We start from the raw sequence: 57,671 nt of genomic DNA on the forward strand, positions 1-57,671 counted from the left end.
ATTTTTTAGTGCGACAGCCCCTTATTTTTATGAAAAAACGGGGAAAACAGTACCTTTCCAATGAGATGTGAAGGTTATATCTATTTCTTTATAAATTTTGGTAAGTTTAATACAAAAGTTCATATTTCCTAGAATTTTAAATAAAAAGTATTATTTTTGAAATTAAAATGTTACCATATTATATCAATATTACAGTATGCTTATAATATATATTATAAGAAAGGAACTTAAATAAATTGAAAAATAAATTTATATTGATATTAATAGCTGTAATCGTAGCTATTATTCTAATACCTATACCAATAAAGAAATTATTTAAAATCAAATATATTTATGGAAATATTAATTCCAGTATTAGCAATAATAAGAATTATCTTAGTGATTATAGCACTGAGGAAAACACAGTAATATATTATATACCTCATCCTGATGATGAAACATTAAGTATGGGAATACCCATATTAAATGATATTAAAAATAAAAAAAATGTTCAGGTAGTGTTATTTACAGAAGGTGAAGATTCAGGTGCTATTAGTAATATAAATACTAAAATAGATAGATATCATATAATATTTAGAAAATACCATGTTATAGATAGAAGAGACATGGCAAATGCCAGAGTAGTAGAATTTATGAGGGCTTCTTTAATTTTAGGCATAAAACCTAAGAATATTCATTTTGAAAATTTTAGGTCTGGTAAACTAACTGAGTTAGAATGTAAGCAGACAATGCTAAAATATAAAAAAATGTTTCCTAATTCAGCATGTAGAACTACATCTACATTTGATGTAAATCCAGATCACAGGCATTTAGGTCAAGCCCTTTTTAAATTACATAAGGAAGGAATAATAAAAGATGCAGCATTCTTTTTAAGTCCCGAGGAATGGGATAAGACTATATATGGTAAAATTAATAATATAGTAACACCTATAGATATGAAAAAGATTGAGGAACCTATAAAAGGTAGTAATCCAAATCTTACTTTAGCATTTGTAGATGCACTTAATTCTTATAATTTATGGAATCCAACGGATGCTGATTATGCTGTTGGATATAATTCAGTAAAGGATTATTTTGATAATGTTACTAAATGTAAGATTAGTATGCTTATACCTGTAAAAGATATCAAAGTTATTGATGAAGGACCTATTGCAGTTCCACCATATAGAACTTATTTACAAAATACGATGAACACTATAGTAAAACGTGTTTTACTTACGATTCAAGATATAAGTAATTTATGGTTGAAGATTGGTAATATTGGATTATAAAAATTTTATTAATTTGTAAATAGAGTGATGTTATTAGAAACATTCATTTGTTTATTGTAGAGTTATTACAGTAAATAAGTGAATGTTTTTTAATTTTAATATTAAAAATAAATATTTAATATATAACATAAATTTCAATATTATGCAGATTATAAATACATAAATATATAAATTTTATCTTGTAATTATTTTGCCACTGATTTGTCATATTAGTGTAATAACATATATTAGAGTATATATAAATTTTGTAGTGAAAGGAGAGATTTAATTTGTCTTTTAGTTCTGTTCAATTTTTAATGTTTTTCCCAATTGTAGTTATTTTATATTTTCTTATACCATATAAATTGAGATGGATTTGGCTTCTTATAGCAAGTTATTATTTTTACGTAAGTTATAATCCTAAATATGTAGTTTTAATAGTTACAACTACAATAATTACATATATTATTGGTCTATTAATGGAAAAAGCAAATTTAATGAAAGACAAAAAACGTTCAATTAAAGTAAAAAAATTTTTTGTGTTCTTAAGTGTATCAAGCAATATAGGTATTTTAGCATTATTTAAGTATTATAATTTCTTTAGTACAAGTTTAATACACTTTTTTTCCAAGTTTAATATTTCTGTACATATGCCAACATTTGATTTCCTACTTCCAGTTGGAATTTCGTTTTATACATTTCAAGCTTTAAGTTATACTATTGATGTTTACAGACAAGATGTTAAAGTGGAAAAAAATTTAGGCAAATATGCTTTATTTGTATCATTTTTCCCACAATTATTATCAGGGCCTATTCAAAAATCAAAGACTTTTATACATCAAATTGATGAGAGACATTATTTTGATTATAACAGAGCAAAAAATGGTATCATATTGATGATATGGGGATATTTTCAAAAAACCATGGTTGCAGATAGAATAGGACAATTAGTTAATACTGTATATAGTAGACCTGGAGATTATAGAGGATTTGAAATAGTGATAGCCACAGTATTTTTTGGATTTCAACTTTATTGTGATTTTTCAGCCTATTCGAATATAGCTATAGGTGCAGCACAAGTTATGGGATTTAACTTATCCAAAAATTTTGAAAGACCATATTTTGCAAAATCAATACGGGAATTTTGGAGACGATGGCATATATCACTTACTAGTTGGTTTATGGATTATTTATATTTCCCATTAGGAGGCAGTAGATGCAGTAAGTTAAGAAAGCATTTTAATGTTATGGTTGTGTTTGTAGTAAGTGGCTTATGGCATGGCGCCGGTTTTACTTTTTTAATGTGGGGTTTATTACATGGTATATATTATATAATTGAAGATTTGCTAAAGCCTATAAAAAATAAATTTATAAAAAGATTTAACATTAAAACAAATATTTTTATTTATAAATTAATGGAAGTATTAATTACTTTTGCATTGGTTGATTTTGCATGGTTATTTTTTAGAGCAAATTCTTTCAAAAGTTCTTTGGTATTAATTAAAAATATGGTATATTTTAATCCTGAAATATTTATTAATGGTTCTTTATATAAACTTGGGTTGGATCATTTAAACTTTTTAGTAGCAATTTTGAGTTTGGTTATAGTTTTAATTGTTGATTTATTTCAGAGAAGAGAGAGTATTTCGGATAAATTATTAACTAGAAATATAGTATTTAGATGGTCTTTATATTTGGCATCTGTATTGTTTATATTAATATTTGGTGCATATGGATCTGATTATAATGTTCAACAATTTATATATTCTCAGTTTTAGGAGGAATATGTGTGATTAAAAAGGCAGTTATAAAGGGTGTTGTTTTTATAACTTTTTTATTGATAATTATTAATATTATTACACCAGCGTTTATATTAAAAACAAGCCATCGCGGTAAATTAATTGAAGGATTGTACAATCATACTGGAAATTCATATGATGTAGTTTTAATGGGTGGAAGCCATATGAATGGTGCCATAGATCCGAATGTATTATGGCATAATTATGGTATAACAAGTTTTAACTATGCAACAGGAGGTCAATCTATAGACGTTACTTATTATATGTTAAAAGAAATTTTAAAGAAACATAAAGTTTCTATAGCAGTAGTTGATGCATATTATTTAGCGAGAACTGCTGAATATGGTGATAAAGGATATATAAGTAATGCTGTTGATAATATGAAATTTTCTATAAATAAATTAGAAATAATACAAAATTGCATTCCTTTTGAAGATAGATTAAGTTATTTGTTACCTATGTTGAAATATCATAATAGATGGAAAGAGCTTACAAAAAAAGATTTCAATTATAGCAGTGCTGAAAATTATTATGCAAAAGGATTTGAGGCTGGTACTAATAGATATGGTAAGAATAATTCTACTGAAAATGTGAAACTACAAAGAATTTATAGTACTGTAGCTCTTCCACCTAAATCTTTAAGCTATCTAAATAAAATTATAAAATTATGTAAGGATAATAATTTGAAATTAATTTTGTTAAATACTCCATTTGACTATAATTCTGAGGGCAATTCAAATGATTGGTCTAAACAACAGCCTCAATTATTTAAAAAAGTATCTGAAATTGCCAATCAGAATAATATTCCATTTATTAATTATAATGATATGTTGGATGAAATAAATTTTGATTTTAAGAATGAAATGAATAATTCAGGACATGTAAATATATGGGGCGCTAGTAAAGTTACAATGGATTTTGGAGACTACTTGAAAAAAAATTATAATTTAGAAGATCATCGTAAGGATGTTATGTATAAACAGTGGGATATAGATTATAAATATTCTCAGGTAAAAAAGTATGTAAATAATAAAAGTTAATTGTTAAATTCATAACCAATAATTGTTAAATAAGTATATTTTAAAAATATACTATACTATTATAAAAACGATTAATAAAATAATTCAAATTATAATTATTAGGACTGATATGAAATATACCTATGAATATTATCGCATATTACTAAAAAATAAGTACATATAGAGGTGAATTTTACAGATTTAGTTATAAAAATTTTTATATATTATTAATTTTGAGCGTATTTGAATTATAAGAGAATCTTTATCTTATACATATAAACACATTGTAAATATATTTTATATGCTTATATTTGAAATATGAAGAATATATTTTTGATTTAGTTAACTGAGCACAGTTAAAATAATAACAATTAAATATAATAAAATAATAAAAAAATCACAGTTAATGTTAACTGTGATTTTTTAGCTATAGCTCAGCTATAATATTTCCTGTTTCAGTCAGATCATATCCTCCAATTCCTAGAAGTTCAGATTTAAATTCCTCAGAGCGTAATATATCTATTATTGATTTAAAAAGAGGTTTATTTAAATCATCTTTTTTTAATACCAATTCATATCTTTCTTTCTGAAGGGGTATAAAATCTATATTTTTTACTTGTAGACTGGTTTTTTCATTTCCTATAGCTACGTCTGCACCACCTCTGGCGACATTACTTGCTGCTGCAAGATGCGAGAAACATTCTCTATTATATCCACTTATATTAGTGCCTTCAATGTTAAGTAATCGCAAGTGTTCATCTAAAAGAATTCTGACTCCACAACCTTTTTCTCTATTTATTATGCTTATATCCGGTCTTTTTAAATCTTCCCATGTCTTAATATTCTTAGGATTTCCTTTTTGAACATAAAAACCTTCCATTCTACAGGCTAAATGAATTATTACAGTAGGAATACCTGGAACTAATCTTCTTACAAAAGGTATATTATATTGATTTGTATCACCATCCCATAAATGAGAGGTAGCTACTTGAACTTTACCAAGGTATAATGCAAGCAAACCATTATAACTTCCTACATAGGATCTGAAAGTTCTAATACCGGGTGAATGAAATTCTATATAACGTGATAATATATCAAGAAGTACATCTTGTCCGCAGATTACTAATTCACTGCTGTTACTGTTATTCTGTGGATCAAAAATATTTAAAGATGCTAGTCTATCATTTTTCACAGGATTAAAATTATCGGTGCTATTATTTTTTGTTTTATTTTTATATATTTCAACATCTTTTAAATCTACTCTAATTTTTTTCCCAACTTTGTAGCCATTTAATTCGCCTCTTTTAATTAGTTCATAGACTGTGTTTTTTGCTATTTTTAACATTTCAGCGACTTCTTGTGGAGTTAAAACTGTATTTTCTAACATATAATATCTCCTCTCATAAGTATATAATAAAATTAATTATTTAATAATATCATATACCATTATGATATTATTAATGATTTTAATACATATTTATTAAAAATACAAATTTATTTATAATTTGAATTATTCAATAAATATTTCAATAAATATTTTATTGAAATAAGTATATTTTAAAATTTATTTATAAAATAATAAAACGTAATAAAACATGAGCAAATCCATTTTTTTATTTATGTGTAAATATATATAAAATAATATAAATAAATAAATAGTAGCTATACAGTATAAATAAATAGATTAATATTTATGTAGGACATTCTACTGATAAGGTTATCATAAAAGCAATTCTTGATAAATCGTTAATTTTAGTATTGTCTTTTTGCATAATATGTGATATATTTTGTTATAAATTATTAAACACATAATTTTTAGCAAATTATTAAACACTAAAATTTATAGTAAAGGGAGAATGAAAAATGAGACAGGTAGCTATTTATGGAAAAGGTGGAATTGGAAAATCTACAACAACACAAAATCTTACTTCAGGATTGGCTGAGATGGGTAAACACATAATGGTAGTAGGTTGTGACCCAAAGGCAGATTCAACTAGATTACTTTTAGGTGGACTAGCACAGAAAACAGTTTTGGATACATTAAGAGAAGAAGGAGACGACGTTGATCTAGATTCAATATTAAAAGCAGGATATGGCAACATAAAATGTGTTGAATCAGGTGGACCAGAACCTGGAGTCGGATGTGCAGGAAGAGGTATAATTACTTCAATTAATATGTTGGAACAATTAGGAGCTTATACTGATGACTTGGATTATGTTTTCTATGATGTATTAGGTGATGTTGTTTGTGGTGGTTTTGCTATGCCAATACGTGAAGGTAAAGCTCAGGAGATATATATAGTAGCCAGTGGAGAAATGATGGCAATGTACGCAGCAAATAATATATCAAAAGGTATATACAAATTTGCTAGCTCAGGTGGAGTTAGATTAGGTGGCATTATATGTAACAGCAGAAAAGTAGACAATGAATATCAATTACTTGATTCATTTGCTAAAAAATTAGGCAGTCAGTTAATATACTTTGTACCAAGAAGTCCAGAGGTTACAAAGGCAGAAATAAATAAACAGACTGTTATACAATATGATCCAAAAGCTAAACAGGCAGATGAATATAGAGAATTGGCTAAGGCTATAGATGGAAATGATATGTTTGTAGTACCAAAACCTATGGCTCAAGAGGATTTAGAATCCATATTAATGGAACATGGTCTTATGGATGCTTAATTATATTAGTAAAAGTATTTATGCAAGGAGTATGGAATTGAATCTCTTACCATAAATACATGGGTAGGAGATTCACAAATAATGTTAGAATAGGCTAATTCTAACCTGATATATTTTAACACAGAAAAGGGGAATGTGCAATATGTTGATGATAAAAGCTATTATAAGACCAGATAAAACAGCTACTGTTCTTTCTGAATTATGTGATGCAGGGTTTCCAGCAGTTACTAAACTTGATGTAGTAGGTAGAGGTAAACAGAGGGGTGTAAAAGTAGGAGATATATTCTATGATGAAATTCCAAAACAGATGCTTTTAGTAGTAATAAGAGATGAGGATAAAGATGATATAGTAAAAATAATCACCAAAAATGCAAAAACTGGAACTAAGGGAGCATTTGGAGATGGAAAAATATTCATAACTCCTGTAGAAGAATCATATACGATAAGTTCAGGAACAAATAAATTATAGGAGGGTCTAATATGAAAGAAATTATGGCTATTATTAGAATGGACATGATAGGTAAGACTAAAGAAGCTCTTGCTGAAATTGGATTTCCTTCTATAACATGTAAAAGAGTTCTTGGACGTGGCAAGAAAAAGATTGCTTTTTCTTTAATTAAAGATTATATGACAGGGGAAGACATATCAGCTATACAAGATAAAAAAATTGCAGAACAGATATCTGAAGTACACAGACTTATTTCTAAAAGATTAGTTATTATATTATCAAAAGATGAAGATGTAAAAAAGATTGTGGATACTATAATAGAAACAAATAGAACGGGAAATCCTGGAGACGGAAAAATTTTTGTAACACCAGTTACTGATTCAATAAGGATAAGAACAGAAGAAATTGGAGATGCGGCTATTTAATTTTTATGAAAGGATGATTTTATGAAAAAGGAATGGAGTCAGATTATAGATGAAGTTTTGGAGCCATATCCGTCTAAAACTTATAAGAAAAGAAAAAAGCATATGGTTTTAAAGACAAAAGAAGATCCAAATCCTGTTATTGCAGCCAATATAAGAACTATACCAGGTGTAATTACTGCTAGAGGTTGTTGTTATGCTGGATGTAAAGGTGTTGTTATGGGTCCTATAAAAGATATGGTTCATATAACTCATGGACCAGTAGGATGTTCATTTTACACCTGGGGTGGTAGAAGATTTAAATCAAAAGCCAGTGAAGGCGGACAAAATTTTAATGAATATGTTTTTGGTACTGATATGCAGGAACAAAATATAGTTTTTGGTGGTGTAGATAAATTACAAAAATCTATAGATGAAGCAGTTGAAATTTTTCATCCAAAAGCTGTAGGTATATATGCAACTTGCCCTGTTGGACTTATAGGTGATGATATACAAGCAGTTGCATCTGCATCACAGAAAAAATATGGTATACCAGTACTTGCTTTTAGTTGTGAAGGTTATAAAGGTGTAACCCAATCAGCAGGTCACCATATAGCAAATAATACTGTTATGAGCGACATAATCGGAACTGGAACACACAAGCATAAACAACACTCAGTAAATGTATTAGGAGAATATAACATTGGTGGAGATTCATGGGAAATTGACAGAGTACTTAAAAAGATAGGTTATAATGTTGTAGCAACTCTTACTGGTGATGCAAGTTATGAAGATATACAAAATGCATATCAGGCAGACGTAAATTTAGTACAGTGTTATAGATCAATCAACTATATAGCAGGTATGATGGAAACTAAATATGGTATTCCATGGATTAAAGCCAACTTTATAGGAGTAGAGGCAACAGCCAGGACTTTGAGAGATTTAGCTAAAGTTTTTGATGAACCAGAATTGTATAAAAGAACAGAAGAAGTTATTGCCGAGGAAATTGGTGCAATTGAAGCTGATATACAATATTACAGAGAAAAACTTGAAGGAAAAACAGCTTGTTTATATGTGGGCGGATTGAGATCACAGACATATCAGGAATTACTTAAAGACCTTGGAGTAAAAACTATTCTTGCAGGTCATGAATTTGGACATCGTGATGATTATGAAGGAAGTAGTGTTATTCCGACAATAAAAGTTGATGCAGATAGTAAAAATATTCCTGAAATAACTGTTACTAAAGATGAAGAAAAATACCGTGTTATATTGCCAAAAGATAGAGCAGAAGCTCTTAGAGCAGAAGGAGTTCAGCTAGATGGCTATACTGGACTTGTATCTGAAATGGAAGATGATACATTGATGATAGATGATATAAATGGACATGAATTGGAAAAATTTATAAAAGAATTACATCCTGATATGTTCTTAACAGGAGTAAAAGAAAAATACGTTATTGAAAAAATGGGAGTTTTATCAAGGCAGCTTCATTCCTATGATTACACAGGTCCATATGCTGGATTTAAAGGAGCAGTGATATTTGCAAGAGAACTTGCAAGAGGAGTTTATACGCCAGCATGGAAGTATCTAACTCCACCATGGAAAAAACAACCATTATTAGATGGAAAAGTAGAAGAAGAAATAGCTGCAGGAGGTGAAAGATAATGTTAGATGCAACACCAAAAGAATTAGTAGAAAGAAAAGCTTTAAGAATAAATCCCGCTAAAACCTGTCAACCAGTTGGAGCTATGTATGCCGCTTTTGGTATCCATAATTGTCTTCCACACAGTCATGGTTCACAAGGTTGTTGTTCTTATCACAGGACAGTACTGTCAAGACATTTTAAGGAACCAGCAATGGCTTCATCAAGTTCATTTACTGAAGGTACCAGTGTATTTGGAGGCGGAGCTAATGTAAAAACAGCTGTTAAGAATATATTTGCAATGTATAATCCAGATATAATAGCTATTCATACGACTTGTTTATCTGAAACTTTAGGAGATGATTTACCTACTTATATAAGAGATATGGAAATACCAGAGGGAAAGCTTGTTATTCATACTAATACACCAAGTTATGTTGGATCACATGTTACTGGATTCTCAAATATGGTAGAAAGTATGGTTAGCTATCTTTCAGAAAATAGCGGAAAGAAAAATGGAAAGATCAATATAATACCTGGATTTGTAGAACCATCCGATATGAAAGAAATGAAGAGAATATTTAAGCTTATGGATATTCCATATATAATATTTCCAGATACAAATGGAGTATTTGATGTTCCAAATACAGGGGATTATAAGATATTTCCTAAAGGTGGAGCCAAGATCGAAGATATAGTAGATGCAGGAAATTCAGATACTACTATTGCTTTTGGAAGTTATGCTTCAGAAGCTGGAGCTAAAAAATTAGAAACTAAATGTAAAGTTCCTTTTAAGACATTAAATACTCCTATTGGAATTGACGCTATGGATGATTTGCTTATGACATTAGTTAAATTGACTGGCAAGGAAGTACCAGAGGAACTTGAAGAAGAGAGAGGTCAGCTTCTAGATTTAATGCTTGACAGTTCCCAGTATTTCACTGGTAAAAAGGTAGCTATAGCTGGTGACCCAGATGTAATTATTGCTCTTACCCAGTTTACCATTGCTTTAGGTATGATACCTAAATATGTAATAACTGGTACTCCAGGGAAGGAATTTGAGAAACAAATTAATGCTATGCTGGATGCGGCTGGAATAGAAGGAAGTGTTGTTAAGGCTAACACTGATTTATTTGAATTACATCAGCGTATAAAAAATGAAGGAGTAGATTTATTGATATCCAATACTTATGGAAAATATATTGCTAGAGAAGAGGATATACCATTTGTTAGATTTGGATTTCCAATAATGGATAGGTATGGACATCAGTATACTCCAAAGGTAGGATACTCTGGTGCAATAAAATTAGTTGAATCAATGTGCAATGCTATGTTGGATAAGGTAGAAAGAGAGTGCGCTGAAGAAGATTTTGAAGTTGTAAGATAGAATTTAACCTTTTGAATTCAGGATGAATATCATCCTGAATTCATTTTAAATAAAACTTTTGGAGGGGAGTTTATGGAGAATAGAACTGAAATTATAGAAGATAGAAAAGACTTTGTCTGTTATAACTCTAAAAATAAAAAAAATAAACTTAGATGTGAAGAAAATAGTGTATCTGGAGCAGTAAGCCAGAGAGCATGTGTATATTGTGGTGCAAGAGTAGTTCTAAATCCTATAACGGATGCCTTTCATTTAATACATGGTCCTATAGGATGTGCAGCTTATACATGGGACTTAAGAGGAAGTCTAACCAGTGGTTCTGAATTGTTTAGAAATAGTTTTTCTACAGACTTAAGTGAAACAGATGTTATATTTGGTGGAGAAAAAAAATTAAGAGCGGCTGTTGATGAAATTGTAGAGAAATATCATCCTAAAGTCATATTTATATACGCAACATGTATAGTTGGTGTTATTGGTGATGATATAGATTCAGTTTGTAAAATGGCGGAAGAAAAATATCATATAAGAGTAATACCAGTAAAATCTCCTGGATTTTCAGGAAGCAAATCCATGGGTTATAGAGCTGCATGTGATGCAATAATAAAACTTATAGGTGAAAATAAAAGCACAAAAAAGGTTAATGGAATTAATTATCTTGGAGATTTCAATCTGGCTGGTGAAGTTTGGGTAGTTGAAAATTATTTGAAGAGAATAGGTATTGATATAGTTTCTAAACTTACAGGTGATGGAAAGTATAATGAAATAATAAAAGCTCCAGAAGCTAAATTGAATATAGTTCAATGTGCAGGTTCTATGGGGTATTTAGCAAATAGAATGGAAGAAACCTATGATATTCCATTTATAAAAACAAGCTTTGTAGGTATAGAAGATAGTATAAATTCACTGATTCAAGTAGCAAGTCTTTTAGGAGATGAAGAAACTGTAAAGAGAGCAGAAGAACTTATAGAGTCAGAGCAAGAAAGAATAAAACCAGAAATGGATTATTATAGAAGCAGACTGGAAGGTAAGAAAGCAGCTATATATGTAGGTGGAGGATATAAAGCAATATCTCTTATAAAACAGTTTAAAGATCTTGGAATAGAAACTGTTATGGTAGGAACTCAAACGGGAAAACCTGAAGATTATGAAATAATCAGACAGATAACAAATGAGGGAACTGTAATATTAGATGATGCAAATCCTTATGAACTTGAAAAGTTTATGCTTGAAAAAGGAGCAGATATATTAGTAGGAGGAGTTAAAGAAAGACCTTTGGCATATAAACTTGGTGTTGCATTCTGTGACCACAATCATGAAAGAAAACATATATTAGCTGGATTTGGTGGAGCAGTAAATTTTGCAAAGGAGATAGATCTAACTGTAAATAGTCCTGTTTGGTCTTATGTATAAAAATTTTGAGGAGATGATTGAATATGAGTAATAAAAAACTTGTAAATGTAGATAACAATCCATGTAAAATGTGTATGCCAATGGGTGGGGTTATGGCTTTTAAGGGTATAGAGAACAATATGGTGATTTTACATGGATCTCAAGGTTGCAGTACTTACATTAGAAGACACATGGCTACGCACTATAATGAGCCTGTGGATATAGCATCATCTGCTCTTACTGAACAAGGTACTGTATACGGTGGCTCCAAAAATTTAAAAAAAGGTCTTCGTAATATGATTAAAATGTATAATCCAACTAGTATAGGAGTTCTTACTACTTGTTTGGCAGAAACTATAGGAGAAGATACAAAGAGAATAATTGAAGAATTTTATGAAGAAGAAAAAGATAATAAAGATATAAAAAATATAAAGATAATAACTGCACCTACTCCAGGCTATGGTGCCACACAGGCGGAAGGATATTATGTAGTATTAAGAAAAATTGTAGAACAAATTTGTGAAAAATCTGAAAATACAGGAAAATTAAATATAATATGCGGAAATTTAAATCCTGGAGATGTAAGAAATATAAAAAGTATACTGGATGATTTTAAAATAGGTTATACCCTATTACCAGATGTATCTAATACGCTTGATTCTGCACATAATGAAAAGTATAGAAGAATTCCAAAAGGTGGAACAAAATTAGAGGATATAAAGAAGATGTCAGGTGCTGTAGCTACAATTGAAATGGGTGTTACAATATCTGATGAAAATTCTCCAGGAGTATATTTAAGGGATAAATTTGGAGTTTCACTCTATAAATGTCCTATACCAATAGGGCTTAGAAATACAAATCAATTTATTTCTTTGATATCAAAGACAATGGGATTTTCCATACCTGATGATTATTTGGTACAAAGAGGAAGATATTTGGATGCAATGATAGATAATCATAAATATACAGGTGAAGCTAGAATAATTTTATATGGTGAACCTGAACTTGTATACGCTACTGCAAGGCTATGTCTGGAAAATGGAATACTTATTAAAATGATTGGTATGGGATCAAAAAATCCTGATTTGAGGGAAAAGCTTAAGGATGAACTTAAAAGCCAAAAGGAAGATTCTATTGTTTTAGATGATACTGATTTTGGAACTATGGAAAATTATGCAAGAAAATTAAAGATAAATTTACTTATAGGAAATTCTGATGGAAGAAGAATGGCTAAAAAACTTGGAATAAAGATGGTAAGAATAGGATTTCCTATTCATGATAGAGTTGGAGGTCAAAGACAGATACTAACAGGATATAATGGAGCTTCATTTTTAATAGACAGTGTAGCAAATGCTATGCTCGATATAACACAGAGTACTTATAGAGAAAAAGCATATAAAGATTACTATATTCCAATTATGGAAATGAGGAAGGGTGATAAAATGGAAATTAAAAAGGATGTAAAAATAGAAGATGTAGAAAAAAATCATATACTAAAATCAAATGCTGATAAAACCTGTACTCATCCCTGTTTTGGAGATAATGCACATAAATTTGCAAGAATGCATATCCCTGTAGCACCTAAATGTAATATAAGTTGTAACTACTGTAGTAGAAAGTATGATTGTGCAAATGAGAGTAGGCCTGGAGTTACAAGCAAGATTTTAACACCTGAGCAGGCACTTGAAAAATTCAAATTTGTTAAAAGTAAAATAAAAAATTTAACTGTTGTAGGTATAGCTGGTCCTGGAGATGCTTTAGCTAATTTTGACGAAGTAAAAAAATCTATTGAGCTTATAAGAAAAGAATCTCCTGAAACTACATTTTGTCTATCAACAAATGGACTTATGCTTCCGTTTTATGCAAATCAGCTTATAGAACTTGGAGTATCTCATGTTACAGTGACTATGAATGCTATAGATAAAAAAATAGGAGCTAAAATATATAGAGAAGTTAATTATTTGGGGCATAAATATACGGGAGAAGAAGGCGCAGAAATACTTCTAAATAATCAACTAAATGGAATCAGATATTTATGTTCAAAAGGAATAATATGTAAAGTTAATATGGTTATGTTAAAAGGTATAAATGATAAACATATAAAAAGTGTTGTTAAAAAAGTCAAAGAATGTGGAGCTTATATAACAAATATAATGCAGATGATACCAGTTCAAGGAAGTAAATTCGAGGATCTGCCATTGATTTCAAATGTAGAATTAAATTCAATGAGAAAAGAATGTGAAATAGACATGAAACAAATGTATCATTGTAAACAATGCAGAGCAGATGCAATAGGCACTTTAGGTGAAGATCGTTCCATAGATTTTAGAAATATAGGTTGTGGACACTGTGGAGCAATGGCGATTAATAAAAAAGATAAAAATGAGCCTGAAAAAGAAATTATAAAAGGTAAAAAATATAAATTTGCTATTTCTACAAAATCAGGCGTTAATATAGATCAACATTTTGGACATGCTAATGAATTCTATATTTATTCATATGAAGAAGGAACAATAAGACTTTTGGAAAAGAGAAACGTGGATAAATATTGTACAGGAATAGTTGAATGCGATGAACATGAAGACAAGATTTCAAAAACAATTAAAGCAATAGGTGATTGTAATGCTGTAATTGCACTTAGAGCTGGAATTGAACCTACAGAAAAGCTAAAAGCAAATGGAATTAAGGTTATTGAAATGTATGATTCCATAAATAAGGGTATCAATAGAGCTGCTAAAATATTAGAAGAAACTGAGTTGTTACAAAAAAAGATAAATATAAAATAATAGTTTTAAAATTAAAATTAAGAAGGTGATATATATGTCCATTATAATAAAAAATAATAAAAAATTTATTATAGATAGAACTTTACCTGAAATAATGAAAAGATTAGAGAAAGTTGATGAAAGTCACTTAGAAAAATTCTTGATGTTGGTGGAAAGAGTAGGAGTGGATTTAATTGAAGTTAATAAATTCACTTTGGATAAGATTAAAGTTCTTCCTGAAAAATTACATTATATATATAGAGTGGACGATATATCACATATATATTTTTTAGATAACTATATGTGTAATTTTAAATATGTAATTTTAGATTATAAAAAAATTTTTTCTTTAGATAATGATACTTTAGATAAATTAAAAGGTAGAAAGATAATACTTGAAGTAGATATAAAAATTTTGGATAAATTAATTTGTGATTCAGATAATAAATTATTTAGTAAATTGAATATAGATTCTATAAGAATAAAAAATGTTGTAAAGTATAATTTATCAGGATGGGGCAAAATGATTCAACAGATAAAGGATAGATTTTCTGCAAATGTAGGTTTTTGTGCAGATAATAAATTTTATATGGCTACCTCAATAAGTATAGAAGCCTTGAATGATGATACTGATTTTGTTACAGCAGCTTTTAATGGAGAGATTTATGGATTTGCTTCTTTAGAAGAAGTTCTATTAGGGATCAAGGTTGTAAAACAAGCTATAGTATCCGGAGATTTAAGGTATATACAAGAACTGACTAAAATATATACACAATTAACTAGTCAAAAGGTATATTGTATGAAGCCGGTAATAGGAGAAGATATTTTTAAATGTGAATCTGGTATACATGTAGATGGAATAGAAAAAAATACACATACCTATGAACCTTATAATCCAGATGATATCGGATCAAAACGGACTATATATATTGGAAAACACTCGGGAAAAAAGGCAGTAGTATTGAGACTTAATTCTCTTAATATAGATTGTAATGAACTGGATATAAATAAATTTTTAAATAAAGTAAGAGAAACCAGTATTAGATTGAAGCGGAATATATTGGATAAAGAATTAGTTCAAATTTATAATGATTTTAAGGATGCATGTTTGAGATGAGGTGATATAAATGGATATCAATATTGTAGATACTACATTGAGAGATGGTGAACAGAAAGCCTGTATAGCTTTAGATATGGATCAAAAAGTTAAAATTGCCAAAATTTTAGACGAAATGGGAGTTGGTCAGATAGAAGCTGGAGTGGCAGCTATGGATGGAGAAGAAAAAGAGAGCATTAAAAAGATAATGAGTCTTGGATTAAACAGTAAAATATCATCATGGAATAGAATGAATATTCAAGATATAGATGATTCTATAGATTGTGGTGTAGACATAATTCACATATCCATTCCTTCATCAGATTTACAGATTAAATCAAAATTAAGAAAGGATAGAGATTGGGTTATAAATAATGTAAGGAAATGTATTGCATATACATTAGATAAAGGCTATGAGGTAACCATAGGGTTAGAGGATGCCAGTAGAGCTGATATAAATTTTTTGATTGAATTATGTATAACTGTATCTGAAATGGGAGTAAAGAGAGTTAGATACGCAGATACAGTTGGAATCTTATATCCAAGAAAAATTTTCTATCATCTAAAAAAATTAATTCAGGAGGTTCCATTAGAAATAGAAATTCATGTACATAATGATTTTGGAATGGCACTTGCCAATTCTTTAGGAGCCATTGAAGCAGGAGCCAAATATGTGAATTGCACTGTTACAGGTATTGGTGAACGTGCTGGCAATTGTGATTTCTTAAAATTCATAAAAATATTAGATGGAGTAACTGGAGAGAAGGCCTCTAATAGAAGTTTTGATGATTTAGTAGGTATGGAACAACAAATCAGGGAAATAATTAATTATGCATAATACAATATACAACTCAATTAGAAAATAATGCTGTAGATCACATTGTATCTACAGCATTATTTATGTATTGTAAATAATTTGTCCAATTATTACGAATTTTAATATTTGTTTTTAAAAAAACATTCGTATTTTTATTGACTGAAATGTTGAGTTCTGATACCATAATGAAGGAGGGATGCGTTTTGAAGGAAAAATATGATATTATAATAGTTGGCGCGGGTCCTGCTGGTATATTTACCGCTTTAGAGATTACAAAACTAAATAGTAATCTAAATGTACTTATAGTAGATAAAGGTAGAAATATAGAGAATAGAAAATGTCCAGAAAGAATAACTGGAAAATGTTTAAAATGTAATCCTTGTGCTATAACTTTTGGTTGGTCAGGAGCAGGGGCTTTTTCTGATGGAAAGCTTTCTTTAAGTCCAGAAGTTGGTGGAAGGATTTTAGAATACTTCTCGGAAGAAGAGTGTAAAGAATTAATAAAATATTGTGACGATATATATTTAAGCTTTGGAGCAAATAAGACTGTTTATGGATTAAATAGTGAAAAAATTGATAAAATAAAATACGAATCAAGTAAATACAATATAAGGCTTGTGGAATGTCCTGTAAGACATTTGGGAACAGAATTTGCCTATGATGTACTTAAAAAAATGTATTATCATCTTATTGAAAACACAAATACAGAGTTTAGTGAGCTTACAAACGTTCAGAAAATTATTGAAAAAGATGGAAAAATAAAAGGTGTAAAAGTTGAAAAAAAAGGTGAAATTCAATGCATCGAAGCAAAGTATGTAGTTGTTGCTCCTGGAAGAGGGGGAGCAGAATGGTGGGCTTCTGAGTCTAAAAAACTCAACTTAAAAACTGTAAATAACGCTGTTGATATTGGAGTTAGAGTTGAAGTACCAAATTCTATAATGGATCATCTTACAAAGGATCTATATGAAGCTAAATTAGTATATTATTCAGATACCTTTGACAATAAAGTTAGAACTTTTTGCATGAATCCAGGTGGAGTAGTTTCAGAAGAACACTATGATGATGGAAGTATAGCTGTTGTAAATGGACACAGTTATTCAGAAAAAAAATTAAGAACAGATAATACAAATTTTGCAATGCTTGTTTCAACATCATTTACAGAGCCTTTTGATAGACCAATAGCCTATGGAAAATATATTGCGGAACTTGGCAACATGCTAACTGGTGGAGGAATAATGGTTCAAAGACTTGGAGATTTATTGAAAGGGAGAAGAACCAACTATTCAAGACTTAAAAAATCAACCACAGTACCAACATTAAAGTCTGCAGTACCTGGGGATTTGAGTTTTGTACTGCCCCAAAGACATTTGACATCCATAGTTGAGTCAATTAAAGCTTTTGATAAAGTAGCACCTGGTCTTTACAGTAAAAATACACTTCTTTATGGTGTGGAAGTTAAATTTTATTCAAGCAAATTTGCAACAAATAATAATTTCGAAACTAAAATAGAGAATTTATACACTATAGGAGATGGTGCTGGTATTACAAGAGGACTTATGCAGGCATCTACTACAGGAATAGTTGTTGCAAGAGATATTTCTAAAAAGGAATAGACTTTTGAATTTTGTTATGGATTATGATATATAAATAACGAGGAGGAAATTTTATGTCAGCGTTTATTGTTTTAGGAGCTCAATGGGGAGATGAAGGCAAGGGTAAAATGACAGATTATCTTGCCAAAGAAGCAGATGTAGTAGTTAGATTTCAGGGGGGGAATAATGCAGGTCATACTGTTGAAGTAGATGATAAACAATATAAGCTTCATCTTATACCTTCGGGAATATTGTATAAAAACAAATTGAATGTAATAGGTAATGGTGTAGTTTTAGATCCAAAGGCACTTTTTGAAGAAATAAATTATCTAAAAAAAAATGGAGTTAATGTAACTGCAGACAATCTTATAATCAGTGACAGGGCACATCTTATTATGCCTTATCATAAAGTTTTGGATGGTATTAAAGAAAAATCAAGAGGAAAGAATGATATAGGAACTACAGGAAAAGGCATAGGACCGTGTTATACTGACAAAATGGAAAGAAGCGGTATAAGAGTATGTGATTTGATGCATAAAGAAGTATTTTATAATAATCTAAAGAATAATTTAGAAATAAAAAATGAAATAATAAGTAAAGTATATGGAGGAGAAAAGCTGAATTTGGATTCAATATATAAGGAGTATACTGTATATGCTGAAAAATTAGCTCCTTTTGTCAAGGATATATCTGTAGAAGTATATGATTGCATAAAATCAAATAAAAATGTACTCTTTGAAGGGGCTCAAGGTACTTTACTTGATATAGATTACGGAACATATCCTTTTGTAACATCTTCAAGTACTATTGCTGGAGGAGTATGCATTGGTTCAGGAATTGGACCTACAATGATAAACGGAGCAGTAGGTATAGCAAAGGCTTATACTACAAGGGTTGGAAAAGGACCATTTCCAACTGAATTGAATGATGAGACAGGAAACTGGATAAGAGAACAGGGACATGAATATGGTGTTACTACAGGAAGAGCAAGAAGATGCGGCTGGCTTGATCTGGTAATACTTAAGACAAGTAGCAGAATTTCAGGTTTAACAAGCTTTGCAGTTACCAAAATTGATACTTTGGGTGGACTTGATAAAATAAAGGCATGTGTTGGATATAAATTTAATGGAAAAGTTATAGATTATGTACCTGCAAGCCTTGAAGATCTGGCAAAATGTGAGCCTGTATATGAGGAATTTGATGGATGGGATGAAAACATTAAAAATGCAAGAGATTATAATTCATTCCCAGAAAACGCTAAAAAATATATAAGTAGAATAGAAGAATTTACAGGTACTAAAGTATCAATAGTATCTGTAGGTCCTGAAAGAGACCAAACTATAAAGAGATCTGAAATATAAATATATGAAGATTAAACAACTATTAACAGTAAAAATGTTAATAGTTGTTTTTTGTATTATATAATTGTATGTGTAAAATTTTCATGTTAAAATCAGAGTATACTAATCCCCAAAAGGAGGAAATAAATTTTGAATAAAGTAGTCTCGGAAAAAGAATTTGAAATTAATTACTATGAAGTGGATTTTAAGAAACAATTACTTATAACTAGTCTTATGAATTATTTTGATGATGTAGCTACAAAGCAATCTGAAGATATAGGCGGCGGACTTGATTATATGAGAAACAAAGGTATAGCATGGGTATTGTACAAGTGGGACATTACGATTAAAAGATATCCTATGTTTAGAGAAAAAATAAAAGTAATAACGAGTTCATATTCTCTTAGGAAATTTTATGGTTATAGAACTTTTGAAGTTTTTGATAAAAATAATAATATTATATGTAGTGCCAATTCAGTATGGCTTCTTATAGATATAAACAAGAGAAGAGCCAAGAGAATAACCGAGGATATTTACAAAATGTACGGTCTTACTGAAAAAGATAATAAGCCGCTTATAATAGAAAATGTACATTTACCTGAAAAGTTTGACTCTGAAAGACATTTTGATGTAAGGTACAGTGATATAGACACCAATAATCATGTAAATAATGTTAAATATGTAGATTGGGCAATAGAGACTATACCTATAGACATTGTATTAAAGTATTCATTGGAAAACTTAAATATAACTTATAAAAAAGAAGCTGTCTATGGAGAAAATGTAAAATCTTCTACTAAAGTCCAAAAAACAGATTGTGGATATATAGGCTTACATAAGATTTCTGATAATAGTAATAAAGAACTATGTGTTATAAAAACTATATGGAAAAATAAAAAATAGTGCTGACTGTATTAATTACCAGCAGCACTAGTGCCAGATATGAAGCCGGAACTCCAGCACCATTGTAAATTGAATCCACCACAGTCACCGTCCACATCCAAAACTTCTCCTGCAAAATATAGATTCTTAATCTTAGTTGACTCAAGAGTTTTTGAATTTACTTCAAAAGTATTAACTCCACCAGAGGTAACTTGTGAGTTCCTAAAGGAATTAGTATCATATACAGAAAATTTCCATGATTTCAAAATATGTATTATTTTTATTTTTTCTTTCCAATTGAGTTGAAATACAGGCTCATGTATATTATCTATGGAAGCTTCTTTTAAAATAATAGGTATTAATTTTTTGTTTATAATACCTATAAATGAATCATGAATACTTCTGTAATTAAGCAAACCCCAATGATTCTCAAAAAAGTCTATAAGCTGTTTTTCATTTAAATTAGGAAATAAATCTATATTTAAAGATACTTCTTTTTTATTGATTAAATTTCGTGATGCTATTCCGCTTATTTGTAGTATAGGAGGTCCTGATATGCCGTAGTCAGTGAAAAGTATTTCACCATATTCCTTTTTTAGGGATTTTTTATCTGCGAATATTTCACAAGTACCATTAAATTTTATTCCAGATAATGCTTTTAGCCTATTATGTTTTAATTTTAATTGAACCAAGGATGGGGTAGGTAATATTATGCTGTGACCAAGTTTTTTGGAAAGTAAAAATCCAGATCCGTCAGACCCAGTATAGGCAGCGGATTTTCCACCAGTGCATATTATAATCTTTTTACATTTAAATGTTTTATTATTGCATATTATATTAAAATTCTGATTTTCTTTTATTATATCTTTTACTTTACAATCTAGATACACAGGAATTTGTCTATCATTTATGGACATCTTCAGTATATCCAATACAGATGAAGCTTGAAGAGACAGGGGATACATTCTTCCATCTTCTAATTTTGTAAGAGGAAGTCCTAGTGCACTAAAAAAGTCAATGGTATCTTTATATGTAAATTTATTTAATACATCTTTAAAAAAATATTTATTTGTACTGTGATATCTATCTAAACTAATATTTGTATTTGTTATATTACATCTTCCATTTCCAGTAGTTAATATTTTTGTGCCTATTCTATGATTTCCTTCCAATACAGCAGTATCTTTTCCGCTGTTTTTAGCTGTAATTGCTGCCATCAATCCGGATGCACCAGCACCAATTATAATAATATCGTGAAACAAAATAATATCACCTCTTAGTGTAAATTAAAATTAATTATACAGTATATTTCAATTTAATGCATTTAAATAACTATTATATAGTTAAATATATTATAATAGTATTTGATAGATATATAAATCTTAAGATAGGTGATGTGTATGCTAAAGATATATGCGGTATCTGATTCTATTGGTGAAACTGCAGAACAGGTGGCAAGAGCAGTAGCTTGTCAATTTTGTGGCGGTGTACAGGTAATAAAAGTACCATATATTAAAAGTTATGAAAATGTTAACGATTTTATAGGTGGATTAGAAAAACATAAAAATATAATGATTATATCTACTATAATTTTAGTTGAGGTTAGAGAATTTTTGACACAAAGATGTATAGAAAGTGGTATAGCTATAAATAATATACTTGGTCCATGTATAAGTATGGCAGCTAGAATACTTAATAAAATACCAGATTACAGACCTGGTGCCGTTTGGGAGATGGATTCTAAATACTATGATAAAATAAAAGCTATGGAGTTTGCAATGCAGTATGATGATAGCAAAAATAATTCTGGTATAAAATATGCTGATATTATACTAATTGGATTGTCGAGAACTTCCAAAACACCTATTTGCATGTATTTAGCTAATAAAGGTATAAAGGCCATTAATATACCTCTTATGCCTGAGATACCTGTTCCCAAGGAATTGTTTGAGGTAGATAGACATAAGATAATAGCACTTACTATAGATCCAATAAGATTAATAGAAATAAGAAAGGGAAGATTGGATAGCTACAATACGACTAATAATAATATTAAATATGCTGATGGAGAAAGAGTACTTCAGGAATTGGATTATGCTGACAGAATTATGAAAAGATTAAGTTGTAAAGTAATTGATGTTACTAAAAGAGCAATTGAAGATACTGCTTTGATTATAATGGATTATGCAGGATATATGAACATGGAATAATGTAGTTTAAAACATGAAAATTGAAATTTATAAATTAAATTGTATAAAAAATAAAAAAAAGTGTTGACACGTGGGCAAATATTTTGTATCATATACTATGTCAGGTCGCGAGATAAGATCTGACGGCAAGGCCCCTTGGTCAAGTGGTTAAGACACCACCCTTTCACGGTGGTAACAGCAGTTCAAGTCTGCTAGGGGTCACCATATATATGGGCGCATAGCTCAGCTGGGAGAGCATCTGCCTTACAAGCAGAGGGTCACAGGTTCGAGCCCTGTTGTGCCCACCATATAGTGGCTTAGTAGCTCAGATGGTTAGAGTGCCGGCCTGTCACGCCGGAGGTCGTGGGTTCGATCCCCATCTAAGTCGCCATTTATTATTATTTAGTAATGTAATAATAAATACATATAATTAAATAAGGCCCCTTGGTCAAGCGGTTAAGACACCACCCTTTCACGGTGGTAACAGCAGTTCAAGTCTGCTAGGGGTCACCATTTGTGGGCGCATAGCTCAGCTGGGAGAGCATCTGCCTTACAAGCAGAGGGTCACAGGTTCGAGCCCTGTTGTGCCCACCACATAATGGCTTAGTAGCTCAGATGGTTAGAGTGCCGGCCTGTCACGCCGGAGGTCGTGGGTTCGATCCCCATCTAAGTCGCCATTTGCTGGCATAGCTCAGCTGGTAGAGCAACTGACTTGTAATCAGTAGGTCGTGGGTTCGATGCCTACTGTCAGCACCAAAGAAGTTTGCAGTATTACTGCAAACTTCTTTTTTTATACAAAAATTATTTTTTGTTAAATTGTAAATAATTAAATATTGAAAAAATTTTGCTAATATATTATAATTTAATAAAAATACATACTATATTTTAATATAGTATTATGAAATGGTGGTGAATTTATTAAGCTTATAATTTATAAACTTAATAAAGATATTATGAAAGATCAAATAGCAGTATTAGTGAATAATAGTGGAGAAATAGGATCTTTTTTACAATCTGGTGTAGTTAATATATATATAAATAAAAATCAAAGTTGGATCATTAAAGATAAAGTAGAATTTGATATAAATAATATATCTGATATGAATTCACTTAGAAGTAATATAATAAAATTAGTAGAGAATTTAGGAAAATGTAAAATTTTTGTAGCAGAAAAAGTCTCTGGAATTTTATATAATATTTTAGAAAGGAATGGTATTACTTCTTGGGAGATAAATGGAAATCCTTATGATTGCTTGGATTATGTATATAAAAGAGAATTAGCAGAGGATAAAAGATTATTATTAGAATCTATTAAACCTAAAGATAATATTAAACAATGGATTATTAAAGATGATGAAAGTTGTAATTATTCTTTGGATTTAGTTGAAATGCAGAATAAAAATCCTGATATTACCAGTAAACAGGCATTAATGCCATTTATTGAAAATACTGTATTTTCAAAGCTGATAATATACTGCAGTCATATTCCTATGTGGTTTAAAAAGGAATTTGATACATTCAATTTAAAATTTGATATTCAAGAAAAGAAAAAAAATAAATTCAAAATAATTGTTACACCCAAGTAATAAGATGATATTGACAAAATATAAAGAGCAAAAGATTTTTTAAAATCTCTTGCTCTTTATATTTTGTTTTATTCGTATGTCTTCTCCAAAAAATTTAAATAAAGAAAAATTTCCTAGGAGTCTTGATGAAATTCTTTCTGAATACATTTTAAGTATATTTTCCAACTCACAATTTGTAGATATAAGCATTTTTTTTTGCTTTAATAATCTCATATTTAATATATTAAATAATTCAGTTTTGGAAAAGTCAGTTATCTGTTCAGATCCAAGATCATCTATTATTAACAGATCACAATTTAAGAGAAGATTTTTAAGCTTTTCATCATTCGCAAATCGTATGGTTCTTAAATTTTGAATCAACATTTCTGAAGTTCTATATAGTACTAAATAGCCTTTATCTAAAAGTTCCTTTGCTATACAATTTGACATAAAAGTTTTACCGGTACCTGCAGTTCCATAAAAAAGTAAATTTTCAGTTGAATTTGAAAAATTCTCAATAAAATTCCATGACTTAGATGCTATAACTTCTATATTTTTTCTAGGGCTTCTATGATCTTCTTCACTTCTTTGCGAGGAGAATAATTCAGGATTATAATTTTCAAAATTGTTTTTATTCAATATATTTATTAAGTCAGAATTTTTATAGTAAAGTTTTACTAATTTTTGTTTATAACAGCTGCATTTTTTAGTACCTATAAAACCAGTGTCTCTGCACTTAGGACATTTATACTTTATTTCCAAATAATCCATAGGATAATTATTGGCTACAAGAAGTTCTGATTTTTTTATTCTTAATTCCGTAATTTTTTCTTTTAGTTCTTTCAAATGTTTTTCTGTATTTTCTTTATTTTTTAGTAGTTCCATAGATATTTTAACGGAATAAAGTCCTATTTGTTTTTCTATATTTGAAATTTCAGGTAAAATTTTTGATATTTCGGTTTTTCGTTTTTGTAAAGATTCTTTTTCTTCGGATTGAATTCTTTCATATATTCTCATAATATCAGAGTGATATCCTTTAATCATTATTATCCCATCCTAATAGTTTCTTTTCTAAATCTTTAAAATCATAGTCTCTCTGTTTAAAATTATTAAAAGTGCTATTTGAATTAGAATTATTTTTAGTCTTGTTATTTATATATTTGACTTTTCTTTTATCCTTTTCTTGAATATCATCAAGCGTTTTTATTTTGTCTTTATGCCAACTTGTAAGTATTCCATCTATATATTTGAAATCTGCCTTGTTAATTCTTTTAAAACATATATCACATGCTTTAAAAATTATATTTACAGAAAAATTATATACATTAAGCCATTTGCTTAAAAGATCTTCCTGAGGTTTCATGACTTCACCGTCTTTTATGCCTAAATAATTCAATATTTTTCGTATATTTATCCATTTATCCTCATGTTTTTTGATGAAAATTTGGGCATCATTTATATTTTTGATTTTGGCATCAAACCATGATATGGCAATTTTTTCTATATATCGACTGTCGGTTTTTCTTTTTAATACACAGTACTGTATTAATAACAGTATAATTTCAGGAGAAAAATTATAATCCTTGATCCAACTTATATATATGGTTATTTCTTTAGATGAGAGAGATCTTCCAAGAAGTTTTTCTATATCTTGCAGCATATCTTTAGTAGAATTTTTATTTAACTCTTCTGCTATATTTATATTTGATTTATGTTCATCCAATGGTTTAGACAAGTCCAGAAACTTTATGCTGTAATTACCCATTTTATCTACAGGGACTATTTTTATTACATTTTCATCATCCCAGTAGTTCCATGCATTTATAACATCAGTTTCTAAAAGATGCAGTGCACTTGCCATGACTTCAGAACTTACTCCTACTTCTCCGGAATTACAATATTTTAGCCCTAGAAGATAAACTTTTACAAATTCTCCTCGGGCTTTTGGCATAAATCTCTCGATAAAGATGTTGCTAACAGGAGTATAATTTGAATCTTTATCTTTAAATACGAAAGTACTCATGCATTAATACCTGCCTTTTATTAAATTATATTTTGATAATTGATCTTAATAACTAATTATATCAAAATATGAGAACTATAACAATGACACTTCATATGTATTTTGACATAATTGACAGTTAAAATTTTTTAATATATACTTTGATTATCAAATTATTAGACAATTAAAAATTATTTCAAAGGAGACGATCAGATGAGATTACCTCCTCTTATTATAGGAGATTTAAAAGCCGACGTACCTATTATACAAGGTGGAATGGGAGTCGGAATTTCAGGATATAGACTTGCTCAAGCTGTAGCTAATGAAGGTGGAATTGGAGTAATATCTGGAGTTCAAATAGGATATAGAGAACCGGATTTTGAAACCCATACTAAAGATGCAAATGTTAGAGCAATAAGAAAAGAATTGAGAAAAGCTAGAGAAATGAGCCCAAAAGGAATATTGGGAGTAAATATAATGGTAGCTGTAAGCGATTATGATGAAATGGTTGAGGCCTGTATAGAGGAAAAGGCTGATATTATAATATCTGGAGCAGGACTCCCGCTCACTTTGCCAAAACTAGTTCAAGGCAGCAGTATAAAAATAGCACCTATAGTTTCCTCCGGAAAGGCTGCTTCACTTATAATCAGGCACTGGTTTAAAAAGTATTCTAGACTTCCCGATCTAGTAGTTGTTGAAGGACCTAAGGCAGGAGGACATCTTGGCTTTCATCTAGAACAATTAACATCAGGTAAAGAAACATTGGAAAACATTGTACCTGATGTTATTAAAGTTGTAAAATCTTTTGAAGAAAAATATAATAAAAAGATTCCGGTAGCTGCTGCTGGAGGCATCTTCACAGGAGCTGATATAGCACACTTTTTAAAAATGGGTGTATCTGCAGTTCAAATGGGAACGCGTTTTGCTGCTACAGAAGAATGTGATGCAGATATAGCATATAAAAATGCTTATGTAAATGCAAAGGAAGAAGATATAAAGATAATTAAAAGTCCTGTTGGACTTCCCGGAAGAGCAATAAAAAATAAGTTTATAAAGAAAGCTGAAGATCATAGAATTGCTCCAGTTAAATGCTATAATTGTTTAAAAAAATGTAACCCTAAGGATACCCCATATTGTATATCCAGGGCTTTAATTAATGCAGTTAAGGGCAATTTAGATGAAGCTCTTATTTTTGTGGGAAGTAATGCATATAGAGTAGATAGAATAATGAAGGTAAAAGAACTTATGGAAGAACTGATTTCTGAAGCTGAAAAAGCATATTTTTAGAAGGGTGATTTGGTGAACATAGGGCTAAATATTATAAATGAGTTATTAGTAGATACTTTTAATGATATATTGGAAATAGAGCAGAAATCTATTCGGTATATGAATTTTAAGGATCTATCTATTTCAGAAGTACATACTATAGATGCCATAGGAATATATGATTCTAAAAGGATGACAGAAATAGCAGGTAAACTTGATATAACATTGGGAACATTAACTATAGCCATAAATCATCTAGTAAAGAAAAAATATGTAATTAGAAAAAGAAGTAATATAGATAGACGAATTGTATATATAAGTTTAACTGAAAATGGCGAACTTGCTTATAGAATTCATCAAAAGTTTCATCAGGATATGATTAATGAATGTGTAAAGGAATTGAGTCAAAGTGAAAAGAAAATTTTAATCCAATCACTTAAAAAATTAACCCATTTTTTCAAATCAAAATACAATATTGAGAATTTAAAAAAATAAGTATGTTAAGAGAAGGGGAAAAGATGAATAAGGTGAAAATTGTCGGTACTGGCAGTTATGTACCGGACAATATAGTAACAAATGATGACTTGAGCAGACTGGTAGATACTAACGATGAGTGGATAAAAAGTAGAACAGGTATAATAACTAGAAGAATTTCACAAGGGGAAGATACATCGCAAATAGCTACTAAAGCAGCATTAAAGGCTATGGAAAAGGCCAAAGTATTTTCTGGTGATATTGATTTTATAATAGTAGCTACGGCTACTCCTGATAATTTTATACCATCAACAGCTTGTATGATACAAAATAATATAGAAGCTATAAATGCAACTTGTTTTGATGTATCTGCTGCTTGTTCTGGATTTATATATGCAATGGATATTGCAACTCAATTTATCAAAACTGGGAGAGCCAATACAGTTTTGATTATAGGTGCAGAAACCCTTTCGAAAATACTTGATTGGAAAGATAGAAGTACCTGTATTTTATTTGGAGATGGAGCTGCAGCAGCAGTATTGAAATCTGGAGATAAAGAAGGGATAATTTCGACTTATACAGGGTCAGATGGCCGTTTGGGAGATGCACTTACCTGTCGTGCAGTTTCTGTCAATAATCCTTATGTAGATAAAAAGACAGAAAAGTTCAATCCAGTAGTTAGGATGGATGGAAAAGAAATATTCAGATTTGCAGTAAAGATAATGCAAAAAACTATAAATAAATTGCTTCATGATTCTGGACGCTCAATAGATGAAATAGATTGTATAATACCGCATCAGGCCAATTTTAGAATAATAGAAGCTGCAGCTAAAAGACTAAATATATCTACAGATAAATTTTATATAGATTTAGACAAATATGGTAATACTTCTGCGGCCAGTATAGGAATAGCTTTTGATGAAGCCTATAGAAATGGAATATTTAAACAGGGGGATACTGTTATTTTAGTAGGATTTGGCGGAGGATTAACTTATGGCGGATCATTAATTGAAATATAAAATTAGGTTTATTAAAGTTATAATATATAAATAAGGAGGTACCATATGGTTAATTGCGAATTTTCTAAGATGGTAGGTATAAAATATCCCATTATACAGGGAGGTATGGCATGGATAGCTGATAGCTCGCTGGCTGCTGCCGTATCAAATGCTGGAGGCTTGGGAATAATCACAGGAAATGCACCTCTTGATTGGGTTAGAAATGAGATAAGAAAGACTAAAAAGCTCACAGATAAACCTTTTGGAGTAAATATAATGCTTCTCTCTGAAACAGCAGAAGAAGTAGCTAAAATGGTATGTGAAGAAGGTGTAAAAGTAGTTACTACTGGAGCAGGAAATCCAGGTAAATACATAAATATATGGAAACAAAATGACATTAAAGTTATACCAGTAGTAGCATCAGTAGCACTTGCAAAGAGAATGGAAAGATATGGAGTGGATGCTGTTATTGCAGAAGGTTGTGAATCAGGAGGGCATGTAGGGGAACTTACTACCATGGCATTGGTACCTCAAGTTGTAGATGCAGTCAATATTCCTGTTATTGCAGCAGGTGGAATAGGCGATGGAAGAGGTGTGGCAGCTGCCTTTATGCTTGGTGCTTCTGGAGTGCAACTCGGAACTAGATTTTTGGTGGCAAAAGAATGTACAGTATGTCAGGAGTATAAAGACAGGGTTATACGTGCAAAAGATATTGATTCGCAAGTTACTGGAAGAGTAACAGGACACCCTGTGAGAGTACTTAGGAATAAATTGACTAGGAAATTTCAGCTTCTAGAAAAAGATAATGCTCCACTTAGTGAGTATGAGAGACTTGGAAAGGGAGCGCTTGTTAAAGCTGCTCGAGAAGGTGATGTTGATAATGGATCAGTTATGGCAGGACAAATAGCTGGACTTGTAAAAAAAGAACAAAGTGCAGATGAGATAATTCAGGATATATTTTCAGAATTAGTTAATAGTTTAAGTAGATTGGAGAATATTGTTAAGTAAAAGTTTTGGGAGGATAATATGGGAAAAATAGCATTTTTATTTTCAGGACAGGGAGCTCAATACATAGGCATGGGAAAAGATCTTTATGAAAATGTAGAGTCTTCAAGAAAAGTATTTGAAAGTGCAGATGAGGCCTTGGGATTTTCTATAAGTAATATGTGCTTTTCAGGTCCGAAAGAGCAACTAGATGAAACAGAGAATACCCAACCTGCAATTTTGACAACAAGTATTGCAGCACTTAGAGCTTTGGAACAGCATGGAATAAAACCTGATATTACGGCCGGGTTAAGCCTTGGAGAATATTCAGCTTTGGTTTTAAGTGGAGCATTTAGTTTTAAGGATGCTGTAGTACTAGTTAAAAAGAGAGGTAAGTATATGCAGGAGGCAGTTCCTCAAGGAATAGGAGCTATGTCGGCTATAATCGGATTAGAAGCTTCTCAGGTTGAGGGCATATGCAATGATTGTTCTGATTCAGGGATAGTTGAAATAGCCAACTTAAATTGTCCTGGTCAGATTGCTATTTCAGGAGAAGAGCTGGCAGTAAAAAAAGCTTCTAAAGTAGCAATTGAAAGAGGAGCAAGAAAAGCTGTAGAACTTTCTGTAAGTGGTCCATTTCATACATCCATGATGGAACCTGCAGCAAAAAAACTAGAAGTAGAACTTAAAAACATAAATATTTCAAAGTTTGATGTTCCTGTAATTACAAACGTTACAGGTGAGATAATAGAAGATGTAAATGATGTAAAGCCATTTCTAAAAAAACAAGTTATGAGCACAGTTTATTTTGAGAAGACTATAAAAAACATGATGGATATGGGGATTGACACGTTTATAGAAATAGGACCTGGAAAAGTATTGAGCAGTTTTGTAAGAAGAGTAAATAGAAAAGTTACCATACTAAATGTTCAGGATATAGATTCCTTAAATTCAACAATAGAAAAATTAAAAAATTAGATTGGAGAAATTTAAATGGAAGGTATAAAAGGAAAAGTAGCTGTAGTTACAGGAGCTGCTAAAGGCATTGGTAGAGCTATTGCATTGAGACTTGCAAAAGAAGGGGCTAATATAGTAATAAATTATAGAAGTGATTCAGAGTCCTTAAAAGAACTTGTAAGTGAAATTGAAAGTTTTGGAAGCAAAGTTGTAACAGTGCGTGGAGATGTAAGTTCATTCTCTGATGCCAAAAATATTATGGAAAAGGCAGTAGAAGCATTTCAAACAATAGATATACTTGTAAACAATGCTGGAATAACAAGAGATGGATTAATACTTAGAATGAAAGAAGAAGATTTTGATAGAGTCATTGAAGTAAATTTAAAAGGAGCTTTCAATTGTATAAGGCATGTATCTCCTATCATGGTTAAAAAAAGAACTGGAAAGATAATAAACATATCTTCAGTAGTAGGTATAACAGGTAATGCTGGTCAAGTAAATTATTCTGCAGCAAAGGCTGGTATAATTGGATTAACTAAGTCTGCTGCAAGAGAACTTGCTTCAAGGAAGATAAATGTCAATGCAGTGGCTCCTGGATTTATAAATACAAGTATGACAGAAATATTACCACAAAAGACGAAGGAAAACATTTTAAATAGTATACCATTAAAAAGAATCGGAAATCCGGAAGATATAGCAAATACAGTCGCATTTTTGGCATCCAGCAATGCAGATTATATTACTGGACAGGTAATAAATATAGATGGTGGAATGGTAATGTAGGGTACTCAATGATAAAATATTATTTAGAGGTTGGTGAAGTATATGAAAAATAGGGTTGTAATTACAGGTCTTGGAGCAATTACACCAGTAGGAAATAATGTGGATACATTTTGGAATAACATAAAAAATGGAGTCTGCGGAATAGATTTTATTAAGGCTTTTGATACAAGTGAGTTTAAAGCTAAAGTTGCAGCAGAAGTTAAGGATTTCAATCCTACTGATTTTTTAGATAGAAGGGAATCAAGAAGACTGGATAGATTTGCACAATTTGCGCTTACAGCGGCAAATGAGGCAATTAAAGATTCAGGATTGAATTTAGACAGTTTGGATAAAGAAAGATTTGGGGTTGTAGTAGGTTCCGGCATCGGAGGAATAGGAACTTTGGAAAAACAGGACAGGACACTTATAGATAAAGGACCAAATAGAGTGCATCCATTGTTCATTCCAATGATTATAAGTAATATGGCTGCTGGTAATATTGCTATAAAGTTTGGAGCTAAAGGTGTATGTACCAATGTTGTTACAGCTTGTGCAACAGGTACTAATTGTATAGGAGAAGCCTATAGAATGATTCAAAACGGTACTGCAGATGTTATAATTGCAGGTGGTACAGAAGCATGTGTTACTCCTCTTTCTATAGCTGGATTTGTATCTTTAACCGCACTTAGCAAAAGTGATGATCCTAAAAGAGCTTCTATTCCATTTGACAGGGATAGAAATGGATTTGTCATGGGTGAAGGATCAGGAATTGTTATATTGGAATCTATGGATCATGCTAAAAAGAGAGATGCGAAAATATATTCAGAAGTAGTTGGATATGGCTCTACTTGTGATGCCTACCATATAACATCTGTAGATCCTCTTGGTAAAGGAGCAGCAAATGCTATGAATATAGCTATCGAAGAAGCAGGAATAGATAAAAAGGAAGTATCTTATATAAATGCACATGGTACTAGTACTGCATCAAATGACAGTGGGGAGACTAAAGCTATAAAAAGACTATTTGGAGATGCTGCATATAACATACCAGTAAGTTCAACTAAGTCCATGACAGGACATTTACTAGGTGCTGCAGGTGCTATAGAAGCTATAGTATGTGTTAAGTCTATTCAAGATGATTTTGTTCCACCTACTATAGGTTATAAGGAAAAAGATGAGGAATGTGATTTGGATTATGTTCCTAATGTTGGAAGACAAACTAAAGTAGAATATGCCATGTCAAATTCATTTGGATTTGGTGGACATAATGCAGTAATTTTATTAAAAAAATGGAGTGAGTAATTTGGATTTTAAAGCAATTGAAGAGATGATACAGACTATGGATAGTTCAAGTCTTGGATATTTAGAAGTCAATTGGCAGGATATTTCCATAGTTATGAAAAAAAAAGGTGAATCTGGTTTAATAAAATTAAGTCATCCAGATAATAATTTGGAAGAATTAAAAGATCAGTTTAAACAGATTAAGGAATCTAAAAAAGACACTGATGATGAAGAGATAAAGGATATTCCAAATATCAAACAGGAAGTTAAGCAAGATGATACTATCAAGGAAATAGCAGCACCTATAGTTGGAACATTTTATATTAAGTCAGGCCCTGATAAACCAGATTATGTATCAATAGGAGATAAGGTTAAAAAGGGAGATACACTTTGTATAATAGAAGCTATGAAGATTATGAATGAGATACAAAGTGATGTTGATGGAGAAATTGTAGAAGTTGTTGCCAAAAATCAGGATATGGTAGAATATGGGCAGACACTATTTAAGATAAAACTTAATAGCTAAGGAGCGTAATTATGGAAGATCAAAATTTTAATGTGAATTTAGGTATAAAGGAAATTAAAGAGATTATTCCTCATAGATATCCTTTTTTGTTAATAGATAAAGTAGATTACATGGAACCGGGCAAAAAAGTGGTTGCCTATAAAAATGTAACTGGAAACGAATATTTTTTTCAGGGTCATTTTCCAGAAGAACCTGTAATGCCTGGAGTACTTATAGTTGAATCATTAGCTCAAGCTGGAGCTGCAGCTATACTTACCAAAGATGAATTTAAGGGAAAGATAGCTTTCTTTGGTGGAATAAATAAAGCTAAATTTAGAAGAAAAGTTGTTCCAGGAGATACTTTAAGACTTGAAGTAGAAATTATGAAGATAAAAGGTCCGGCAGGAATAGGAAAAGGTATTGCATATGTTGGAGATAAAAAAGCCGCTGAAGCAGAATTGATGTTTATGATAGGAAAATAGATAAAAACTAAAATATTAGGAGTGAATTTTAAAAGTGTTTAATAAAATTTTGATTGCCAATAGGGGTGAAATAGCAGTTAGGATAATAAGAGCATGCAGAGAAATGGGGATAGCTACAGTAGCAGTCTATTCTGAAGCAGATAAAGATGCTCTTCATGCACAAATGGCAGATGAGGCTGTTTGTATAGGTCCAGCTTCACCTAAAGATAGTTATTTAAATGTACAAAATATAATAAGTGCAACAGTTTTGTCAGGAGCACAGGCAATTCATCCTGGTTTTGGATTTTTATCTGAAAATAGCAAATTTGCAAAGATATGCCAAGAATGTAATATTACATTTATAGGGCCTGATCCAGAGTGTATTGATAATATGGGAAATAAATCAAATGCCAGGGATATAATGATAAAAGCAGGAATACCTATTGTTCCAGGTTCTAAAGGAGCAATTGAAAATGAGGAAGATCTCTTGAAAACTGCATCACGTATCGGTTATCCAGTAATGATAAAAGCATCTGCTGGAGGTGGTGGCAGGGGAATAAGAATTGTATATGAAGAGAAGGATATCATAAAAAATTATGAGAATGCAAAAGCAGAAGCAGAAGCAGCATTTGGAGATGGAACTATATATTTGGAAAAATTTATAGAAAGACCAAAGCATATTGAGTTTCAAATATTAGGTGATAATTTTGGCAATATAGTATATCTAGGTGAAAGAGATTGTTCAATGCAGAGAAGAAATCAAAAGGTGATGGAAGAAGCACCAAGTCCGGTTATGACAGAAGAACTTAGAAAAATCATGGGTGAGACAGCTGTAAAGGCTGCCAAGGCTGTTTCATATAATAATGCAGGTACTGTGGAATTTCTTCTTGATAAAAATAAAAACTATTATTTTATGGAAATGAATACTAGAATTCAAGTAGAGCATCCTATAACTGAAATGGTAACAGGAATAGACTTAGTAAAGGAACAAATTAAAATTGCTGCAGGAGAAAAGTTAAGTATTTCTCAACAGGATATAAATATACATGGACATTCTATAGAATGTAGAATAAATGCAGAAGATGTAAGTAAAAATTTCATGCCTTGTCCTGGTATTATAAAAGAACTATGTATTCCAGGAGGATTTAATGTTAGAGTAGATAGTGCTGTTTATTCAGGATATAAAATACCTCCATTTTATGATTCCATGATAGCTAAATTAATAGTATATGGCTCAGATAGACAAGAGGCAATAGATAGAATGAGAAGAGCATTGGGAGAATTTGTTATAGGTGGAATCAGTACTAATATAGACTTCCAATTTGATTTGCTTAACAGTGAAGAATTTGTAAAGGGAACTTATGATACAAAATATATAGAAAAATACATGAAAAATTTAAGCTACTAAAATTATTTGTACATTACATGGGGAAGGAGTTGAATAAAGCTTGTTGAATGAATTTTTTAAAAGGACAAAATATATTACTGTAAGCCAGGAGTCTCTTAGAAATGCCGCTGAAGATTCAGATGTAAAACCATTTATACCAAATGGTATGTGGATAAAATGTAGTAAGTGTAAAAGAGCTTTATATAAAAAGGATTTAGATAGAAATAATAAAGTATGTCAGTATTGTGGTCATCATTTTAGAATGAATTCAAAAGAAAGATTAGAACTTATAATGGATAAGGGTAGTTTTGAGGAATTTGATAGCGACATGGAATCTGCCAATCCTATAGAATTTAAAGGATATGAAGAAAAAATAGATGTAATGAGCAAAAAGACAGGGATGAAAGAAGCTGTAATAACTGGCCGAGGAACTATAGGAGATATGCAAACAGTAATTTGTGTTATGGACAGTAATTTTATGATGGGAAGTATGGGATCTGTAGTTGGAGAGAAGATTACAAGGGCAGTTGAGAAAGCTATAGAATTTCATTTGCCTTTAATTATTTTTACAACTTCTGGTGGGGCAAGAATGCAGGAAGGAATATTTTCCCTAATGCAGATGGCAAAAATAAGTGCTGCACTTAATAAATTAAACAATGAAGGATTATTGTATATATCAGTAATTACAGATCCTACAACAGGTGGAGTTACAGCAAGTTTTGCCATGCTTGGTGATATAATTTTAGCAGAACCAAATGCTCTTATAGGTTTTGCTGGAAAAAGGGTAATAGAACAAACTATAAGACAAAAGCTTCCAGAAGGTTTTCAAAGTGCAGAATTTTTACTTCACCATGGTTTTGTAGATAGTATAGTTTCCAGAGAAAATTTGAAAAATATCTTAAAAAATATATTGTTTATGCATGATAGAAATAGATAGGAAAATTTAAATTGAAGGGAGGTTTTGATATGGGTAGAATTTCAAAGTTACAAGATATTTTAAATGAAAAGCTGGATAATAGGACAGCATGGCAGAAAGTAAAACTTGCCAGGATGATTGAAAGACCTACTTCTTTAGATTATATAGAGAAAATATTTGATGATTTTATGGAATTTCATGGAGACAGGTATTTTGGCGATGATCCATCAATTGTAGGTGGAATTGCACTTTTAGAGGGAGAGCCAGTTACTGTAGTAGGTCAGCAGAAGGGACGAAATACCAAGGAAAACATAGAAAGAAACTTTGGTATGCCAGAGCCAGAAGGATATAGAAAAAGTTTAAGACTTATGAAACAGGCGGAAAAATTTGATAGGCCTATCATATGTTTTGTGGATACCCCTGGGGCCTTTTGTGGAATGGAAGCAGAAGAAAGAGGACAGGGTGAGGCTATAGCAAGTAATTTGATAGAGATGTTCAACTTAAAGGTTCCTATAATATCAATAGTTATAGGAGAAGGCGGAAGTGGTGGAGCACTTGCATTTGCTGTAGCTAATTCAGTTTGGATGCTTGAAAACTCTGTTTATTCAATATTATCACCTGAAGGATTTGCTGGAATACTTTGGCGTGATGGATCTAAAGCAGAACAAGCTGCTGAAGTTATGAAATGTACTGCCAAGGACTTAAAGTATTATGATGTAATAGAGAAAGTTTTAAAGGAACCTCAAGGTGGTGCACATAAGGATTTAGGCAAGATGGCAGCTTTTATGAAAAATGAACTTGTAGAAAGTATAGGAATATTTAAAAAATATACTACTCAGGAACTCTTAGATCAAAGATATGATAAATTCAGAAAAATTGGAAAATATAAAGAATAACTATAGATTAGGAATATCTATAGTTATTCTTAAATAATATATTATATTAATTTGCTGCATTTGAAGTAGTAGGAGGAACAAAAGCTCTTGACTGCAATTCTGTATCTAACATATAAAGAGCAGCCGCGTTATCTCCTATTCTCTCTAATTTTTTAATTAATTTGTTAAAGGTATCCTCTTCTTCAACCTGTTCATCAATAAACCATTTGAGTAAGCTCATTGTGGCATGATCTCTTTCTTCTGTTGCTATATTCATAAGGTTGTAAATTCTTTTAGTAACTTTTTTTTCATGATTTAGAGCTTCTTTAAAAGCATCAAGAATTGAATCATAATTATTGGATGGTGCTTCTATTGCTCCAATATTTGTTCTTGCATCCATTTGGCTTAAAAAATTATAAAATTTGGATGTATGGAAGTTTTCCTCTTCAATCTGAACTTTAAAAAAATTCGAAAAACCATCAAGGTCTAATGAATCACAATATGCCTGCATTGCAAAGTATATGTTTGCAGAATACATCTCGTAATTTATCTGATCATTTATAGCAGTTACAAGTCTATCACTTAACATAAGTAAATCCTCCTTTTAATCTTTGGTAATTAATAACTTATATTAATTATAATAGCACATTTTACATAAGTTTTTCAAATTCTATCATACCTGATCCCTGAAAATATTTTGGCAAGTCTAATGATTTACAAGATATTTTTATTATTGCAATAAGATCGATAAAGGTGATATCCGGCTTATTTTCATATAATAATGCACATATACCACTTACATATGCAGCTGCACAGGAAGTACCAGTATAACATATATAAGGATCTTTTAAAGAAATTGGATATAACTTTTTACCATTTCTTTCAGAGATATAATTTACATTTGTATTAGTGGAGCAAATATCTACACAGGCAGCTACTAGATCAGGTTTTTGAACTTTGGAAAATGGACCGGAAGATGAATATTTATAAGGTTTTATGTTCTTCGAACTTGTATCAATACCACCTACTGTTATACAGTTTTTTAATAAAGCTATACCTTGGATACTATTTTCATGATTTAAATTATTACCAGATGCAGTAATTATTGCTATATTATTTTTTACAGCTATATCGAAAATTGATTGAAATAGATTCAATATGAATTCATCTCTTGTATTTACTTCAAAGGGAAGGCAGATTACCTTTAAGTTTAAATCTGATGCTTCATCTATCAGTGTTTGAAGAGAGAATAATATATCACTTATATAAGCTGTACCAAGAGCATTAAATGCTTTTATAGAATATATAGTACTATTTTTAGCTATACCGCAATATAAACCTTCAGATGATTTCCCACTTCCTGATATTAATCCACTTATAAATGTACCGTGTCCATTATCATCATAAGGATACTTATGATGATTTATCAAGTCTAGAAATTTTCTGATTTTATTTTTGTCACCTATTAAATCTGGATGAGGATAAGTACCGGAATCTATAAGACCTATGCATATGTTTTTACCTGTAAGTTTATAATTATCTGAGAAGCCTATTCTATTTGCAGTTAGCACATTTTTACCACATAGATTGGCTTTTATATCCCAAGTAACATATTTTACCTCAGGAAATTCTATTAATCTGTTTAAAGCACGATTACTTAAAATGGCGCATATGCAATTTATACAAGGTATCGAATGTAATAATTCACCACTATAGCTTTTAATTTTTTTTTCTATATGGTCTATTAGGGAACTGCACTGAATTATAACTCTGTAATTTTTGTAATATTTATTTTTTAAAGCTGATTTTAAGTTTAATTCTAATTTGTTTTTTATAGCAAACATGATATGCTCCTAAAAATTAATCCTATTATATTATATATGTAATAGCAAACATGATATTGACTAATTTTCTTATTTAATTTGCCATTTCAATACAATTATACCTACTATCATAAAAACAATTCCAATTATTTCATTCCAATTAAATTTTATAGTTTTTGTATCGAATAGTCCAAAAGTTTCTATTACGCAAGCTGCTATCACTTGAGCAAGTAAAATTAATATAGTGCAGTAGGATGGACCTAGTGATTTTATACCGTACATTACGGTAAAGGTTATTATGATGCCAAGTACACCGCCTAAAAGATAAATTTTTTTACACATTTTTATATTATGTATATCACCTTTTCCTAGTATAAGTACTAGGAGTAAAGTTATTATAAAACCTATTCCTTGTACTATAGCTGTAGTTTCCAAAAGACCTATTTTTTCACTTAATCTAGTATTAAAAACACCTTGTATGCTCATCACCATTCCAGATATTATGGAAGATAGAATACCTAACATAGTTTCACCTTCTTTTTTGTATTTTGTATATAAAATAGTGTAACCAAAATACAGAAATATTATAAAGTGAAGCTTTATTCAGTATTGAGTTATGGATTTAATAAAAAAGAGATTTAATAAAAATCTCTTTTTTTATTACAAATATTGTTTTTCACCTAGATAATGTCCACTAATATAAATATTGGTATATTCTTTTATAATAGTATCAGGAGAATATCCAAGACTTAAAGTAATACTTAAAAAGTCCTCAAATAAGGTTATGTAGTGATCTTTAGAAGAACAGACTATAAAATCATTTATATCTACATATAAATTTAAAAATTGAGAAGTTATGTTTGCTTTGTTTTCTCTATATTGGATGGTATTTATATCATTAAAGTTTTTTTCTATACCTAGAGACAATAAAAAATACAGAGAATTGACAAGTGATTCAAGGATTGATTTATTATTTGAAATATTAGTGCTATTCCAAAACTTATAACAGCGAGATTCATTGGCTAATTCAGCTATTTCTACTTGCAATGCTAGCGTTTTTTGTGAAAGAAGAGATTCATGTTCTAACCCCTGCTCTTTTCTAATTCTTACATCTAAATTTTGTTGTAATTCAAATAAATTTATAAGATTCATATAATAGAGCCGCCCTTCTATATACTTATAATTAAATAATATTAATTGTTCATTATAACAATTAATTTAAAAACTCCCACATATATATTTTATCTAAATTTATTAAATATTGAAATAAGGTGCAATCGATTGCACCAAAAAAATTTAAAAATTTTTTATTAAATGATAAGGAGTAAAGGAAGAATATTACTTTAATTCTTCCTTTACTCCTTATCATTAAAAAACATATTTGTAACTTTGTCTAATATTCCATTTAAATGAGCTATAGCTATTCCATAATTTGTTATTGGAATATTTTGCGATTGTGCTCTTATAAGTCTTGTAATAAATTGTTTTCTGTTAAACATACAGGAACCGCAGTGTATTATTATATTATAAGGTGTTAAATCCTCAGGAAAATCAACTCCTGATTTTACTGTTACATCTAGATTTCCATCTACTTTATTTTTTAGCCATCTTGGAATTTTATCTCTGCCTATATCATTTTTTAAAGCATGATGTGTACAGGCTTCTGCTATTAAAACTTTGTCCCCTGGTTTTAATTTATCTATGGCTTTGGCACCGTTGACTAATGTTTTTAAATCACCCTTGTATCTTGCCATTAATATGGAAAATGAAGTAAGAGGAATATGTTCAGGCAATATTTTATTTACTTTCCCGAATACTTGAGAATCTGTAATTACAAGATCAGGATCATTTTTTAAGCATGCAAGCATATCTGAAAGTTCTGAATCCTTAACTGTAAGTGCAAGACAGTCATGATCCAGTACATCTCTTATAACTTGGACTTGAGGAAGTATAAGTCTTCCTTTAGGTGCCTCTAGATCTTGTGGAGCAACTAATATTACTTTAGATTTAGGTGAAAGTATATCTCCTACTATAGTTTCCTTTTCAAAATCTGTAGGTGCATTTGCTTGAATTGCTTCTTTTAAAGAGCCTATATTTTTATTCATTTTGGCACTTACCTGTATAAAAGGTATGGAAAATTGTTTTTCTAGAAACTTCAAAGTTCCGTCTATGTCTATTCCATTGTCTATTTTATTTAATACTCCGATTGTAGGTATTTTACATTCTTTCAATTTACTATACCAATTTTTTTCAAAGGTCAGATCAAGATTTTCCTTAGTAAATACCAAAATTGCCAGATCAGTTTTGTCCATTACTTCTTTTGTCTTCTTTATTCTAAGTTCCCCAAGTGTACCTGTATCATCTAATCCTGCTGTATCTATTATGACTACAGGACCAATAGGTGGGAGTTCCATAGCTTTGTATACAGGGTCGGTAGTTGTTCCTAAAAATTCTGATACAAGTGCAATATCCTGACCTGTTATTGAGTTTATAAGACTGGATTTTCCAGCATTTCTTCTTCCAAATAACGCAATATGTAGTCTGTTTGCCTTTGGAGTATCCTGCATAATATCAACTCCTTGTTATTTTTTTGTTATTGCAACTTTTACAGTTATTCCATCGATTTTGCCAAGTTTTCCTGTCATAGAACTTATTTCATCTGAAGTACCATCCACTATTAAAGATATTATAGATATATTTTTCTCTTTATATGGAATTCCCATTCTACCTACTATTATATGAGCGAAAGTATGAAGTATTTTATTTACTGTTGAAGCATTATCCAAGTCTTTTACAACTATTCCAACTACACCTATTCTTTTTTCCATAACACACCCACCAATCTAAATACTAAGATAAATTAATTATAATTATATAATTTTTTTATGTCAAAATTTTTTGGGGCTTTTAGTTCTTATAATCTTATTTTATAATTATATTTTATAGAAGGTAAAATAAAATAGATGTAGAATCTTTTATATATAAGAATTGTAAATGATTAGAAATATGGGGTGGTGATGCCAATGGTAGATAAAAATGTAATTCTATTTTATAAAGGCAAAAATTATAAAAGTTATAGTTTTATGGGAGCGCATTTTAGAAGAGAAAAGGGAAGAGTTGGAACTAGATTTACTGTATGGGCACCTAATGCCAAAGAAGTAAAGGTAGTGGGTGATTTTAATAATTGGAAATCTGATGATAAATATAAATTAAATAAAATATTTGGCAAGAACTTGTGGAGTAGATTTATACCAGGTATAAAGAAGGAATATATATATAAGTACCAAATTATAGACAAATACAATAAATCTATTTTAAAATGTGATCCTTACGCTAGATATTCACAAAAACGACCTGATAATGCCTCAAAGATAGTACGACAAAAAATATTCAGATGGGAAGATGCTAAATGGATATCTAGAAGAAAAAAAACAAACGTATACAAAACACCTATTAATATATATGAAGTTCATCTTGGTTCATGGAGAAAAAATAAATGTGGAGAATTTTTAAATTATAAAGATATATCACTACAACTTTCTAAATATTTAAAAAATATGAATTATAATTATGTTGAAATAATGCCTCTAATGGAGCATCCATTAGATGACTCCTGGGGTTATCAGGTGACAGGGTATTATTCTATAACGAGTAGATATGGAAGTATAGAAGATTTCAAATATTTTGTTAATATACTTCATAAAGAAGGCATAGGAGTTATCTTGGATTGGGTACCGGGACATTTTTGCAAGGATGAACATGGATTATATAAATTTGATGGTACATCTACCTATGAATATAAAGATAAAAAGCAATCTGAAAATAAGGGCTGGGGTGCTGGTAATTTTGATTTAGGTAAACCAGAAGTTAGGAGCTTTTTAATATCAAATGCTCTATATTGGCTAAGAGAATTTCACATAGATGGTCTTAGAGTAGATGCTGTTGCCAATACACTTTATTTGGATTATGACAAGGGACCAGGTGAATGGACGGCTAATGAAAATGGTGATAATAAAAATCTACAAGCTGTGGAATTTTATAGACAATTAAATGCTGCACTTTTTAATGAATTTCCAAATTTAATTATGATCGCGGAAGAATCTACAGCATGGCCTTTAATTACAGCACCAGCATATTCTGGGGGATTGGGATTTAATTTTAAGTGGAATATGGGATGGATGAACGATGTATTGAAATATATAAATATGAGTCCAGAGGAGAAAAGATATAATCATAAATTACTTACATTTTCTATGATGTATAATTATTCAGAAAATTTTATACTCCCAATATCACATGATGAAGTTGTTCATGGAAAAGGATCATTGGTAAATAAAATGTGGGGAGATTATTGTAATAAATTTGCAGGACTTAGAGTATTTATTACATATATGTATACTCACCCAGGCAAGAAAGTCATATTCATGGGAAGTGAATTCGGACAGTTTTCAGAATGGAAGAATTCAGAACAATTGGATTGGGAACTTATAGATAAATTTCCTATGCACAAAGCTACTCTAAATTTTTTTAAGAATATAAATAAAATTTATATACATGAGAAATCATTATGGGAATTTGATTATGATGAGAGAGGATTTAATTGGATAAATGCAGATAACTCTAATCAGAGCATATTAATATACATGAGAAAATGTAGCCAAAAAGAAAATGCACTTATAGTAATTTGCAATTTCACATCAAAAAGTTATTCTGATTACGACATAGGAGTACCATATTTAGGTGAATATAAAGAAATTTTCAATACTGATAGAGAAGAATTTGGAGGTTCAGGAGTAATAAATAAAGATATACTTTATTCTAAAAATAGAGAATATCACAATCAAAATTTTTGTCTTTCTATAAAGGTACCTCCAATGGCTTCAGTTATAATAAAACCTAAAAAAATATATTTTCAAATATCACAACATAATGTGATTTGAAATTTAAAAAATAAAATAGTATAAAAAACAAGCAATGGTTAAGGGGGAATTTATATGAAAGTATTATTAGTTGCTTCTGAAGCAGATCCTTTTATTAAGACAGGAGGACTTGGTGATGTAACAGGTACACTTCCTAAATATTTAAAAAAAATAAATATAGATGTGAGAGTTGTTATTCCTAAATACAGTATTATAAAATCCGATTTAGTAAAAAAATTAAATTTTATTAAATATTTTTATGTACCTGTAGGTTGGAGAAACAAGTATTGTGGAATATTTGAGTATGAATATGAGGGAGTAATTTATTATTTGATAGACAACGAATATTATTTTTCAAGAGATAATATTTATGGCTATTATGATGATGGAGAAAGATTTGCATTTTTTAATAGAGCTGTATTGAATATGTTGTGGCAAATTAATTATAAACCGGATATAATACATTGCAATGATTGGCAGACAGGTATGATTCCAGTATTATACAAAATTGAATATAAGCAAGATGGTTTTTATAGTGGAATTAAATTTGTATATAGTATACACAATCTTCTTTTTCAAGGCAATTTTGATAAAAGCATTTTGGGAGAGTTATTTAATCTTGACCCAATATTATATGAAAACGGCAGTGTAGAATTAAATGGGGCTGCAAGTTTTATGAAAAGTGGTATAAATTACAGTGACAAGATATCTACAGTAAGTCGTTCCTATGCATTTGAAATACAGAGCCCTGAATATGGAGAAAATCTAGATGGATTGTTAAGGAGCAGAAGTAGTGACCTCTGGGGCATAGTTAATGGAATAGATTATAACGTTTATAATCCGGAAAAAGATAGTATGATATTTAGAAATTATAATAAAAACAATTTGAGAAATAAAATGATAAATAAATTAAAGCTTCAAAAAGATCTAAATTTAAATGTTGATGAAAATGTACCTATGCTGGCAATCATATCAAGATTCACACCTCAGAAGGGAATGGATATTATAGAAAATATAGGTGAAAGACTTGTTTCAAAACACGTTCAATTGGTAATACTAGGAACAGGATATAGTGAATATGAAGATTATTTTAGATATCTTGCATCAAAATATCCTAGAACTGTATCTTCAAATATATATTTTGATGATGTATTGGCACATAAAATATATGCTGCATCTGATATATTTTTGATGCCATCTCTATTTGAACCTTGTGGATTAGGACAATTGATAGCATTAAGATATGGTTCTATTCCAGTAGTTAGGGAAACTGGAGGACTTAAAGATACAATTATACCTTACAATAAGTATACTATGGAAGGAAATGGATTTAGTTTTTCAAAATTCAATGCAGATGATTTTTTACATGTAGTAGATAGTGCACTTGAATATTTCAGAGAAAAAGAGATATGGCAAAATATAATTAAACAGGGAATGGAAACTGATAATAGTTGGAGTAATTCTGCAGAACTTTATAAATCATTGTATAATAGTATGTTATAGTTGTATGTTTTAAGTATTTGCCTAAAGAGAGATATTTTATTAGGAGGAATTTCATGCTAAGTATAGATAAAGAAACATTTAAAAAAGATTATAGGCAAAAATTCATAGAAATTCATGGCAAAGATTTAGATGAAGGAACAGATTACAACAAATATGAGGCACTGGGAAGTCTTGTAAGAGATTATGTTGCTAAAATGTGGATAGATACAAATAAAAAATATAAGGAAAATAGCAAGAAGCAAGTTTACTATTTTTCCATGGAATTCTTACTTGGCAGACTTCTTGGAAGTAATTTATTAAATTTAGGTATAAGAGACATATGTAAGTCAGCTTTAGATGATTTAGGGATAGATTTAGATAAATTAGAAAATCTTGAAGAAGACCAGGGACTTGGTAATGGAGGATTAGGAAGACTAGCAGCTTGTTTTTTAGATTCAATGGCATCTTTAAGTATACCAGGCCATGGTTGTGGTATAAGATATAAATATGGATTTTTTAATCAGAAAATAATAAATGATTCTCAGGTAGAAGTTCCGGATGATTGGCTAAAAAAAGGTAATATATGGGAAATAAAAAAGAACGATAAAGCAAGAGTAGTTAAATTTGGTGGAGATATAAGGGTGGACTATACAGATGGAAATTTAAAATTCAATCATATAAATTATGATGCGATTTTAGCCGTACCTTATGATATGCCGATAGTAGGATATAAGAATAATGTTGTAAATACTCTAAGACTTTGGAGTGCCGAGCCTTTATCCAATGAATTTGATTTTTCATCATTTAATCGCGGTGATTTTAGAAAAGCTATGGAATATAGAGATTCTGTAGAGTCCATATCTCAAATATTATATCCTGATGACAGTTTTTATGAAGGAAAAGTTTTAAGGTTAAAGCAGCAGTATTTTTTTGTATCTGCAGGACTTCAGAGTATAATACATCATTTTAAGAGTGCTCAAGGAAATATGAAAGAATTGGATGAAAAAATAGCGATTCACATAAATGATACACATCCTACTCTTGCTATACCAGAACTTATGAGGATACTTATAGATGAGGAAGGTTTTGGATGGGACACTGCATGGAGGATGACAAATAATATAATGTCCTATACAAATCATACTATAATGGCAGAAGCACTTGAAAAATGGCCTATAGAAATGTTTAAAAAACTACTGCCAAGGATATTTATGATAGTACAAGAAATAGATAAAAGATTTTGCGATGAATTAAAAAACAAGTATGTTGGTCAATGGGATAAGATAAGAAAGATGGCCATAATAGATAATGGATATATAAAAATGGCCCATCTTGCTATAGTAGGAAGTCACAGTGTAAATGGTGTAGCAAAACTTCATACAGAGATATTAAAAAAGCAGGAAATGTCAGATTTTTATTATTGTTATCCTAATAAATTTAATAATAAAACAAATGGTATAACTCATAGAAGATGGCTTATAAGTGCAAATCCAAAACTTACAATGTTTTTAAAAGAAAAAATAGGTGATAGCTTCATAACTCATCCTACAGATATGATAAATTTTGAAAAATTTGCTGATAATGTAGAAGCTCAAAATAGATTAAGAGATATAAAACTAGAGAATAAAAGAAAACTGGCAGATCTTATATATAGAGATAAAGGTATAAATATAGATATAAATTCTATATTCGATATTCAGATAAAAAGAATTCATGCTTATAAAAGACAGACTTTAAATTGTCTTAGAATAATGGATCTATACAATAGACTCATTGAAAATCCAAATCTTGATATAGTTCCTAGAACTTTTATATTTGCGGGAAAATCGGCACCAGGATACTATTTAGCTAAAGATATAATTACATTGATAAATATGGTAGCTGATAAAATAAATAATGATGATAGAGTAAATAAAAAGATAAAAGTAATATTTATGGAAAATTATAGAGTATCTTTAGCTGAAGTTATTATACCTGCGGCAGATCTTAGTGAGCAGATTTCTACTACTACTAAAGAGGCATCCGGGACTAGTAATATGAAATTCATGATGAATGGAGCAGTTACAATAGCAACTTTAGATGGAGCAAATGTTGAGATAAAAGACGAAGTTGGCGATGAAAATATAGTAATATTCGGACTTACAGAAAAACAGGTATTGAATTTGTACAAAACAGGAGGATATTCTTCACAAAATATTATAAATAATGATATAAGATTAAAAAGAATTATTAACTCGCTGGTAGATGGTACTTATTGCAAAGATAAAAACAAGTTTAAAAGCATATATGAGAATCTAGTAACTTATAATGATGAATTCTTTGTAATCAAGGATTTTTACTCTTATTTAGATGCTCAGGAAAAGATAGATAGACTCTATAGGAATAAATCAAAATGGCAGAGAATGTGTGCTGTAAATATAGCTCACTCCGGAATATTTTCAAGTGATAGAACCATAAGAGAATATGCTACAGGTATATGGGGGTCAAAATGTTTATATAAAAATCTAGAATAAATTTGAAAAGAGGCATGGCATGGATTTTAAATTAAAACATGATTCTAGAGAGAGCTGCTATAGAAAACCTTTTGGGGCAGTACCTAAGGGAAATAAGGTATATATTTCTATAATGTCAAATAAACTTTTAGAAATATATTTATACTTACAATATTTTAATTATGGTGAAGAATATGTAAAGATGAATGTTGAAATTAAGAAAAGTGAAACCTACCTGTATTATTACAATATAGATTTATCGCAAAATTATACAGGGCTTATCAATTATTTTTTCAGGATAAAGACTAATGATGATTCATATATTTATTATGGCAACAATTCTGATGGATTGGGTGGAGAAGGCCAAGTATACTACAATAATCCAGTAACCTATCAAATAACTGTATATGAGCCTTTTAAGGTACCAAAATGGTTTAAGGAAGGTATTGTATATCAAATATTTGTAGATAGGTTTAGAAATGGCAATGGAGAAATTATTAAAACTAAAAATAATAGCTTCATATATGGAAATTGGCAGGATGAACCAATGTATATAAAAGATAAAAGCGGAAAAATAGCCAGATGGGATTTCTTTGGAGGAAATTTAAAAGGAATAATTGAAAAACTTGATTATATAAAGAGTTTAGGCACTACTGCAATATATTTAAATCCTATATTCAAGTCTAAAAGTAATCATAAATATGATACTGGAGATTATAAGTCTATAGATGAGATGTATGGAAATGAAGAAATATTTAATGAATTATGTAAAGAAGCAAATAAGTTAGGTATAAAAATTATTTTAGACGGAGTATTCAATCATACTGGAGATGACAGTATTTATTTTAATAAATATGGAAACTATGATTCAACAGGGGCATATCAATCAAAAGAGTCATCATATTATAAATGGTATACATTTCAAGAATATCCTGATAAATATAACAGTTGGTGGGGAATAGACAATATGCCAAGTGTAAACGAAATGGAAAATAGTTATATAGATTTTATTATCGAGGGAAAAAACTCGGTATTGAAGAAATGGATGGATTTAGGTGCATCCGGATGGAGATTGGATGTAGCAGATGAGTTACCTGATGATTTTATAGAAAAAATAAAAACTAAGATAAAGAAAATTAAAGAGGACTCTGTACTAATAGGTGAAGTTTGGGAAGATGCATCCAATAAAATAAGTTATTCAAATAGAAGAAAATATGTTTTTGGGAGAGAACTTGATTCCATAACTAATTATCCATTTAGAAATGCTCTAATAGGATTTCTAAATGGAAATGTAGATTCCAAAATGTTTGAAAGAATCATACTTAGTTTATATGAAAATTATCCTAAAGAAATATTATATTCAAATTTGAATATAATAGGAACCCATGATACAGAGCGCATTCTCACAGTATTAAGCAATAAACAAAATAATCAAATACAATTTTTAAAAATGGCTGTTACTATTCAAATGACTATGCCGGGAGTTCCACTTATATATTATGGTGATGAAGCAGGAGTTTCTGGAGGAAAAGATCCACTTAACAGAAAGACATATCCTTGGGGAAATGAAAATAAAATTATATTGAAGTTCTATAAATATATAACAGGATTAAGAAATAAATATGATGCATTAAAAAATGGAAGCATAAGCTTTTATGATATAGACAAAGACGTACTATGTTATGAGAGAACATTTAAGCAAGAAAGAATATTGATTGTAATAAACAGAAATTCATCTAAATCTTTTGATATAAAATTGGATAAAATTAGAGACATAGGGATATTACCTTTGGAAATAAAAATTTTATGCTGTTAATTATTGATTAGAAAGTGGGGGATTGCCATGAAGAAAAAACAAATATTATCTATGATATTAGCTGGTGGACAAGGTTCAAGACTGGGTATACTGACTAAAAAATTAGCTAAACCAGCAGTACCTTTTGGAGGAAAATATAGAATTATAGATTTTGCATTAAGTAACTGCTCTAATTCAGGAATATATACTGTAGGGGTTTTAACACAGTACAAGCCTTTAGAATTGAATTCACATATAGGCATAGGAAGTTCATGGGATCTAGATAGAAGAGATGGAGGAGTATATATACTTCCACCTTATCAGGAAGAAAATGGTGGCAACTGGTATAAGGGAACAGCAGATGCCATATATCAAAATATTACTTTTATAGATAACTATGACCCTGAGTATGTACTCATACTTTCAGGAGATCATATATATAAAATGAACTATGGGGATATGCTTAAATTTCATAAGGAAAAAGAAGCAGATGTAACCATTGCAGTTATTGAAGTACCAAAAGAGGAGACATATAGATTTGGAATAATAAATACAAAACAGGATATGAGTGTATATGAATTCGAGGAGAAGCCAGTCAAAGCTAAAAGCACAAAGGCATCCATGGGTGTATATATTTTCAATTGGAAGCTTTTAAAAAAATTTTTAAGGGCGGATGAAAACAACAAAAGTTCATCTAATGATTTTGGAAAAAATATTATACCAAATATGTTGGAGATGGGAGCAAAAATGTATGCATATTCTTTTAATGGATATTGGAAAGATGTTGGAACTATAGATAGCCTATGGGAAGCAAATATGGATCTTTTAAGAGAGGATAATGAACTTAATTTGGGAGATCCTGATTGGAGAATATATTCAGTAAACCATGTAGAACCAGCTCAGTACATTGGACCTAACGCAAATATTAAATCATCTATTGCAGTAGATGGGTGTGAAATATATGGAGAAGTAAATCATTCTATTATATTTTCAGGATGCGTTATAGGAAAGAATTCTAAGATAATAGATTCAGTTATAATGCCTAATACTAAAATTGGAGATAACGTTATAATTAATAAAGCAGTTGTTGGCAGTAATGCAACAGTTAGAAGAAACAGTATTGTAGGCGATGGGAAACAAATTACTGTTATAGGATCAAATGTAGATGTAAAGGCAGGATCTATATTTGTCAATGTGTAGACATGCTCAATTTTTAGAAAATTTTTATTTTATAGGAGTGATACTATGTATGAAAATTTTATGGGTATTATAAATTTAGATGAAAATGATGATAATATAAAGGAACTTTCAAGAGACAGAACTTTTGCTTCTATACCTATTGCAGGACGATATAGAATTATTGATTTTATATTATCCAATATGAGCAATAGTGGTATAGAGAATATAGGAATATTTACTAAGATGGAGTCGAGATCACTCATGGATCACCTAAGTAATGGAATACCTTGGGATTTAAGCAGAAAAATAGATGGACTGAGAGTTTTTAATTTTACAGAAGAAGATCCTAGTTTTGATGATGTACATAATTTTTCTAAAAATATAACTTATTTTAAGAGAAGTAAAGAAGATTATGTAATTATTGCATCTTCTTATATGTTATGTAATATAGATTTAAACCAGGCAATGAAATTTCATATAAGATCAAAAAATGATATTACAATAGTATATAAAAATGTTGAAGATGCAGATTCCAGGTTCTTGCATTGTGAAACGTTAAATATTAATGAAAAGGGAAGAGTTGTAAGTGTAGGAAGAAATATAGGAGTAAATAAAGAAGCAAATATAAATATGGAAATATACATGATGGAGAAAAAAATATTTCTTGATATAGTCAATGAATGTGTATCTACGGGAAGTTATAGGAAGATAAAATATCATATATATAATTGTCTTGAACATTTAAAAGTGGGTGCTTTTGAATTTAAAGGGTATTTGAGTTGTATAAATTCTATAAAAACGTATTATTGTACAAGTATGGAACTTCTAGATCACAAGGTAATGAAAGAATTGTTTTCAACTGAAAGACCTATATATACTAAAACAAATGATGAAATACCTGCAAAATATTTTCAATCAAGTAATGTAAAAAATTCTATAATAGCAAATGGATGCTTCATATATGGAACTGTAGAAAATAGTATAATATTTAGAAGAGTAAATGTATCTAAAGGATCCATACTTAGAAATTGTATAGTACTTCAAAATTGCGTTTTAGGCGAAAATGTTAAGTTAGAATATACTATTTTGAATAAAAATGTGTGCATAGATTCCAATAGAGAATTAAAAGGAGACAAGTATGCACCTGTTGTAATACAAAATGATGAAAAAATATATTAAGTGTATACTATAAAAATTTTATATTATATAATTTTAAGGAGATATTAATTTTATCTCCTTTTAATTTAATCTAAATTTGAGAGGAAAATAATATGAAAAGAAGAAACTTTATATGTTTATTATTAATTGTTATTATATTTTTTACAGGTATATTAATGTACTTTAGAAGTCCATTAAGACAAAATAAGAATTATCCTATATTATCAGGCTCATTTATACAAGTTGATTTAGCTCAGAATTGGAATGAAAATGATTGGAATAGGGAATTAAAGTATCTTACTGAAAATAAAATGCAATATTTGATTTTGACAAATATTGTTTTCACAGAAAATAATATTACAAAAACAGTCTATCAAAGTAATATACCTGGAACTAAAAAAATTTATGGAAATACAGATCAAGTAGATTTGTGTTTAAAAGCAGCGGAAAAATCAGGTGTAAAAGTTTTTTTAGCTACTGATTTTAATAATGAGTGGTGGAATGTATCTGTAAAAGATACAGGTTGGCTTAAAAATGAAATGAATAAGACAAACCTGATTTGCAATGAATTGTATAAGAGATACCATTCTAAATATCCATATGCTTTTTATGGTTGGTATTTTCCATATGAAATAGATAATGCTAAATTTAATAATAAAGATGCATTTCAAAATTTGGCACAGGGTATAAATATAAATCTAAATTATCTTAATTTATCGAAGCAAAGATTACCTTTTTTAATGTCACCTTTTATGAATTCTGATATGGGAACGGCTAAAGAATATGCAGATAACTGGAAATATTTTTTTTCTAAAGTAAATCTCCAAACGGGAGATGTATTTTGTCCACAAGATTCTGTAGGGTCTGGAGGATTGGATATAAATCAGGTAAATCCATGGTTTACTGCCTTAAGAAAGGCTGTCAACACTAAAAAGGGTTTGAAGTTGTGGGCAAATGCAGAAACTTTTGATTATGTAAACAATTCTAGTGCAAATTTAGATAGACTTACAAATCAGCTTAAACTTGAACAACCATGTGTAGATAAGATAGTTAGCTTTTCATATAGTCATTATTATAGTCCTAATAATATTAATCCTGGATTTAATAAAGCATATTCTCAATACGTAAAAACAGGTCAATTAAAAAGTAATAATGTACCTAAACCTAAAAATCTAACTGTTAGTACTATTGATAAAAATGAATTTAAATTAACTTGGAATGCTCCAAGTAGAAATGATAATATTGAAGGATATAAAATATACAGAAATGGAGTTCTGATTTTTAATCCTGTAGTACAGAGAAAATATGGTGGGCAAAGCAAACAATTTTACTTAAGTGTAGATGATAAACCTATATTACAGAATAATGTTAAATCATTTACCTATTTAGTTAAAGCTGTGGATTTTTATGGCAATGAGTCTCATGTATCCAATACTGTTGCTGTTGTTTCAGATGCTTTAAAAGTATTTCCTACACTTTTATCAAAAGGATGCAATTACACTTTAAGTCCAAAACCAGATTATAATTACGATAGTTTATGGACTAATAAACTAACAGATGGTAAATTTTCTTCACGTTATACAGTAAAAGACAAAGCTTTTTTGGGGTGGTACAATAACCCTTTTAATATACAGATAGATCTTAAAAGTATTAAACAGGTTAGACAATTCATGATAGATTATTATAGAAAACCTAGGGAGTGGGCAATGTTGCCTAAATCAGCATCCATTGCAGTTTCTGAAGATGGAGTTAATTTTATACCTGTAGGTCTTGTAAGAATACCCAATGTTCCTTTTTCAGAAAGAAATGGTTCAAAATATCCACTTTATCTTACTTTGAATAAACCGATTAGGGCAAGATATGTGAAACTTACATCTATACCTGATGCCAATCATTATATTTTTATAGATGAATTTCAGGTAAGAAATTAAGGAGTTAAAATATAATATAAGGAAAGTGAAAAGAGTATGAAGAAGTATAGTGAATATTACAAGTCTCCTATTGGAATAATAAAAATAACAGCATCTAAATTGGGGATAATATCTATAAGTTTTATAGATAAAAATTTAAATGAAATAAGCTCAAGTGAATTTCAAAAATATATGGATTCGGATGTCTATAAGTATTTAAGGGATTGCAAAACTCAATTGAATGAGTATTTTATGGGAAAGAGAAGAGAGTTTTCATTAAGGATAAGCTTACAGGGAACAGATTTTAGAAAAAAGGTGTGGAATGAGCTTATGAAAATATCTTATGGAAGTACGTGCTCTTATATGGATATAGCAGATAGAATTGGAAATAGAAAGGCTGTAAGAGCTGTTGGAGGAGCTAATCATAACAACAATATTATTATTGTAATACCTTGTCATAGAGTAATTGGAAAAGATGGAAATCTTACTGGATATAGTGGAGGTTTATGGAGAAAAAAATGGCTCCTTAATCATGAAAAAAATTTTAAAAGTATAGTAGATTAATGAAAATGTATTTTTATGTTGACACAAAATTATATAAATATTATAATTTTATGGTAAAGTATAATAGAAGAATATTATATAACTATGAAGAGAAGAGTAAATATTAAGAATTATTTTAGCGAACTGGTTATGGTGAAAGTCCAGTAATAAGTCTTTTATTGAAGAACATCTCTGAGTTTCTAACCGAAATTTAATCATAAAAAGTAGGCTTAGAGGTATTGAGCATCTTATAGCTTATAGAATAGGAAAGTCCTATTTTATAAAAGATTGGTCATTTTATGACAAATTGGGTGGTATCGCGGATTTATAGCTCTTTCGTCCCTTTAAGGGACGAAGGGCTTTTTTAATTAAAATATTTATGGAGGTTACATTTATGGAAACAACATTAGTAAAAACTATTTATCGAAATACTGAGAAGTTTGCAGATAAAGAAGTAAAAGTTTTAGGATGGATAAGAACTATAAGGGATTCAAAAAATTTTGGATTTATAGAACTAAACGATGGAACATTTTTTAAAAATATTCAAATAGTTTTTGATAATACTATTGATAATTTTAAAGAAGTAGCTAAACTTCCAATTAGTTCTTCACTAGCAATAGAAGGGAAGGTAGTAATTACTCCTAATGCAAAGCAATCTTTTGAAATTCACGCTAAAAACATATGTATAGAAGGAATGTCATCTTCAGATTATCCTCTTCAAAAGAAAAGACATACTCTTGAATATTTAAGAACTATTGCACATTTAAGGGGAAGAAGCAATACATTTTCTGCAGTATTTAGAGTGAGATCTGTAGCTGCATATGCCGTACATAGATTTTTTCAAGAAAGGGGATTTGTATATGCACAAACTCCTCTTATAACAGGAAGTGACTGTGAAGGCGCAGGTGAAATGTTTAAAGTTACTACACTGGATTTAAATAATGTTCCTAAGACAGAAGATGGAAAAGTAGATTATTCTAAAGACTTTTTTGGAAAAGAGACAAATTTAACAGTAAGTGGTCAGCTTTCAGCAGAAACTATGGCACTTGCTTTTAGAAATGTGTATACATTTGGACCTACATTTAGAGCTGAGGATTCAAATACTGCAAGACATGCAGCTGAATTTTGGATGATAGAACCTGAAATGGCTTTTGCAGATTTAAACGATTATATGGATACTGCAGAGGAATTAGTAAAGTATATAATTAAATATGTGCTTGAAAATATTCCTGAGGAAATGCAATTTTTTAACTCCTTTATAGATAAAGGATTATTTGATAGATTAAATAACGTAGTAAATTCAAAATTTGGAAGAATAACTTATACTGAAGCAGTTGATGTACTTAGAAAAAGCGGACAAAAATTTGAATATCCAGTAGAATGGGGAATTGATCTTCAGACAGAACATGAAAGATTTTTAACTGAAAAAGTCTATGGTAAACCTATATTTGTAACGGATTATCCAAAGGATATAAAAGCTTTTTATATGAGGGCAAATAATGATGGTAAAACTGTAGCAGCAGCAGATTTACTTGTACCTGGAGTAGGAGAAATAGTTGGAGGAAGTCAAAGAGAGGAAAGATATGAGGTACTTGAAAACAGAATAAAAGAGAATGGATTAAACAAAGAGGATTATTGGTGGTATCTTGAACTTAGAAAATATGGAGAAACTAAACATTCAGGATTTGGACTTGGTTTTGAAAGAATACTTATGTATATTACAGGAATGTCCAACATAAGAGATGTAATACCATTTCCTAGAACTACAGGATCTGCTGAATTTTAAAAATAATCCGGCTATATAAATAATTATTTATATAGCCGGATATATTAATTCTTACCGCAGCAGTTTTTATACTTTTTACCACTTCCACATGGACAGGAATCATTCCTACCAATTTTACTTTTATTTACAATTGTTCTTGAAGAAACCCACTGTTTATGAATAGCTTTTCTTTTTTCACTAGAAAAAATAGAGTCCCATTGTGAAAGCTTATAGAGATAATCGGCTTTAGCATCTAGCATATTGAAATATAATTTTTCAAAATTAATTTTTATAGTAATGTTTGAATCCTCTTCTAATTGTTCAAGATCAAACTGTTCTTCTAAACTGTCATTTATACCGTCGAGAAAACCCATAAAAAATATTGTTGATACATCGAAATGTTTAGATAATTCATCTATATTTCCAGTAATAGTACTTTTATTGTCAGCTAATATTTTTGTATATACATTTTTTTCGATTTGCCCATATTCTTTCCAAAACTCAGTTTCTCCCTTTGTTTTAACTAAGGTTACGACTTTATTTGTCCAATCTTTATATAAACTCATAGTTTATTATACCTATATACATTTGTATATAAGCAGTACCTCCCTTTTTATTATAATGTTTAAAATTAAAATATTTGCTTGCACTATTATAATAAATATTATGATAGTTTGCAATTGTATAATATAATATTCATATAAAATTAAAATAATGATTAAGGTTCTATATCTAATGAATAAACAGCACTACTATTACAATAGCTGCATTTAATATTTTTTTGATGTACAACTTTAGAATTTTGATAATCATTTACATAAGTAAGATATGGAAAGGTCTCAAATTCATCTAAAAATTCATCTAAAGCTATATCTACATGTTCTTCACAAGAGTATTTAATTTTGTTTGATATTTTCAACATCCTCCTTCCCAATAGGTTTCGATAAATCAAAATTATTTCCAAATATATTGATATCAGTATTTTCTATAGAAATTTTTACTTTATTTATGGTGGATACTTGACCTAGTGATAGAACTATACTTTTGATACAAGTTTTTTCTTTTGAGAAAGTCATAGGTATATTAGCTTCTTTACTTAAGTTAATGTAAGCTATATTATCTTTTATTGATAGAGTCAAGAGTCGTGTATTATCAGGTAAAATAGGCGATAACTGTCCTTTTACTGAAGGTCCCTTTATGAGCTCATTCATTATGGTTTCAGCCAAAAGTTCATCTTTTTTTATAACTCGCTTTTCCTGGGATACTTTTACGTTGTTAAGTTTACTAGAAGAGTCAAAATATATCTTTAAATCTAATAAGTTATTATTGTCAATATCTTTTGAAAAAGCAATTTTCTTTTCTTTTTCACTATTAGTTATACTTACAGTATCTTTTTTAGTACAAGAAGTTAATAGTAAGGCTGAAATTATGATAATAGAATATAGTAAAACATTAAAATGGCTTTTCA

Annotated in this window: 51 protein-coding genes and 7 tRNA genes (1 of these 58 running past the window's edge); 45 read left to right on the forward strand and 13 right to left on the reverse strand. The window is 29.9% G+C overall.

The genetic code is table 11. The features are described 5' to 3' along the window. The first annotated feature begins 236 nt into the window (after nt 1–236). The 3 genes from KM800_RS09505 (at nt 237) to KM800_RS09515 (ending at nt 4,089) form a co-directional block, all read left to right on the forward strand. Nucleotides 237–1,271 carry a PIG-L deacetylase family protein gene (locus tag KM800_RS09505; RefSeq protein WP_217812870.1) on the forward strand — a complete coding sequence of 345 codons (1,035 nt, stop codon included), beginning with the start codon at nt 237–239 and terminating at the stop codon, nt 1,269–1,271. A 269-nt stretch (nt 1,272–1,540) separates the two neighbouring features. Next, on the forward strand, nt 1,541–3,028 hold the full coding sequence (locus tag KM800_RS09510) for an MBOAT family O-acyltransferase (protein ID WP_217812871.1): 1,488 nt from the start codon (nt 1,541–1,543) through the stop codon (nt 3,026–3,028). Nucleotides 3,029–3,039: 11 nt separating this feature from the next. Further along, entirely contained in the window at nt 3,040–4,089 is a 1,050-nt protein-coding gene (locus tag KM800_RS09515) for a DUF1574 domain-containing protein (RefSeq protein ID WP_217812872.1), read from the forward strand. Nucleotides 4,090–4,495: 406 nt separating this feature from the next. Here KM800_RS09515 and KM800_RS09520 read toward each other — a convergent pair whose 3' ends face one another. Then, complete coding sequence (locus KM800_RS09520) at nt 4,496–5,455, reverse strand: helix-turn-helix transcriptional regulator (RefSeq protein ID WP_217812873.1); 960 nt, start codon at nt 5,453–5,455, stop codon at nt 4,496–4,498. Between the two features lie 476 nt (nt 5,456–5,931). Here KM800_RS09520 and nifH point away from each other — a divergent pair, with 476 nt between their 5' ends. The 12 genes from nifH to KM800_RS09580 all read left to right on the forward strand — a co-directional run bounded on the left by nifH (nt 5,932) and on the right by KM800_RS09580 (nt 20,536). Then, on the forward strand, nt 5,932–6,753 hold the full coding sequence (nifH, locus tag KM800_RS09525; protein ID WP_217812874.1) for a nitrogenase iron protein: 822 nt from the start codon (nt 5,932–5,934) through the stop codon (nt 6,751–6,753). Nucleotides 6,754–6,895: 142 nt separating this feature from the next. Continuing rightward, nucleotides 6,896–7,222, forward strand: coding sequence for a P-II family nitrogen regulator (locus tag KM800_RS09530; protein WP_217812875.1), 327 nt, complete (start codon nt 6,896–6,898; stop codon nt 7,220–7,222). Between the two features lie 11 nt (nt 7,223–7,233). Further along, entirely contained in the window at nt 7,234–7,626 is a 393-nt protein-coding gene (locus KM800_RS09535; RefSeq protein ID WP_217812876.1) for a P-II family nitrogen regulator, read from the forward strand. Nucleotides 7,627–7,647: 21 nt separating this feature from the next. Further along, entirely contained in the window at nt 7,648–9,273 is a 1,626-nt protein-coding gene (nifD, locus tag KM800_RS09540; protein ID WP_217812877.1) for a nitrogenase molybdenum-iron protein alpha chain, read from the forward strand. After that, nucleotides 9,273–10,637 (forward strand): nitrogenase molybdenum-iron protein subunit beta, encoded by a 1,365-nt coding sequence (nifK, locus tag KM800_RS09545; protein ID WP_217812878.1) that lies wholly within the window; start codon nt 9,273–9,275, stop codon nt 10,635–10,637. Before nifD ends, nifK begins: the two co-directional genes overlap by 1 nt. A gap of 72 nt (nt 10,638–10,709) precedes the next feature. Beyond that, nucleotides 10,710–12,044, forward strand: a complete 1,335-nt coding sequence (gene nifE / locus KM800_RS09550; protein WP_217812879.1) for a nitrogenase iron-molybdenum cofactor biosynthesis protein NifE — start codon at nt 10,710–10,712, stop codon at nt 12,042–12,044. 23 nt (nt 12,045–12,067) lie between these two features. Next, on the forward strand, nt 12,068–14,809 hold the full coding sequence (gene nifB, locus KM800_RS09555) for a nitrogenase cofactor biosynthesis protein NifB (RefSeq protein ID WP_217812880.1): 2,742 nt from the start codon (nt 12,068–12,070) through the stop codon (nt 14,807–14,809). 34 nt (nt 14,810–14,843) lie between these two features. Beyond that, nucleotides 14,844–15,905 carry a homocitrate synthase gene (locus tag KM800_RS09560; protein WP_217812881.1) on the forward strand — a complete coding sequence of 354 codons (1,062 nt, stop codon included), beginning with the start codon at nt 14,844–14,846 and terminating at the stop codon, nt 15,903–15,905. A 10-nt stretch (nt 15,906–15,915) separates the two neighbouring features. Next, nucleotides 15,916–16,722 carry a homocitrate synthase gene (locus KM800_RS09565; RefSeq protein ID WP_217812882.1) on the forward strand — a complete coding sequence of 269 codons (807 nt, stop codon included), beginning with the start codon at nt 15,916–15,918 and terminating at the stop codon, nt 16,720–16,722. Between the two features lie 182 nt (nt 16,723–16,904). Further along, nucleotides 16,905–18,314: an NAD(P)/FAD-dependent oxidoreductase gene (locus tag KM800_RS09570; RefSeq protein WP_217812883.1), complete on the forward strand. Its 1,410-nt coding sequence runs from the start codon at nt 16,905–16,907 to the stop codon at nt 18,312–18,314. A gap of 53 nt (nt 18,315–18,367) precedes the next feature. Further along, complete coding sequence (locus KM800_RS09575) at nt 18,368–19,654, forward strand: adenylosuccinate synthase (RefSeq protein WP_217812884.1); 1,287 nt, start codon at nt 18,368–18,370, stop codon at nt 19,652–19,654. A 129-nt stretch (nt 19,655–19,783) separates the two neighbouring features. Next, entirely contained in the window at nt 19,784–20,536 is a 753-nt protein-coding gene (locus KM800_RS09580; protein ID WP_217812885.1) for an acyl-[acyl-carrier-protein] thioesterase, read from the forward strand. Between the two features lie 11 nt (nt 20,537–20,547). On the opposite strand, the gene KM800_RS09585 is transcribed toward KM800_RS09580, so the two are convergent. After that, nucleotides 20,548–21,777, reverse strand: a complete 1,230-nt coding sequence (locus KM800_RS09585; protein ID WP_217812886.1) for an NAD(P)/FAD-dependent oxidoreductase — start codon at nt 21,775–21,777, stop codon at nt 20,548–20,550. A 138-nt stretch (nt 21,778–21,915) separates the two neighbouring features. Between KM800_RS09585 and KM800_RS09590 the strand changes: the two genes are divergently transcribed. The 9 genes from KM800_RS09590 (at nt 21,916) to anfO (ending at nt 24,290) form a co-directional block, all read left to right on the forward strand. Continuing rightward, on the forward strand, nt 21,916–22,725 hold the full coding sequence (locus KM800_RS09590) for a pyruvate, water dikinase regulatory protein (protein WP_217812887.1): 810 nt from the start codon (nt 21,916–21,918) through the stop codon (nt 22,723–22,725). A 129-nt stretch (nt 22,726–22,854) separates the two neighbouring features. Then, nucleotides 22,855–22,929 (forward strand) — tRNA-Glu (locus tag KM800_RS09595). 7 nt (nt 22,930–22,936) lie between these two features. Further along, nucleotides 22,937–23,012, forward strand: a tRNA-Val gene (locus tag KM800_RS09600). A gap of 6 nt (nt 23,013–23,018) precedes the next feature. After that, a tRNA-Asp gene (locus KM800_RS09605) sits at nt 23,019–23,095 on the forward strand. 47 nt (nt 23,096–23,142) lie between these two features. Beyond that, nucleotides 23,143–23,217 (forward strand) — tRNA-Glu (locus KM800_RS09610). A 5-nt stretch (nt 23,218–23,222) separates the two neighbouring features. Continuing rightward, nucleotides 23,223–23,298, forward strand: a tRNA-Val gene (locus KM800_RS09615). A 6-nt stretch (nt 23,299–23,304) separates the two neighbouring features. Continuing rightward, a tRNA-Asp gene (locus KM800_RS09620) sits at nt 23,305–23,381 on the forward strand. 3 nt (nt 23,382–23,384) lie between these two features. After that, nucleotides 23,385–23,460: transfer RNA gene (locus tag KM800_RS09625), tRNA-Thr, on the forward strand. Between the two features lie 197 nt (nt 23,461–23,657). Further along, nucleotides 23,658–24,290, forward strand: coding sequence for a Fe-only nitrogenase accessory protein AnfO (anfO, locus tag KM800_RS09630; RefSeq protein ID WP_217812888.1), 633 nt, complete (start codon nt 23,658–23,660; stop codon nt 24,288–24,290). Between the two features lie 39 nt (nt 24,291–24,329). On the opposite strand, the gene KM800_RS09635 is transcribed toward anfO, so the two are convergent. Further along, nucleotides 24,330–25,313 carry an ATP-binding protein gene (locus tag KM800_RS09635; protein WP_217812889.1) on the reverse strand — a complete coding sequence of 328 codons (984 nt, stop codon included), beginning with the start codon at nt 25,311–25,313 and terminating at the stop codon, nt 24,330–24,332. Then, the gene (locus tag KM800_RS09640; RefSeq protein WP_217812890.1) at nt 25,306–26,292 is read right to left on the reverse strand and encodes a DnaD domain protein; all 987 of its coding nucleotides are present in this window, start codon (nt 26,290–26,292) and stop codon (nt 25,306–25,308) included. The genes KM800_RS09635 and KM800_RS09640 overlap by 8 nt, the downstream gene beginning before the upstream one ends. Nucleotides 26,293–26,484: 192 nt before the next feature. On the opposite strand from KM800_RS09640, the gene KM800_RS09645 reads away from it, so the two are divergent. From KM800_RS09645 to KM800_RS09700, 12 genes are read left to right on the forward strand one after another with little or no spacing between them, the layout of a single operon-like run. After that, nucleotides 26,485–27,558, forward strand: a complete 1,074-nt coding sequence (locus KM800_RS09645; protein WP_217812891.1) for an NAD(P)H-dependent flavin oxidoreductase — start codon at nt 26,485–26,487, stop codon at nt 27,556–27,558. Nucleotides 27,559–27,570: 12 nt separating this feature from the next. Continuing rightward, nucleotides 27,571–28,032: a MarR family winged helix-turn-helix transcriptional regulator gene (locus KM800_RS09650; protein ID WP_217812892.1), complete on the forward strand. Its 462-nt coding sequence runs from the start codon at nt 27,571–27,573 to the stop codon at nt 28,030–28,032. A 23-nt stretch (nt 28,033–28,055) separates the two neighbouring features. Next, on the forward strand, nt 28,056–29,030 hold the full coding sequence (locus KM800_RS09655) for a beta-ketoacyl-ACP synthase III (protein ID WP_217812893.1): 975 nt from the start codon (nt 28,056–28,058) through the stop codon (nt 29,028–29,030). Between the two features lie 45 nt (nt 29,031–29,075). Beyond that, nucleotides 29,076–30,017: an enoyl-[acyl-carrier-protein] reductase FabK gene (gene fabK, locus KM800_RS09660; protein WP_217812894.1), complete on the forward strand. Its 942-nt coding sequence runs from the start codon at nt 29,076–29,078 to the stop codon at nt 30,015–30,017. Nucleotides 30,018–30,035: 18 nt separating this feature from the next. After that, nucleotides 30,036–30,971, forward strand: a complete 936-nt coding sequence (gene fabD / locus KM800_RS09665; RefSeq protein WP_217812895.1) for an ACP S-malonyltransferase — start codon at nt 30,036–30,038, stop codon at nt 30,969–30,971. A gap of 15 nt (nt 30,972–30,986) precedes the next feature. After that, nucleotides 30,987–31,733, forward strand: coding sequence for a 3-oxoacyl-[acyl-carrier-protein] reductase (gene fabG, locus KM800_RS09670; RefSeq protein WP_217812896.1), 747 nt, complete (start codon nt 30,987–30,989; stop codon nt 31,731–31,733). Nucleotides 31,734–31,775: 42 nt separating this feature from the next. Next, a complete protein-coding gene (gene fabF / locus KM800_RS09675; RefSeq protein ID WP_217812897.1) occupies nt 31,776–33,014 on the forward strand; it encodes a beta-ketoacyl-ACP synthase II in 1,239 nt (412 codons plus the stop codon). Between the two features lies 1 nt (nt 33,015). Further along, complete coding sequence (gene accB, locus KM800_RS09680; RefSeq protein ID WP_217812898.1) at nt 33,016–33,519, forward strand: acetyl-CoA carboxylase biotin carboxyl carrier protein; 504 nt, start codon at nt 33,016–33,018, stop codon at nt 33,517–33,519. Nucleotides 33,520–33,530: 11 nt separating this feature from the next. Next, nucleotides 33,531–33,980, forward strand: a complete 450-nt coding sequence (gene fabZ / locus KM800_RS09685; protein WP_217812899.1) for a 3-hydroxyacyl-ACP dehydratase FabZ — start codon at nt 33,531–33,533, stop codon at nt 33,978–33,980. A gap of 34 nt (nt 33,981–34,014) precedes the next feature. After that, nucleotides 34,015–35,367 (forward strand): acetyl-CoA carboxylase biotin carboxylase subunit, encoded by a 1,353-nt coding sequence (locus KM800_RS09690; RefSeq protein ID WP_217812900.1) that lies wholly within the window; start codon nt 34,015–34,017, stop codon nt 35,365–35,367. Nucleotides 35,368–35,407: 40 nt separating this feature from the next. Further along, nucleotides 35,408–36,283 (forward strand): acetyl-CoA carboxylase, carboxyltransferase subunit beta, encoded by an 876-nt coding sequence (gene accD, locus KM800_RS09695; protein ID WP_217812901.1) that lies wholly within the window; start codon nt 35,408–35,410, stop codon nt 36,281–36,283. Nucleotides 36,284–36,312: 29 nt separating this feature from the next. Next, nucleotides 36,313–37,158: an acetyl-CoA carboxylase carboxyltransferase subunit alpha gene (locus tag KM800_RS09700; RefSeq protein ID WP_217812902.1), complete on the forward strand. Its 846-nt coding sequence runs from the start codon at nt 36,313–36,315 to the stop codon at nt 37,156–37,158. A gap of 46 nt (nt 37,159–37,204) precedes the next feature. On the opposite strand, the gene KM800_RS09705 is transcribed toward KM800_RS09700, so the two are convergent. The 6 genes from KM800_RS09705 to KM800_RS09730 all read right to left on the reverse strand — a co-directional run bounded on the left by KM800_RS09705 (nt 37,205) and on the right by KM800_RS09730 (nt 41,788). Continuing rightward, nucleotides 37,205–37,726, reverse strand: a complete 522-nt coding sequence (locus KM800_RS09705; protein WP_217812903.1) for a ferritin — start codon at nt 37,724–37,726, stop codon at nt 37,205–37,207. Nucleotides 37,727–37,787: 61 nt separating this feature from the next. Beyond that, entirely contained in the window at nt 37,788–38,981 is a 1,194-nt protein-coding gene (locus tag KM800_RS09710) for a S8 family serine peptidase (RefSeq protein ID WP_217812904.1), read from the reverse strand. Between the two features lie 69 nt (nt 38,982–39,050). Next, entirely contained in the window at nt 39,051–39,485 is a 435-nt protein-coding gene (locus KM800_RS09715; RefSeq protein WP_217812905.1) for a DMT family transporter, read from the reverse strand. 135 nt (nt 39,486–39,620) lie between these two features. Then, the gene (locus KM800_RS09720) at nt 39,621–40,112 is read right to left on the reverse strand and encodes a dUTP diphosphatase (RefSeq protein WP_217812906.1); all 492 of its coding nucleotides are present in this window, start codon (nt 40,110–40,112) and stop codon (nt 39,621–39,623) included. A gap of 203 nt (nt 40,113–40,315) precedes the next feature. Continuing rightward, nucleotides 40,316–41,527, reverse strand: coding sequence for a [FeFe] hydrogenase H-cluster maturation GTPase HydF (hydF, locus tag KM800_RS09725; RefSeq protein WP_217812907.1), 1,212 nt, complete (start codon nt 41,525–41,527; stop codon nt 40,316–40,318). Between the two features lie 15 nt (nt 41,528–41,542). Further along, the gene (locus tag KM800_RS09730; RefSeq protein ID WP_017751447.1) at nt 41,543–41,788 is read right to left on the reverse strand and encodes a TM1266 family iron-only hydrogenase system putative regulator; all 246 of its coding nucleotides are present in this window, start codon (nt 41,786–41,788) and stop codon (nt 41,543–41,545) included. 195 nt (nt 41,789–41,983) lie between these two features. Here KM800_RS09730 and glgB point away from each other — a divergent pair, with 195 nt between their 5' ends. The 9 genes from glgB to asnS all read left to right on the forward strand — a co-directional run bounded on the left by glgB (nt 41,984) and on the right by asnS (nt 56,224). Continuing rightward, nucleotides 41,984–43,900, forward strand: a complete 1,917-nt coding sequence (gene glgB, locus KM800_RS09735) for a 1,4-alpha-glucan branching protein GlgB (protein ID WP_217812908.1) — start codon at nt 41,984–41,986, stop codon at nt 43,898–43,900. Between the two features lie 54 nt (nt 43,901–43,954). Further along, nucleotides 43,955–45,382 (forward strand): glycogen synthase GlgA, encoded by a 1,428-nt coding sequence (glgA, locus tag KM800_RS09740; RefSeq protein ID WP_217812909.1) that lies wholly within the window; start codon nt 43,955–43,957, stop codon nt 45,380–45,382. A gap of 53 nt (nt 45,383–45,435) precedes the next feature. Further along, nucleotides 45,436–47,874 carry a glycogen/starch/alpha-glucan phosphorylase gene (locus KM800_RS09745; protein WP_217812910.1) on the forward strand — a complete coding sequence of 813 codons (2,439 nt, stop codon included), beginning with the start codon at nt 45,436–45,438 and terminating at the stop codon, nt 47,872–47,874. Between the two features lie 19 nt (nt 47,875–47,893). Continuing rightward, on the forward strand, nt 47,894–49,669 hold the full coding sequence (locus KM800_RS09750; protein WP_217812911.1) for a glycoside hydrolase family 13 protein: 1,776 nt from the start codon (nt 47,894–47,896) through the stop codon (nt 49,667–49,669). A gap of 27 nt (nt 49,670–49,696) precedes the next feature. Beyond that, entirely contained in the window at nt 49,697–50,848 is a 1,152-nt protein-coding gene (locus KM800_RS09755) for a glucose-1-phosphate adenylyltransferase (RefSeq protein WP_217812912.1), read from the forward strand. Nucleotides 50,849–50,893: 45 nt separating this feature from the next. After that, nucleotides 50,894–52,006: a glucose-1-phosphate adenylyltransferase subunit GlgD gene (gene glgD, locus KM800_RS09760; RefSeq protein WP_217812913.1), complete on the forward strand. Its 1,113-nt coding sequence runs from the start codon at nt 50,894–50,896 to the stop codon at nt 52,004–52,006. 92 nt (nt 52,007–52,098) lie between these two features. Continuing rightward, complete coding sequence (locus KM800_RS09765) at nt 52,099–53,916, forward strand: DUF4434 domain-containing protein (protein ID WP_217812914.1); 1,818 nt, start codon at nt 52,099–52,101, stop codon at nt 53,914–53,916. Nucleotides 53,917–53,952: 36 nt separating this feature from the next. Continuing rightward, nucleotides 53,953–54,459, forward strand: coding sequence for a methylated-DNA--[protein]-cysteine S-methyltransferase (locus KM800_RS09770; RefSeq protein ID WP_217812915.1), 507 nt, complete (start codon nt 53,953–53,955; stop codon nt 54,457–54,459). Between the two features lie 373 nt (nt 54,460–54,832). Then, nucleotides 54,833–56,224 (forward strand): asparagine--tRNA ligase, encoded by a 1,392-nt coding sequence (gene asnS, locus KM800_RS09775; protein WP_217812916.1) that lies wholly within the window; start codon nt 54,833–54,835, stop codon nt 56,222–56,224. A 44-nt stretch (nt 56,225–56,268) separates the two neighbouring features. Here asnS and KM800_RS09780 read toward each other — a convergent pair whose 3' ends face one another. The 3 genes from KM800_RS09780 to KM800_RS09790 form a co-directional block, all read right to left on the reverse strand. Next, nucleotides 56,269–56,769, reverse strand: coding sequence for an SEC-C metal-binding domain-containing protein (locus KM800_RS09780; protein WP_217812917.1), 501 nt, complete (start codon nt 56,767–56,769; stop codon nt 56,269–56,271). A 152-nt stretch (nt 56,770–56,921) separates the two neighbouring features. Continuing rightward, nucleotides 56,922–57,122: a CxxH/CxxC protein gene (locus KM800_RS09785; protein ID WP_217812918.1), complete on the reverse strand. Its 201-nt coding sequence runs from the start codon at nt 57,120–57,122 to the stop codon at nt 56,922–56,924. Next, on the reverse strand, nt 57,100–57,671 hold the 3' portion of the coding sequence (locus tag KM800_RS09790) for a GerMN domain-containing protein (RefSeq protein ID WP_217812919.1). Its footprint extends 1 nt past the window's final position; 572 of the gene's 573 nt are visible here — the last part of the coding sequence; its start codon straddles the right edge of the window (only 2 of its three bases are visible, at nt 57,670–57,671); the stop codon is at nt 57,100–57,102. Before KM800_RS09790 ends, KM800_RS09785 begins: the two co-directional genes overlap by 23 nt.

The organism is Clostridium tyrobutyricum, assembly GCF_019144085.1.
Classification (GTDB): domain Bacteria; phylum Bacillota; class Clostridia; order Clostridiales; family Clostridiaceae; genus Clostridium_B; species Clostridium_B tyrobutyricum_A.

Coding starts and splice junctions, on each gene's coding strand:
- KM800_RS09520 (WP_217812873.1), bottom strand. CDS start 5,455: ATGTTAGAAAATACAGTTTTAACTCCACAAGAAGTCGCTGAAATGTTA.
- nifH (WP_217812874.1), top strand. CDS start 5,932: ATGAGACAGGTAGCTATTTATGGAAAAGGTGGAATTGGAAAATCTACA.
- KM800_RS09530 (WP_217812875.1), top strand. CDS start 6,896: ATGTTGATGATAAAAGCTATTATAAGACCAGATAAAACAGCTACTGTT.
- KM800_RS09535 (WP_217812876.1), top strand. CDS start 7,234: ATGAAAGAAATTATGGCTATTATTAGAATGGACATGATAGGTAAGACT.
- nifD (WP_217812877.1), top strand. CDS start 7,648: ATGAAAAAGGAATGGAGTCAGATTATAGATGAAGTTTTGGAGCCATAT.
- nifK (WP_217812878.1), top strand. CDS start 9,273: ATGTTAGATGCAACACCAAAAGAATTAGTAGAAAGAAAAGCTTTAAGA.
- nifE (WP_217812879.1), top strand. CDS start 10,710: ATGGAGAATAGAACTGAAATTATAGAAGATAGAAAAGACTTTGTCTGT.
- nifB (WP_217812880.1), top strand. CDS start 12,068: ATGAGTAATAAAAAACTTGTAAATGTAGATAACAATCCATGTAAAATG.
- KM800_RS09560 (WP_217812881.1), top strand. CDS start 14,844: ATGTCCATTATAATAAAAAATAATAAAAAATTTATTATAGATAGAACT.
- KM800_RS09565 (WP_217812882.1), top strand. CDS start 15,916: ATGGATATCAATATTGTAGATACTACATTGAGAGATGGTGAACAGAAA.
- KM800_RS09575 (WP_217812884.1), top strand. CDS start 18,368: ATGTCAGCGTTTATTGTTTTAGGAGCTCAATGGGGAGATGAAGGCAAG.
- KM800_RS09590 (WP_217812887.1), top strand. CDS start 21,916: ATGCTAAAGATATATGCGGTATCTGATTCTATTGGTGAAACTGCAGAA.
- anfO (WP_217812888.1), top strand. CDS start 23,658: ATGAAAGATCAAATAGCAGTATTAGTGAATAATAGTGGAGAAATAGGA.
- KM800_RS09635 (WP_217812889.1), bottom strand. CDS start 25,313: ATGATTAAAGGATATCACTCTGATATTATGAGAATATATGAAAGAATT.
- KM800_RS09640 (WP_217812890.1), bottom strand. CDS start 26,292: ATGAGTACTTTCGTATTTAAAGATAAAGATTCAAATTATACTCCTGTT.
- KM800_RS09645 (WP_217812891.1), top strand. CDS start 26,485: ATGAGATTACCTCCTCTTATTATAGGAGATTTAAAAGCCGACGTACCT.
- KM800_RS09655 (WP_217812893.1), top strand. CDS start 28,056: ATGAATAAGGTGAAAATTGTCGGTACTGGCAGTTATGTACCGGACAAT.
- fabK (WP_217812894.1), top strand. CDS start 29,076: ATGGTTAATTGCGAATTTTCTAAGATGGTAGGTATAAAATATCCCATT.
- fabD (WP_217812895.1), top strand. CDS start 30,036: ATGGGAAAAATAGCATTTTTATTTTCAGGACAGGGAGCTCAATACATA.
- fabG (WP_217812896.1), top strand. CDS start 30,987: ATGGAAGGTATAAAAGGAAAAGTAGCTGTAGTTACAGGAGCTGCTAAA.
- fabF (WP_217812897.1), top strand. CDS start 31,776: ATGAAAAATAGGGTTGTAATTACAGGTCTTGGAGCAATTACACCAGTA.
- fabZ (WP_217812899.1), top strand. CDS start 33,531: ATGGAAGATCAAAATTTTAATGTGAATTTAGGTATAAAGGAAATTAAA.
- KM800_RS09700 (WP_217812902.1), top strand. CDS start 36,313: ATGGGTAGAATTTCAAAGTTACAAGATATTTTAAATGAAAAGCTGGAT.
- KM800_RS09705 (WP_217812903.1), bottom strand. CDS start 37,726: ATGTTAAGTGATAGACTTGTAACTGCTATAAATGATCAGATAAATTAC.
- KM800_RS09710 (WP_217812904.1), bottom strand. CDS start 38,981: ATGTTTGCTATAAAAAACAAATTAGAATTAAACTTAAAATCAGCTTTA.
- KM800_RS09715 (WP_217812905.1), bottom strand. CDS start 39,485: ATGTTAGGTATTCTATCTTCCATAATATCTGGAATGGTGATGAGCATA.
- KM800_RS09720 (WP_217812906.1), bottom strand. CDS start 40,112: ATGAATCTTATAAATTTATTTGAATTACAACAAAATTTAGATGTAAGA.
- hydF (WP_217812907.1), bottom strand. CDS start 41,527: ATGCAGGATACTCCAAAGGCAAACAGACTACATATTGCGTTATTTGGA.
- KM800_RS09730 (WP_017751447.1), bottom strand. CDS start 41,788: ATGGAAAAAAGAATAGGTGTAGTTGGAATAGTTGTAAAAGACTTGGAT.
- glgB (WP_217812908.1), top strand. CDS start 41,984: ATGGTAGATAAAAATGTAATTCTATTTTATAAAGGCAAAAATTATAAA.
- glgA (WP_217812909.1), top strand. CDS start 43,955: ATGAAAGTATTATTAGTTGCTTCTGAAGCAGATCCTTTTATTAAGACA.
- KM800_RS09745 (WP_217812910.1), top strand. CDS start 45,436: ATGCTAAGTATAGATAAAGAAACATTTAAAAAAGATTATAGGCAAAAA.
- KM800_RS09750 (WP_217812911.1), top strand. CDS start 47,894: ATGGATTTTAAATTAAAACATGATTCTAGAGAGAGCTGCTATAGAAAA.
- KM800_RS09755 (WP_217812912.1), top strand. CDS start 49,697: ATGAAGAAAAAACAAATATTATCTATGATATTAGCTGGTGGACAAGGT.
- glgD (WP_217812913.1), top strand. CDS start 50,894: ATGTATGAAAATTTTATGGGTATTATAAATTTAGATGAAAATGATGAT.
- KM800_RS09765 (WP_217812914.1), top strand. CDS start 52,099: ATGAAAAGAAGAAACTTTATATGTTTATTATTAATTGTTATTATATTT.
- KM800_RS09770 (WP_217812915.1), top strand. CDS start 53,953: ATGAAGAAGTATAGTGAATATTACAAGTCTCCTATTGGAATAATAAAA.
- asnS (WP_217812916.1), top strand. CDS start 54,833: ATGGAAACAACATTAGTAAAAACTATTTATCGAAATACTGAGAAGTTT.
- KM800_RS09780 (WP_217812917.1), bottom strand. CDS start 56,769: ATGAGTTTATATAAAGATTGGACAAATAAAGTCGTAACCTTAGTTAAA.